Below are 55265 nucleotides of genomic sequence, written 5' to 3'. Positions count from 1 at the left end.
ATGCGGCGTTGGAGTGACGCGGCGAGGATCGGGGTGTCGCGGTCGTGGTAGTCGTGGACCTCAGCGACGGCCTTTCCGGGCGCGGCGCGGATCACCCGGCCGGCGCACTGGATGAGCAGCCCGTCGTAGGAGACCGGCGCGGCCAGGAACAGCGTGTCGAGGGCCGGCGCGTCGAAGCCTTCGCCGATGAACGGCGTTGTGCCGATGACGAGGACGCCGTCTCCGGCCTTGGCGTCGGCGAGCCGGCTCACGGTGCCGCGCCGGTCGCTGGTCGACATGCCGCCCTGCAGCACGTACACCTGGCGCCCCTGCGAAGCGAGCGCGGAGTTCAGCGCTTCCACATGTGCGACTCGCCTGGTGAGCACCAGACAGTTGCGCCCGCGCTGCAGTGCGGCGATCACGTCGGCGACGATTTGGGCGTTGCGTGCCTGGTCGACGGCGATGGCGCGGTGCGCTTCGGCGATCGCGGTGGACGGCTCGGCGTCACCGGAGCGGAACTCGAAGGCGGTCTCGTGCAGGTACAGCAGCCGCCGTGGTCCCGTGTCAGCCTCGCAGGCGTCCAGCAGTGTGCGCTGCTCGTTGCCGGGCGGGTCATGCGTGATCGTGCGCCGGACTGGTCCGAGTTGCCAGAGGACGAGTTCACCGAGTCCGTCACGCCGCGCCGGGGTGGCGGTGAGGCCGAGCCAGAACTGCGCGGCGATGCGTTTGACCGAGTGGTCGTACGCGGCGGCCGCGAGATGGTGGCACTCGTCGACGATGACGTGCCCGTAGCCGCTGGTGAGTTCGGCGACGTCGTCACGCCTGGCCAGGGAGGGCAGCATGGCGATGTCCACCACCCCGCTGAGCTTGCGCCTGCCGCCACCGACCTGCCCCGGCTTGATGCCCAGGAACTGCTCGATCCGGGTGCGCCACTGCTCGGCCAGGGCCTTCCGGTCGACGAGCACGAGGGTCGCCGTGCCCCGTTCGGCGATCACCGCGCAGGCCATAACGGTCTTGCCCGACCCTGGCGGTGCGACGAGGACGCCGTCGTCATGCGCGAGCAACGCGCCGACCGCCGCGCTCTGTCCGGTGTCGAGTTGTGCTGTACAGGCGACGTCGATTTCGCGCCCAGGATTGCGCACGTCCGTGATGGCGAGGCGTGAGCCGGCGCGCTCGACGATCGCTTCGACGGTGTGCCGCAGTCCGCGTGGCAGGACCAGGAGGTCATCGACGTTCAGGTCGTACCCGCGGATGAACCGCGGCGTGTCCCAGGTGGATTTGCGCAGACGCTGGAGTTCGTAGAACTTCGGGTTGGCCATGGACGCCGCGTGCTTGAACGTCGACAACGCCGCAGGCGTCAGCTGGGCCGCGTCCACGCTCAGCCCGGCGCCGAGCTCCGCGTGCAGGACTGCGGGAAGCGGCGGATGCACCTTCGTGGCGTCGGATCTGCTCAGCGTGGCGACATCGGCGCCGACGAGCGCCTGTTTCGCCCGCCGGGCGACCCTGGTCGCGTCGCCCGGGCTGAGCCGGTCGAGGGTGGACAGGTACGCCCACTGGTCCTCGTGCGGCTCCAGCGTCGCCAGGTCCAGGAACGCCGTCAACCCGTCCCTGCGGCGCCGGCCCTGCAGTGGCGCGGCGATCAGGTTGCCGAAGCCGCCCTCGGGCAGCACGTCCTGGTTCGGGAACAGCCGGTCGTAGGAACGCAGGTCCATCGTGCCGCGCAGCACCGTGGCCTCGTGGATCAGCGCGGTGCCGACGCAGCGGGCAGTGGCCGCGGAGAACACCCACACGTGTGCGCCACGCCCCGACTGGGAAATCTCGAGCGCGGCCGGTACGCCACTGGTGCGTGCCCGCTTGGTGTAGGCGAGCGCGTCGAGCATCGCGGCCGGGCCGTCGAAGTCCGCCACGACGAAGTGGCATGAGTTGTCGCCGAGCAGTGGGTACAGCCCGATGAAGAGGTCACCCACCAGGTGTGCCGAGAGGACGTCGGCGGTGGGCGGGAGATACGTGGCAGCTCTCCGATCGGCTCCCTTGCGCCAGCCGCCGGCGACCGCGGGCAGCCATCCGCTCGTGCCGGTTCGGTTGTTCTCCCAACGCACCGCGTACACGTCGGCCCGGGCCCGGAACCGGTCGACGTACAGGGCCAGTTTGTCCGCCACCGGCGACGCCATCTGGACCAGACCCGGCGGTGCTACGGCCGCGGACAGCTGCTCCGGCGGCGGAGCGGTGTCCTGACCCTGCAGGTCCAGCAGACGCGACAGGCGGACGTTCTCCGCTCGCAACCGCTCCAGTTCACGGCGCAGCCGGGCAAGCTCGCTCTCCACCGTCACGTCGGCGCCCATGGCAGGATCGTCGCACGCCGTCCTGGCTCGGCCGTCGTGCCAGCCGCCGCGCGTCACACCATTGATAGCACCCGCTATCCTGCCGCGGTGAGTCACTGAGCCGGAGACAGCTCGATGCACTGGGGCGGATGACTTGTGAGCGAGTACCAGTACTACGAGTTCGTCGCGATCGACCGGCCGCTGACCGCGGCGGAGCAGGCCCAACTGCGGGCGGTGTCGACCCGTGGCCGGATCAGCGCGTCGAGCTTCGTCAACGACTACCAATGGGGCGACCTGAAGGCCGATCCCCGCGACTGGATGCGGCGGTACTTCGACGCCCACCTGTACCTCGCGAACTGGGGCACCCGTCGGATCGCACTACGGCTGCCGGCATCGCTGCTGGACCCGGCGCTCGCGGCGACGTACTGCGTGGGTGACGCCGCATCATCATTCGTCGCAGGCGAGCATGTGATCCTCGACCTGCACAGCGAGGACGAGGACGGCGACGAGGAGTGGTGGGAGGAGGAGGCCGCTCTCGCATCGATCATCCCCGTCCGGGCGGAACTGGCCGCCGGCGACAACCGCCTGCTCTACCTGGCCTGGCTGCTGTGCGTGCAGAACCAGGAGCTGGACGAGGATGCACTGGAGCCGCCGGTACCGCCCGGCCTGGCGACGCTGTCGGGTCCGCTGCGCAACCTCGCCAGTTTCCTCCGCCTGGACGAGGACCTGATCGAAACAGCCGCCCAGGCCAGCGCGCCGCTGACCACGAAGGCGCCCTCCAAAGCGGCGCTCGCCAAATGGGTGAAGCACCTGCCGGTGGCCGACAAGGACGAGGCCATCGTCCGGCTGCTGCGCGGCGACGGCGCACATCTTCGTGCCGAGCTGCTGCGCCGGTACAGCAGCGGCGCGACCATCGAGACCGCAGGCGGCGGCCGTACGGTGGGCGAATTGCTGGCCGGCGCGGAGACCCGCTGGGCAGCACGGGAGCGGCGGAAACAGGAGCGCAAGGCGGCCGAACAGGCACGCCGGGAAGCAGCGGCCGCAGCGGCCCGCGAGCAGCGTCTGGACGAGCTGGCCGCCGACCCGGAACGGGCGTGGCAGCGAGTTGCGGACCTGATCGCCACCAAGAAACCCAAGGAGTACGACGCAGCAGTCGCATTGCTGGCCGACCTGAAGGCACTCGGCGAGCGCGACGGCCGACGCAAGGCGTTCCGCGGCCGGATCCACCAGTTGTGCCAGGAGCACGCCCGCAAGCCGAGCCTGCTGGACCGACTGGAACGCGCCGGCCTGTACGTCAGCACAGTCAACTGAGTGCCTGAACCTGATCGAGAGAACCTACCGATGACCTCAGCACCGCATGCGGCTCGCACCCCTGTGCCGATCGGCGCCGACGAGACAGCGACGCGATGGGCGGAGAAAGCCACCTTCGACCCGAACGATCCCACCGTGGAGCTGGGCGAGGTTGCTGCCGGCAGCGGGCGCACCTTGCTCCACGCCGCCCACATCGCGGACGAGCAAGTGCCAGGCCCCACCGCGTAACCACCCGCGCGGAAAGCCGATGCCCGGGTCAGTCGATCGAGCCGGGAGCCGCCAGCCAGGTGGTCTGTTGCTGAGTCGTCCGCGCGATCGTTTCGAAGTCGTGGTCGTAGTGCAGCAGCGACAGGCCGGACAGCTCAGCGGTCGCCGCCACGAGCAGGTCGACCGCGCTGGGTCCCTGATGCTCCGAACCGTCCGCGAGCATCTGTTGGGCCTCGGCGGCTCGGTGCCAGACGTCGTCCGGGGTCACCACCCACGTGAAGACCGATCCCAACAACGCTGCATACCGGTCATGGTCGGCCTTGGACCGCACGCCTCGGAGGAACTCGAGCTCAGTGAGGGTGCAGATGCCGATAACGCCGGCCCGCAGCTGCGGCTGCCACAGCTCCTGCACCCGCCGGTTGCGCAGCAGACGCACCACCGCACTCGTGTCGGCAAGGAACCGGACTGTGCTCACGGCCGATAGTTCCCCTTGTCAAACAGGTGATCGAACGCGCCGGCAGCAGCGATCTCGGTCAGCTCGTCCAGCGCCTTGGCGCGACGCTGGACGGCAGCAACCTCACGGAGTGCGGTGTTGATGGTGTCCTTCTGCGTCTTTGTTCCGAGCAGCGCTGTCGCCTCCGCCAGTGCGTCCAAGTCGATGTCGATGAGCTTCTTGGTCATGGCAGCCCCCATATATCCAACTTCGATTGACAGTATATACGTTTGATCGGCGCTCAACGAGTACTCGGCGAAGGACGTCGCCGCGCCAATGCCATGATTTCGCCGTGATGATCGTGCGCGCGACCAAGAAGCTCCGCGACCGGATAGGCACGCCGGACCTGCGCGCGGGTGAGCAGTCCACCACCGCGCTCGGTGAGTGGTACGCCACTCGGTTCGCGTGGCGACCGGACGTGTTACTGCTGGTCAACGAGACGACCCTGCTACCGATTCTCCTGCCCCTCGCACCCGCCGCCACCACGCTGTCCCGCGCCGCCGACCGCATCGCCGCGACCATGGCCGCATACGGCGCCGACCAGGCGATGATCGCCGCCGAGGTCGAACAGATGCGCAACCGACGGATCGCCCCGACCGCCAACCGCAGCGTCGTCGGGATCATGACCGAGTTCACGTTCCTCGCCGACCGCAGCAGAGAACGAGAACTCGGCGATCTGGAGGCCTGGCTGGCCGCCACGCCGTGCAGCCCGCTGTACCGCACCCACACCAACCCGAAGAACGCCTTCATGCACCAGCTCTCACTTCACCGCCAAGTCCAACGATGACGTCCTTCCCGAGATCTTCCACGCCACCGCCGCAGTCTCGCGATGACGTCGTGGGGGCGCGGCGTACTCGGCGTGAGCGGTACGCAGTTCCGTGTCGTGCGCATACCTGCGAACCGGAGCCAGACCCTGCATTGAGATCGGCATTCGGCTTCATCGAACGGCAGACACATACACGACGGGAACGTGGCCGGCTGCCACACACGTCGCGTGCAGAACGGCGAACTCGTCAACACCGAACGTCGCGATCGCCATGCGCATCGGACCTGTCACGTTCGGATGGTGCGACGGCTCGACGCGTGCTCGGCGAAGCGTGTCAGCGGGCGTTGAAGGTTCTGCCGAGCCAGGCGAGGTCGGTCTGGTCGCGCTGGCGGGCCTCTCGCTCGCGGGCGAAGAGCGCCTCCGTCTTGGTCAATACCAGGGTGTAGGGTCGTCCGCTACGTCGGGTTTGATGGCGTACAGGCAACTCGTGCTGGTCGATCCGGGCGTGGACGTGCCGGCGCCGTTGTTCTGCCAGCGGCCACTCGAAAGAGCGCCGCGCCTCGTCGGCCAGGAACAAGTCCAAGGTCTGGCACAGTTCGCAGTGGCAGCCTTCCGGCAACTCGATCGACCAGTCGTCAGTGGACCGGATCGGCCGGGCCAACCGGGTCGCAAGCCGCGCGGCGCAGTGGCGCGAAACGACGTCGAGTCCTGCGGCGGCGCGGGTATCGCGGCTGGCGCTGTGGGCCGCGCGGAGCGCGGACATGGCGCACACGAGCAGATCGTCGTCATCGACGCTCAGGAAGGCGACCATCTCGTCGCGCAGGTCCGCCGCCGCGAGGCTCGCCGTGCTCAGCAGCAGACCGGCGACGGCCGGCCCGAGCTCACTCAGCGCCGCGTGCCGGTGGCTCGGAGCGGGGTATCGCAACATCCTGTCCACCGATTCCCGCAGCGGGGTCCAGGCGGCGTCGGACAGCAGCCGGCCGACCGGTACACCGGCCTCGGGCGCCTCGCGCAACGCGTCGCATACGGCGGGCAGGGACTCCAGCCACACCGCCCGCTGTTGCTGCGGTGCCAGGTACGCCGGTCGATCGCGGCCGAACCAGACATCGACCAGTTCGCGGGTCCAGGAATCGCCGTAGCGCACGGCGACCCGGGCGAGCGCCGCGGCATGGGAGCGGTCCAGCATCTCGATCTGGAACGGCGCGAGCAACATGGCTGAGGTGCCGGGCTCGTCCAGGTCGTGGGCGACCGCGAGCGCCTTGCCCAGCAGCTGCTCGGCGTTCGTCTTCGCCGCCTTGCTCCAGAAGGAGGCGAGCATGGCGGCGGCATGACGAGCCTCGGCCGCATCGCCCGCCCGGATCAGGTCGGCGAGCCGATCGAGTGCCCACGCGGGCGAGGCCTGCGCACGGATCGCGAAGGCCCACCTGCGGGGCCAAACCACGATTGCCGCTCTGCGGTACCAGCGCTCCAGGGTGTTGCCGTAGTTGCCCATGTAGCCCTCGTACGACGAGGCGTGTGGCGACAGGTCCGCCGTCGGTGTCGTCGCGCATACTTCGTCGTCGTAGACGATCAGTGAGGTGGGCGTGGCCTCGTCACCCTCATCGAGCCAGCAGTCGAGGCTGGTCGTCGACTCGATAAGCTCCTGCAGCACGTAGTCCCCGTCATCCTCCGTTTCAGCTTCGTCATCGTCGTCCCAGCGTTCCCACGGCTCGGCGTCCTCGGCGCTCCACTGCTCGTGCACCTCCGCCAGGGCCAGGGTCACCTCGCAGTCGGCGGCGTGTGCCGCTGCCCGGACCAGCGCGGCGCGGCTGGCGTCGTCTCCCTTGAGGCGGGCCCACCCCAGCCCACGCTGGGTGTATTCGTGGTCGAGCAGGTAGACCAGGCGGGCAGGCTCGTCCGAATCGCCGAAGTGCCGGTCCAGGCAGCCGGCCAGTTCGGCCACCAGGCCAGGGTCGGCCCGTCCGGCCGCCGCAGCGACCGGGTCACCCTTGAGGAGCAGGTTGTACGTCAGCACGACCCGGTAGCCCGACGCGACCGGCCGGACGTGGTGACGGCAGTCGGCGTAGAAGGCCACGAACGACAGTGATTCCTTCGACGACCGGTACGTCGCGGTCTGGCCGGCGTGCTCGACCACGAGGACACCGCCCGTGGCTGCCGAGGGCAGCGTCACGACCAGTGTCCCGATCATGCCGTCGGCCTTCTCCGAGTCCTGGTGCGGAGCGAAGAACTGGCCCGGCGCGTACACCAGCATCGCGTGGAACTCGGCCGTCAGCTCGCATCCGTCGGGAAGGCCGAGGTCGGCCCGCAGACGCTCGAGGACGGGCCGCAGCGTGGCGTTCCACTGCCGCTTGTCGATCTTCACGCGGCTCTTCGGGACCTGCCACGTGTCGCGGACCTTGGCGTCCAGCAGCGTCTGCTCGCCCTTGCCGAACCGGGCCGGCCGACTGATCAGGCAGAGCTCTTTCGCCTGCCGGACCGGGACGGGCAGGGTGATCGGGCCGACGCCGGTGACCTCCAGCCGAAGTTCGTCGGGACGGGCGGTGCGTCGCGCGCTGAATGACCCCGGAGTCGCACCCTCGACCAGCAGACTCGCGAACCGGTCGCGCGGGAAGACCTTAGCCACCATTACTCGGCTATCCGGGCCATAGGGTTCGGCCGTCCTCGGTCGTCGAGGATACCGGGGAACTGGAGTTCGCCCGAGGCGTACGTGAGGCACCGCTCAGTCAATTCCGCCGGCATTGCGGTGTGCTCTGCCAGGAAGCGGATCCATTCGGGCAGCAGCGCGACGAGTTCGGCGGCGAAGTCTTCCTTGTAGTGGTCCCGCAGGTGCAGTACGGCCACCGCGACCTTGTGCGGCGAGCAGAACGGATAGAGCGTGGGGTGATCCTGCGGGGACCAGGACTCGGCCAGCTCCATGGCAAGGTCGTCCGGGCCGGCATCCTCCTCTTCGCCGACGATCCCACCGCGATGGTCGGTCTGCCGAAGTCGCTGGGCGAACTGTGCCTTGGCGTCGGCGGCCGTCAGCCGTGCGAAAGCTCGCCCACGCACCCGGCGCACCGCCTTCCGCGCCGTCGCGCCGAGCCGCCGGCTGCGCAGGAACTCGGCGTACTGCTCCTCGTCCTCCCCGCCGATCCGTATCCCCTCGACCTCGCCCCGCAGCAGGGCGTCGAGCGTCTCCGAGTCCTCCACCGCCGTCAGGACCGCTCCACCCGCCGCGCCCTGCCCGACCGACTCCCGCCAAGCGGCCACCGCGGACTCGGCCGAAGGATGGAAGCCACTGTGCACGGTGAGCACTTCATAGCCGCAGGTGTCCACATCCCACAGATACCACCGGTCCGGGCCGGCGTCCGACGTGAACGGCGCGACCACCGCCCAACGGGTGCCGTAGACGTCGCGCGCCCACAACACGGGACCGGTCACGGCACGCCCGCGCGCGACCCGCTTCGCCGTGCGGGCATCCAGATGCGCCGACATCAGGCCACTCGCGGACTCGCTGAACGGGAACGGCAACACACCGGCGACGACAGCCAACACCCGCTGGAGAACAGCCACGTCGGCATCGGCCTCCGCCGGCTTGTGGAACCGCTCGTCGAGCGCCGACAGCAACGCACCGACGAAGTCCTCCGGATTGACAATGTCCTCCACGGAGCCGCCCTCGAAGGAGGCCATCGCCGCGCCGTAGCGAATGCACAAGTCGTCTTCGAGGTCGTCGTCGGACCGCCCTGGGGCACTCGCGACCAAGGCGTCAATCAGCGTCCCGGCGGCATCCCCGGCCAGCGCAGTGCGATGTTCCGCGAGCCTCTGCCGATACTCGAACAGCTCACCGAAGACGCCGGCTCCTGCGGACCCGCCGCGCGACGAGACCATCGACTGGCGGGAGGACCGGCTGCCGGACTGAGACTTCTTCTTCCGCTTCCGAGACACGGGCACGGCGGGCATCCTATCGGCGGATATCCGGCACCCGGCCGCGACACCTCTCGACGTGCCACTTTCCGGAGGGTGGAACGCGCCAGCGCGGAACGGCCGCAACGCTGACACGAGTGTGCCTCCGCTCGCCAAAGGGCACCCGTATCGCGAGCAGGTCAGACCTTGAGAATTTCCACGTCGTACAGCGCCACGGACGCATCCCGGGAGGCCAACGTCAACCCTTCGGTGGCCGCCTGAGCCACCAGCATCCGGTCGAACGGATCCCGATGGTGCGGCGGGAGACGGCCGGCGGCAATGCCATGCACGTGCGTGACGGGCAATTCACGGAACCCCATGTCACGGACTCGCTCTGCCAGGTCAGGCGGTCCGGCCAGCTTTCCGGTGGACTGCTTGATGGTGATCTCCCACAGGCTGACCGGAGACAAGAAGATGTCCGGATCGTGGCGCAGGCGATCGAGGAAATCCTGCCCCAACGTGGTATCACCCGTGATGGCCCACAACGCGACATGAGTGTCCAGCAGAAGGCTCATCCGCCGATCCCGAAGTCGGCAGCGATCTCCGCATTGGTCTCGGGTGAATCCCAGTCACCACTGAGGTCCAGCTGCCCTGCGAGCGAGCCGATCGCGGTGCGGTTGACCCGGCGCACCAACGGCACGACCTTCGCCACTGGCGTGCCCGCCCGATCGATGATGATCTCCTCCCCGCGCTCCACACGCTCGATGATCTTCGACAGGTTCGTCTTCGCCTCATGCATGTTGAAGTGCACGGCCTCCGCCGACATACCAACACCTCCCGGTTAGCTAATAGGCTAGTCCATGAGCGCCGCCATCGCCACGGCCTCCGCATACGGTGGGGAGCGGCTGATGTCAGCATGTGACTACCCGCAACGGCTCGAGGAGTGCTCGGCGAAGCGAGCCACCCCGGGTCGCTGCAAGCCAACCGGGCATACCGGGCGGACCCGGCCCATCGCAAACGCCGATTGTGTGATCGGTCCCCGCTCCCACCAGCCCGAACGAAGCCAGGTCACGCCGGGGCGGGATATGCCGACGCAGGTCAACGCGGGCGTCGGTACACTGTGCACCGCGCCCTCGTAGCTCAGGGGATAGAGCAACGGTTTCCTAAACCGTGTGTCGCAGGTTCGAATCCTGCCGGGGGCACCGCCACACTCGGCCATAATTTGGCTTGAGCAGCGGGTATTCGCGAGAACAAGATTCTTGACGCACGCGGCTGGATGCCACGGGCAGTCGCTGTCTCCGGCAGATCAACCGAGTCCCAAGCTGTCAGTCCGCTACGTCATCGTCGACCAGCTGGCCGACACCGTCGCACGTGGGGCAGGGCCCGAGTCCGAGAGAAGGCGGCGCCTTGCGCGCTGGCTCTGGGTCGGCAGTGTTGGGGCCGTGGCGGGCTCCCTGGCCAGGGTCGTCCAGGCGTTGTGGCGGGGCCAGCCGCGCTTCGCTGAGGCATGGCCGTGGCTGGTGGGTCCGCTCGCCGTCGCGGTGACCGCGCTCATCGTCGCCGGGCGTTTGGCGGGTGGTGGAGAATCGCAGGCTGCCGTGCCCGCTGAGCTGGGGCGGCCGGTCGGCGACCCGAGCATGGAATCCGCCCGGCGGCTGGCGGAGTCGGGGAAACGCATCCAGGCGGTCAAGGTGGTCCGTCAGTTGACCGGCGCCTCGCTGGAGGAAGCGCTCACGCTCGTGAAGGCCATGGAGAAGGACGCTGACCCGGAGTGAGCCCGTTGCGGCGCCGGATGGTGCGGACCAGGCGGGTGACCGTGTGGCCGAGGACCGCTCCCCCGGCGAGCGTCATGGCGGTCGATCCGGCGGCGGTGAGCCCGCCTGGGGGGCGGAACGCCTGGCTGGGAGCCCACGGGTACATGACGGCAGAGACCGTCACGTCGGGCTCGTCGACGTCGTCGATGCTCACCGGCCGGGGTGGGCCGCCGTCGCGAGGGGTGAAGTCGCCCCAGCAGGTCTGGCCGTGGCGGGGTGCGGTGCCGCAGTCCGTCGTGGTGACGCTGCCGCCGGTGACGACGCCCGGCGCGAAGGTGAGCAGCCACAGCACACCGAGCGCCAGCACGATCGGGCCGACGATGAGGCCCGCCGCGATGGCGACGCGTTCACGCATGGGTAGCAGGACAGGCGCTGCGGGCGATCCGGCGCGGCGTCGGTTGTCGCGCCGGCAAGGGGTTCACACCCCCGGACCGACCGGACCGGACCGGACCGGGCCGGAGGCGGGCGGCGCGGCCGGTGCGGGTGCACGGGAGACCAGGTGGCCGGCGAGGGCGGCGGCGGCCCAGCCGACCATCGCGATGAGCAGCGTGCCGACCGCGAGGTCGACGACGGTGTTGCCGAGGCGGTCGCTGACCGTGCCGCGGACGGTGAAGCCGCCGTCCTCGTCGGGTGGTCCGCCGCCACCGAGGACGGCGACCGCGACCGTGGCGTACAGCAGGTGCAGCAGCCCGGCGCTCAGCGCGGCCAGGCGGGCGACGCGACGGCCCGCGGCCGGGTCCCGGCGCCACAGGGTGCCGGCGGCGCCGATGACGGAGGGCACCGCGAGCACGATCACCCACTGCTGCCAGCGGCTCGGGACGAAGGTGACCTGGTCGGTCGCGGTGAACCCGGACAGCAGCAGCCCCACGAGGGTGGCGAACACGCCGCCCAGCAGGCCGGGCAGCGCGATGCCGGGCCGGCGCAGCAACCCGCTGGCACCGAGCAGGAACCCGGCGCAGACGACACCGAGCACGGCGAGCGCGACCCGGGCACCGGCGCCCAGCCCGTAGCGGACGGCCAGGCCGGTGGAGAGGGTGAGGGTGGCCGCGGCGAGCCCGGTCATCGCCCAGAGCCCGGCGGTGGCCCGGCCCCACGGCGGCATGATCAGCGCGGCGCCGGCACAGCCGAGCGCGAAACGCAGCCGCGCCCAGCGCCCGTCGAGGTGGGCGAGCTCGCCGAGCATGGCCTGCCCCCACTCGGCCCGGTGCGGGGACAGCAGGCCGGCCGTCCAGCGCAGCAGCCGCAGCGGCGTGTCCTCGGCCGGGCCGTCCAGGAACCGGCGCGGGTCGCGGCGGTACCACGCGATCGCCACGCCGATCGGCGTCAGCAGAAAGACGAGGAAATACGGCATCAACGCCTCACTCGAGGGACGCCCGTGGTGTGCGGCACTATTCTCGCTCGCTATGAGCCAGCAGCGGGAGGGGTGGGCGCGCCCTTCCTCGGGGGCGAAGCGCACCGGGCCAGGCGCCGGACCAGGCACCGGACCAGGCACCGGACCAGGCACCGGACCAGGCACCGGACCAGGCGCCGGGCCAGGGGCGCGGGGGAAGGTGCTGGCGCTGCTCCTGCTGGTGCTGCCGGTCGGGACGCTCTGGCTGTGCGCGCTGCCGCGGGCCGGCCTCGCGGGTGTGGTGGCCGGGGCGGCCGCGCTCGCCGCCGTCACCGTCGCGGCCGTCGCCCGCGCGCCCCGGCCCGCGATGGCCGTCGCCGCGGGGTCGGTGCTGGCCGACGCGGTGTACCGGGGGGCACCACAGCCGGCGGCGTTGTGGGCGCCGTTCGAGTTCGTGGCGCTGGGGGTGCTGCTGGTGGTGCTCGCCCGGCGGGCACCCGCCCCTGCCCCGGTCGCCGTCGGTGTGGCGATGACGGCGCTGCCGTTGCGGATGTCGCTGCACGTGCCCGGGGACCGGGTCGAGGCGTCGGTGCTGCTGGTGGGCCCCGCGTTCGTGGCGACCGTGTGCGTGGCCGGCGCCGGGCTGTATCTGCGGCTCGGCGACCACCGCAGGCGCGAGGCCGAGGAGCGGGCCCGCCGCGCGCACCGGCTCGACCTGGCCAGGGACCTGCACGACCTGGTCGCGCACGAGGTCACCGGGATCGTGATCGCGGCGCAGGCGGCGGGTCTGCCGGAGATCGAGGCGGCCGGCCTGCGCGCCCTGGACGGGATGGACCGGATGGTCAGCGCGCTGCGGGGGCCCGCGTCGCAGCGCGTCCTGGGCATCGAGGACCTGCCGGAGGTGGTGGACCACTTCGGCGCGACCGGTCCCGCCGAGGCACACCTGTACATGACTGAAATCCCAGAAATGTCGGCTGAAGCCTCGAAGGCGGCCTATCACGTCGTGATCGAGGCGCTGACCAACATCCGCCGGCACGCCCCGGCCGCGACCACGGTGACGGTGACGGTGACCGCCGCGGACGGCGTGGTCGAGCTGGCGATCGTCAACGACCGCAGCGGATCGACAGCGGCCAGGGACGGCGGCGGGAGCGGGCTCGCCGGCCTGCGGGAGCGGGTCGAGGCGCTCGGCGGCGACCTGCGCGCCGGGGCGCGGGACGACGGCTGGCAGGTGACCTGTCACCTGCCAGCCGGTCCGGTCACGCGTCGCTGGTGAGTGTGATGAGCAGGATGGCGCCGAAGACGAGGATGAACGGCACCAACAGGCCGATGATGCTGATCGGCCGGGCGAGCAGCCGCTTGCCGGGGTTCATCGGCTGGCGGGCACCGCCGTACGGCGAGGGCTGCGGCGGCGCGAGGTTCGCGACCTTCCGCCGGTTGATGATGTTCCAGAGCACGACGAACGGCGTGATGAAGAACGAGCCGTAGCTGTACCAGCCCTGGATGAGGGTCTTCGACGTCATCTCGCGGAACGTCGCCATGCCGCAGTCGCGGCAGAACGGCCCGTCGACGTGACGGAACTGCATCACGATGATCATGCCCCGGTGCCCGCGGAACTTCGTCTGCGCGGTCGGGACGTTGTTGCAGAAGCGGCAGGGGGTGAGCTGCGCGGCCTGCTGTTGCTGCTGAGCCGACATGGCCATGGTCTTTCCTCCCGTGGAAGCGGCAACAGGCTACGGCATCCCACCCTCCAATGGGGGGCACCGTCTCTCCCGTTCGGCAGATGTGCGCACCACGTGCGACCGCGAGGCTGGACGCATGCTTGAGCTGATCGACATCACCAAGGTGTACAAGGGGCAGAAGCGCGCGGTCGACGGCCTGACGCTGCGGCTCGGCCCCGGCCTGGTGGGGCTGCTGGGGCCGAACGGCGCGGGCAAGTCGTCCCTGCTGCGCATCGCGGCGACGGTCACCCGCCCGACCCGCGGGCAGGTCCGCTTCGACGGCGCCGACGCGGTCGCCAGGCCCGGCCCGCTGCGAAGAGCGCTGGGCTACCTGCCGCAGGACTTCGGCGTGTACCCGCACCTCACCGGCCACGAGTTCCTCACCTACCTGGCGGCGGTCCGGGGGCTCTCGCGCCGGTCCGCCCGGGCCCGCGTCGGCGAGCTGCTCGACCTCGTCAACCTCGCGCACGCCGCGAAGCGCCCCCTCGGCGGCTACTCCGGCGGCATGCTGCGCCGGGTCGGCATCGCGCAGGCGCTGCTCGCCGACCCGCGGGTCATCGTCGTCGACGAGCCGACCGCGGGTCTCGACCCGGAGGAGCGGGTGCGCTTCCGCAACCTGCTGAGCGACCTGTCCGCGGACCGGTCCGTGCTGCTGTCCACGCACATCGTCTCCGACGTCGAGTCGGTCGCGACCAGGATCGTCGTCGTGGCCGCCGGGCGGATCCGCTTCGACGGCGCGCCCGAGGACCTGGTGCGCAGCGTCGCGGGGCACGTGTGGGAGCTGCCGGTCGCCCCCGCCGACCTGCCGGGCGTCCAGCAGCGCATGCCGGTGACCAGGCAGATCCGCACCGGCGGCCACGTCAAGGTCCGGGTGCTCGCCACGCAGCGCCCCGCCCCGGACGCCACCCCCGTCGCGCCGGACCTCTCCGACGCCTATCTGGCGGTGACCCGGTGAGCGCCATCGCCGGCCTGGCGGTCGCCGACTTCCGGGAGCGGGTGCGCCGCCCCGCGTATCTCGTGATGCTGATCTCGGCGGTCAGCCTCGGCTGGCTGGCGGTGCCGCCCACCGACGCCCGCTGGGTGGTGCTCGACGCCGGCGGCTACCGCGGCACCTACACCAGCGCCTATGTCGGCCTGGTGACGGCCTTGACCAGCGCGTTGTGGCTCACGTTCGGCGGTTTCTATCTGGTGCGCGACGCCGTCGCCCGGGACGTGCGCACCGGGGTCGGCCAGCTGCTCGCCGCGTCGCCCTTGCGCACGACCGCCTACCTGGCCGGCAAGTTCGCCAGCAACCTGCTGGTGCTCGGCTCGATGGCGGCGACCCTCGCCGTCACCGCGCTCGCGCTCCAGCTGCTGCGCGGCGAGTCGCGGACCGTCGACCTCGCGGGGCTGCTCGCGCCGTTCGTGTTCCTCGCGCTGCCGATGCTGGCGGTGACCGCCGCCGCGGCGCTGCTGTGGGACGCGACGCCGGTGCTGCGCTCCGGCTTCGGCAACATCCTGTGGTGCTTCGTGTGGATGGTCGGCGCCATCGGCGGCCAGTCCGCGTCGGCGCCGCTCGGCGGGATCGGCGTGGCGCAGCTGGCGGGCACGATGCCGGCGACCTCCGACTCGTTCGGCCTGGGCCTGATGTACGTGGACGCTCCACTTCGGACGTTCGACTGGCCGGGCCTGCCGCTGGACCTGCCGTTCGTGTCCGGGCGGGTCGCGCTCACCCTGCTCGCGGTGGCCGCCGCCCTGCTGCCGGCGCTGTGGTTCCACCGGTTCGACATCGCGGCCGGCGGCCGCGCCGCGGCGGTTCCCACGAGCGAGCCGAGGACCGTCTACAAGGGACTCCCACGGACGCCGGCCGTGGTGTCCGGGTCGGCGCTGCGGCTGCCGTTCGCCGAGCTCCGCGTGCTGCTGCGCGGCACGCCCTGGTGGTGGTGGGCCGGCGCGGCGGTCCTGGCCCTGCTCGGCCTCGCGTCCCCGGTGGACCCCGGGTCGGTCCTCGCCCTCGTGTGGATCTGGCCCGTGATCCTCTGGTCGCGGCTGGGGACCCGGCGCGAGGCGGCGGCGATCCTCGGCGCCTGTCCCGGGCCGCGCCGGCGTCTCCTCGCCGAGTTCGCGGCAGGTGTACTGCTGGCGGCCGGGACCGCCGCGCCGTCGGCGGTGCGGATGCTCCTCGCCGCGGACGTGCCGGGCCTCGCCGCCTGGACGGCCGGCGCCCTGTTCATCCCGGCGCTCGCCCTGGCCCTCGGCACCGTCACCGGCGCCGCACGCACCTTCCAGGCGGTCTACACGATCCTCTGGTACATGCTGATCAACGACGTCGCGGCGGTGGACTTCATGGGGGCCCTGCCCTCGGGCGGCCCGCCGCCGGTCCTGGTCGCGGCGTCGGCGCTGGCGCTGCTGGGATCTGTGTTCTTCTTCCGGGCCTTCAGAACATTCGGCGGTCGTGGAAGCGTCTGTCGGGGGTGACGTTCGAAGAGTTCGTGCACACAGCAGGGGCGCGGCCCTGGTGCGCTTCGCCCGGCTGCTGACCGGCGACGAGCACCGGGCCGACAACCTGGTCCAGGAGGTCCTGGCCAAGACGTTCGTGCAGTGGCGGCGGGTGCCGGCGGCGGAGCGCCCCGACATCTACGTCCGCCGGATGCTGGTCAACGCCAACACCTCCTGGTGGCGCGACGGCCTCTTCGTCTTCCCTACCGGCCCCATGCAGCGCTTCTACTACCAGCGCTGGCAGCCGGTCCCCGGCGTGTGGACGCAGCTCTTCGCCGAGGACGCCGCCACCGAGGACGCCGCGCGGATCAGGGCCCGTGTCCGCCTGGACACCACGCTGCGCTGCACCGCCCCCGTCCAGCTCACCGCGCTCCCCGCCGGCGCCGGGCTCCTCGACTGCGAAACCACCCTCGCCGGCCGCGATCTCCCCGGCCGGCTGCTCTCCGCCACCCTCTGGGCCGGGGAGAACACCGTCGACCGCGCCGAGATCTCGATGATGCGCGCCGGACTGTCCGGCACCTCGGCCGCACCCACCCTGACCATCGCCGGCCACCCCGCGGCCGTCTTCACCGACAACAGGTTCCGCCCCTCGGTCGAGTTCCCCGACGCCGACGGGCTGCGGGTCCATGTCGCGGGCACCGGCACGTACACGAGCCCGACGATCCTGACGATCGCCGAGGGCATCCGGGTGTCCCGCACTCCCGTCGACCCGTCCACCTGGGCCGACCGGCTCGTCACCTGACGCACCGGGCGGCGGGCCGGCGCGGCCGTGTCACGCCACGGTGCCGGTGTCCCAGGCCCAGACGGCGATGCCGACGCGGTTACGGACGCCGAGTTTGCGCTGGATGGCGGCGACGTGGGTCTTCACCGTGCCGGCGGAGATGAACAGCTCGGCGCCGATCTCCGCGTTGGTCCGGCCCGCGCCGACGTGGGCGGCCACCTCCAGCTCCCGTTCGGTGAGTGCCTCGACCGGCGCGGGCCGGGCCGGGCGGGGCCCCGTGACGTGCTTCAGCAGCCGCACCGTGATCGACGGGCTGATCAGGCTGTCTCCGGCGTACGCGGCGCGGACCGCCTCGGCCAGCAGCGCCGGGCCGGACCGCTTCAGCAGGAAGCCGGACGCGCCGTCGCGCAGCGCCGGGTACACGTACTCGTCGAGGTCGAACGTGGTCACCACGACGACCCGGGTCGGGCCGCCGGCGAGGTGCCGGGTGACGGTCAGCCCGTCCATCCGCGGCATCCGGATGTCGAGCAGCGCCACGTCGGGCGTGAGCTCGCGGGCCAACCGCAGCGCCTCGACCCCGTCGGCCGCCTCGGCGACCACGTCCAGATCGGGCTCGGCGCCGAGGATCCGCCGCAGCCCGTCGCGGACCATCGGCTGGTCGTCGGCGATGAGGACCCGGATCGTCACAACTGAGCAGCCTAGGCGAGCTGCGCCGCCCCGAACGACACGGAGAAGCGCTTGCACCAGATCGTCACCGAGCGCAGGCTCGCGAGGTCGGCGCCGGCGGGGATCGCGTAGGCCTGGTCGCCCTTGTTGCCCTTGAGCTTGCCCAGCTCGACGTACCGGCCGTCGTCGAAGACCCGCCAGCCGTCCTTGCCCGCGACGACCGTCTGGTCGGTGAGCCAGACCCGCAGGTCCGGCCCGTCGGAGGTGCTCAGCCCGGCGATCTCCAGGCGGTGGGTGCCGTCGGCCGCCCGCACCAGGCGCGCCGTCCCCGTCGTGGCGTGCTCGTGCGTGACGAACGTGCCGGTCGCCACGACGACCGGCGCCGCGGCGGTGCCGCTCTGCGTCGCGCCGGCGCTGCTCTGCACCTGATCCGTCGCGACCTGACCTGTCGCGGTCGGCGCGGTCAGGGCCTCGTGGACGGTGGTGTCGGTGAACAGGCGCCACGGCGCGAACCAGTACAGGCCGAACCCCAGCACGGCGACGAGGACGACGACGACCAGCTTCCATCTCATGCGCCTCAGTGAACCGGCCACCCGTTCCGCGCGGCCAGCCTCCGCGTGCTTACCGGGTGCTTACGGTTGCCGCCGGCTCTCTAGGCGGGCAGGATGCGGGCCGCCGCGGCGGCGGTGTGCCAGCGGCTGACGAAGCTGAAGATCTGGCCGTACAGGTCGTCGTCGGAGAACTGGTCGATGTCGTCGATCGGGATGAAGCCCGCGTTGTCGACCAGGCCGCCGCGGACGTTGTCGAGGCGGGCGAGGACGCCGTAGTCGGCCACGCCGAGGCCGAGGAACATCCAGTACACGGGGCGATCGCTCGAACGGACCAGCAGCTCGGTGATCTGCTTCTCCGCGTGGACGCCGCCGTCGGACCAGAACAGCACGAGCGTCGGGTGGGGTGACGGCTCGGCGGCGGTCCAGTCCAGGATCTCCTTCATGACGCGGGGCTCGAAGTTCCCGCCCTCCGCGCGCTTCTTGTCGGCGGCCTGGCGGTCGAGGTAGTCGTGGGCGCCGGCGACGCGGACCGGGGCGGAGCGGACCGGGTAGTCGCCGAAGAACCACACCTCCATCTCACCGTTGTCGTCGAGGAGGTCGGCGATCACGACCATCCGCTCCAGGGAGCGCTGCATGACGCCGGTGCGGAAGAGCTTCTTCGTCGAGCCGCTGCAGTCGATGGCCAGCACGACACGGAACGTGCGGCCGTCGAGGCCGCTCTTGACGAGGGAGACGGCGACGGCGTACTTGCGCAGGTCGACGCTCGACGCACCGGACGCGGGCTTGGCGAGGCTGATCTGCTTGGCCTTCGTGAGGCCGACCGGCGCCGCAGGCGACGGGGCAGGCGGCGGCGCGAACCCGACCGGAGCCGCGGCCGCAGGCGGCGGGGCAGGCGGCGGCGCGAACCCGACCGCGGCCGCGGCCGGAGGCGGCGGCGCGAAACCGACCGAAGCGGCCGGAGCAGGTGGCGGCGCGAACCCGACCGGAGCCGCGGGCTCGTCGTCGACCGTCAGGCCGGCGTCGGTGACCAGGCCGCGCAGGCCGTCGGTGAAGCCGTCGCCGACGCAGCGGACCTTGATCGCGTCGCGGTGGCGGTAGACGTCGCCGACGATGAGGGCGTCCTGGACGTCGGGGGTGCCGAGGTCGAGGGCGTACAGCTCGCCGGACGGACCGTGCACCGAAGCGCGCAGCCCCGGCACCGCGGCGAAGGTGCCATCGGCGACGGTCAGGCCGATCCTGACCCGGACCGTGGTGCCCGACCAGCCGCCCGGGGTGACCTCGAGGCGGTGCCGGGTGACGCCGGCGACGGTCTGCGGTGGCACCCATCGCGCCCCCGCCCCGCCGGGCTGGTTGTAGAAGACCATCGCCTCGTCGCCGGGGGCGCGACCGGTCTCGTCCAGGAGGAAGGCGACCAGGTCGACCTCAGGTCCCGTCGAGTGGCTGACTTCCACGGTGTACGACGCCGCCACCGGCAACGCCGTGTTCTGCCCTCGGGCCAGGATCGCAACGGTCACGCCGACGATTCCACCACAACGACGCCAGCACGGGGCCAGCCACAGGCCGGCCTGACCTCTTTGAACTGTCATGCCGTCAGGGTGGGGTGCCTGGTCGTGCACCACCGGAATCTGGAACTCGTAAGCGCACGGGCCGACGCCATGGCCCGTGACGACGGATCGCTGATCAGGGAGCACCCATGACCAGTTCCACCGCCGAGCGTGGCCGCACCGAGACCGGTGAGCGCGAGGAGGAAAGCCCGCTGCACCCGCTGCTGCTGGCGGCGCTCATGTCCCGCCGCGAGGAGCGCGGCGAAGGCATCTTCGAGCACCCGCTGCTTCTCGCGGCGCTCGCCCGGCGCCGCGGCGAGGAGGGCGAAGGCAGCATGATCGAGAACCCGCTGCTGCTCGCCGCACTCGCCCGGCGCCGCCGCGAGGACGACAGTGAGAGCATGATCGAGCACCCGCTGCTTCTCGCGGCGCTCGCCCGGCGCCGCGGCGAGGAGGGCGAAGGCAGCATCATCGAGAACCCGCTGCTGCTCGCCGCGCTCGCCCGGCGCCGCGGCGAGGAGAGCGAAGGCAGCATCATCGAGAACCCGCTGCTGCTCGCCGCGCTCGCTTCGCGGAAGCGGCGGGGCAAGAACATCATTGAGCACCCACTCCTGCTGGCCGCGCTGATGGCGCGCAGCTGACCCACCATCCCCGGTCCCGTCCCCGGCCGCACCGCGGCAGGGGACGGGACGTTCGCCGATTCCAAGGGAGGCACCCACCGTGGCGGCTGAATCACCACACGATCCCGACCAGCCACAGCACGTCGAGGCGCTCATCGACGAGCTGATCCTGGACATCCTCGACAGCGCCGACCAGGGGCACGCCGCGAAGACCGCCGCCCGGGGGCGCAGCCCGGTGGCCGGAGGCCTGATGGAAAGCGTCCGGGCCGGCATGTCGCGGGGCGGCATGGCACGGGGCGGATCGACGCTGGAGCGGCTGCTCGTCGCCGAGGCCCTCGCCGGGGTGCTCGCCGACGCGCTCGCACCCGCCCTGGCGGACGCGCTGGCCCCCAGGATCATGAAGGTCCTGCAGGGCGACGAGGACGAAGAGCCGACCGGCAGCAGCAGCGCGCGGACGACGCCCGCGAAGACGCCGAGCCGGTCACACACCCGTAAGTCGGAGACGAAATAGCGCGGCGGCCGCTCCCCCACCGGAGAGCGGCCGCCTTTCTCGCACCTACCGGACCGTGGCGGCGGCATCGCGGCGCATGACGAAGGCGCACGCGATCTCCGCGCACCCGATCACCAGCGCACTGATCCCGGTCAGCAGCACCATCGCGGTGAGCGTGGCGCCCGGCCACACGACGAACACGAGCCCGATGACCAGCGAGGCCACGCCCATGGTCGTGAGCCACACCCGCGTCCTGCCGTGCGTCATCAGGCCGATGCCGATCTCCGACAGGCCGGTCAGCAGCCAGGCCAGCCCGACGATCAGTGCGAGGGCCACCACGCCGGCGATGACGTCGCGCAGGCACGCGATGCCGACCACCACCATCGCCGCGCCCACCACGCCGCCCATCAACCGCCGGCCCACCGCCTGATGGTCGGTGAGGACCGCCGCGAGCCGCATCACGCCCGCGACGAGCAGCCAGATGCCGACCAGCGCACCGAGGACCCTCAGGGTCTCGCCCGGCCAGACGAGCACCACGATCCCGAACAGGGCGGTGGCCAGGCCGAGCACCAAGGTCTGCCGGAACGGTACGGCCGCCGCCGGCGACGACTTCTGGACCGCACCGCCGTGTCTCGCTGAGAACGTCGCCATGTGTCCCTCCTTCTCGGCTTGTCCCACCCCACGGTTCACCCGTGCGCCGACCACGTCATCGCCCGGCAGGGGTGGCGATGTCACATGGCGAGCCAGACGGCCGCCGCCGCGGCGACGAGCAGGCCGATGTTGAGCCCGATCAGCCGGGCCTCGCCGCGCGACAGGTGCACCGCGATGCCGCCGACCTGGATCAGCACCAGGCCCGCCGCCGCCGCGACGGCCAGCCACGGCGCGATCCCGGTCAGCCGCGGCAGGATCAGGCCCACCGCCCCGAGGACCTCCAGCACGCCGATCGTCCGGACCAGCGGCATCGGCACCCGGTCGACCCAGCCCATCATCGGCAGCAGCCGCTCCTGGCTCTGCGCGATCTTCTTGCCGCCGGCGTACAGGTAGAACACCGCGAGCAGCCCGCCGACGATCCAGTACGCGATCTCCATGTGCGCCCCTCACCAGGATGGTTACGAGTCGTAAGTGACCACATGGTGCGTCACTATTGAGGGGCTTACAAAAGGCACACGCGTGTGCGTGACGCACAAGGGATGGTCATGTCCGAGTACGAGCACACCTGCATGATCCGGGGCGACGGCGGCCGGACGATCCGCGCGATCCTCGACCAGATCTGCAACAAGTGGACCCTGCTGATCGTGGCCACCCTCGACCAGGGGACGCTCCGCTTCACCGACCTGCACCAGCAGATCCCGGGCATCTCCCAGCGGATGCTGACCCTGACGCTGCGGCACCTGGAGCGCGACGGCCTGGTCGCCCGGACGGTGCACGCCGAGGTCCCGCCCCGCGTCGAGTACACGCTGACCGCGACCGGCAAGAGCCTCATCGCACCCGCGCTCGCCCTCGCCGGCTGGGCCATCGAGCACGTCCCGCACATCGAGGCGAGCCGGGCCGCTTACGAAGCGCGGCCCTGAGCGCCCAGCGGGTCAGTACTCGTCCCTGCGCCGCCACCAGATGCCGGTCTCGTTGCGCCCCAGCGGCGCCCGGTCGAGCCACTGGTACATGCCCCAGACCCCGTCCACGCCGCGCTCGTAGGTGGAGTACGTGTGGTGGACGACGCCGTCCTCGTCGCGCACGAACGCGCTCAGGCCCGGGCCCTGCTGCCGATAGGTGGACCAGTCGACGCCGACCCCGCCGGCGAGCTCGAGCAGGTCGGGGCGCATCTCCCCGGACTCCGGCGGCCGGACGTCCATCTGCCGGTAGTTGTACTCGACGCTGCCGGACCGCCACTCCTCGGCGGAGTGCGTCACCCGGAAGTCGTAGTTGAAGTCGCTGCCGGCCGACGACGCCCACGGGAACGTCCAGCCCATCCGCTCCCGGTACGCCAGCAGCTTCGCCAGCGGCGCCTGCGACACGGCATGCAGCGTCACGTCGTGGTTCGCGAGGTGGACGACGGACCCGTTGAAGCCGTCCGCGATCGAGGAGCACGACGGGCAGCCCGCGGTGTAGTCCGGCCCGAACATGAAGTGGTAGACCAGCAGCTGCGAGTTGCCGCGGAACAGGTCGGCGAGGGTCGCCGGCCCGTCCTCGGTGTCGAAGCGGTACTCCTTGTCGACCCGCACCCACGGCAGCTCCTGCCGCTGCCGGGCCACGGCGTCGCCGCGCCGGGTGAGCTCCTTCTCGGCCTCGAGCAGCTCCAGCCGTGCCGCCAGCCACTCCTCGCGCGTCCCGACCTTGTGGTCGATCATCTCTCCCCCTGTCTCCGATCCTCCGTAGCAACCCAACGGTTGCACACTCCGGAACAGATGGCAACCTTTCGGTTGCGTCGGTGAGGCGCTGCTGATTCCGGGTCGCGGTCAAGGCAGCCGGCCTCGGTGACATGACGCCGCAGGATCTGCGAGCAACCCCACGCACGCTGGGTCGCCGAGCTGCCCGGCGCCCCGGTCCGTGGCGCGCCAACTCCAGCATCACGACCAGGCGCTACGCGCGGGCGATCGACGGCAGGTAGCGGGCGTGGCCGGCGTTCGTGGCCGGGTGAGCGGGTCAGGCGCAGATGACGTCGATGCCGGTGGCGCGGATGGCGGCGAGCTCGGCGGGGTCGGCGGCGGAGTCGGTGATCAGGGTGGAGACCTCTGCCAGCGGGGCGATGGTGGCCAGGCAGTCGCGGCCGATCTTCGAGCCGTCGGCGACGACGATGACCCGGGCGGCGCGGCGGAGCATCGTGGCGTTGGTGTGGGCCTCGATGTCGTCGTGGGTGGTGAGGCCGCCGGCGGCGGTGATGCCGTCGACGCCGATGACGGCCACCTGCAGGTGGAGGCCGTTCAGGGTGCGGTCGGCGATGGGGCCGACGAGCTCGTAGGACTGGGTCCGGGTCACGCCGCCGGTCATGATGAGCTTCAGCCGGGGGCGCAGCGCCAGCTCGGCGGCGATGTTGACGGCGTTGGTGACGACGGTCAGGTCGACGCGGGCCGCCAGGAGCCGGGCGAGCAGGTGGGTGGTGGTGCCGCCGGTGAGGCCCAGGGTGAGCGGGCCGTGCGGGAGCAGGTCGAAGGCGCGCTGAGCGATGCGGGCCTTGGCCTCGCGGTGCTGGCCGGTTCGGTAGCGGACCGGGAGCTCGGCGAGGGACGGGGACGTGGCGACCGCGCCGCCGTGGGTGCGGGCGAGGAGCTTCTGGTCCTCGAGCGTCTGCAGGTCGCGGCGGATCGTGGCGGTGGAGACGCCGAACTCCGAGGCGAGGGCGCCGGCGTCGATGGAGCCGCTGCCCGAGACGCGGGAGAGGATCGCCGAGACACGGTCGGCACGCCGGCGGCTCACGCGACGGCCACACGAAACGCGACGGCCACACGAGACGCGACGGCCACACGAAACGTGACAGCCACACAAAACGCGCAGTTCAGAATGTCCACTTGTGCAAGATAGCTTGTGAGACGGACAAGAATCACGCAACCCTGGTGAGCATGACGGACACCGCGAGGGAGATCGCCAGCCAGCCCGAGACCTGGGCGCGAGCGGCGGGCGTCGACGGGCGCGCGCTCACGGGACAGGGCGAGCGCACCCTGGTCCTGGGGTGCGGCACGTCGTGGTTCATGGCGCAGAGCCTGGCCGAGCTGCGCGAGGCCGGCGGCTTCGGCGAGACCGACGCCGTGTGCGCGTCCGAGTTCGTGCCGCGCCGCCGGTACGACCGGGTCATCGCCCTCACCAGGTCGGGCACCTCGACGGAGGTGCTGGACGCGCTGCGGCGCCTGCCGGAGGGCACGCACCGGGTGGCGGTGACGGCGGTGGACGGGGAGCCGGTCGACGACCTGGTCGACGAGCGGATCCTGCTGGACTTCGCCGACGAGCGCAGCGTCGTGCAGACCCGGTTCCCGACGACGCTGCTGGCGGTGGCCCGCCACGCGTACGGCGAGGACCTGTCGCACCTGGTCGCGGACGGCGAAGCGGCGCTGGCCGCGGAGCTGCCGGGAGACGTGCACGACGTCGAGCACCTGGTGTTCCTCGGCACCGGCTGGACCGTCGGGCTCGCCCACGAGGCGGCGCTCAAGGTCCGCGAGGCCGCGCAGGCCTGGTCGGAGTCCTACCCGGCGATGGACTACCGGCACGGCCCGGTCGCGGTCGCCGGGCCGAAGAGCCTGGTGTGGGCGTTCGGCGAAGTGCCCGAGGCCCTTGACGACACGATCCGCGGCGCCGGTGCCACTCCCGTGCGCAACGGCCTCGACCCACTGGCCCAGCTCGTGCTGGCGCAGCGCTTCGCCGTCGCGCTCGCGGAGCACAAGGGCCTCGACCCGGACCGGCCGCGGCTGCTGACCCGGTCCGTGATCCTGACCCAGCCATGATCCTCACGGTGACGCTGAACCCGGCGCTCGACGTCACGTACACCGTGGACACGCTGGTGCCGCACGCCACGCACCGCGTCACGGCGGTGCGGGAGCGGGCCGGCGGCAAGGGGCTCAACGTCGCCGCGGTGCTGCACGCACTCGGTGAGCCGGTCCTCGCGACCGGGCTGCTCGGCGGGGCGACGGGCGCGGCCGTCGCCGCCAGGACTGCGGTGCCGCACAGCTTCACGGCCATCGGCGGGGAGACGCGGCGGACCGTGACGGTCGTCGACCGGACCGACGCGACGGGGCTGTGGGAGCCCGGCCCGACTGTCACCCCGGACGAGTGGGGCGCGTTCCAGGAGCACTACGCGGCGCTCGTCAAGGACGCCGACGTGGTGGTGCTGTCCGGGTCGCTGCCGCAGGGGCTGCCGACGGACGCGTACGCGACGCTGGTCGGGCTGGCACGCCGGTACACCTGCCGCAGCGTCCTCGACTCCAGCGGCGACGCCCTCCGGCTCGGCGGCGAGGCCGGCCCGGACATCGTGAAGCCCAACGCGGCCGAGCTGCACGACATCCGGACGCCGCAACGGGCGGTCGTCGAGACACACGGCCCGCGGGGGCTGATCGCGAGGACGCCCGAAGGGTCGTGGCACGCGCAGCCGCCCGAGGTGGTGACCGGCAACCCGACCGGCGCGGGCGACGCGTGCGCGGCCGCCCTCGCCCGGGGGCTGCGGGACGGCACGCCCTGGCCGGATCTGCTCGCCGACGCGGTCGCCCTGGCGTCGGCCGCCGTCGTCGCGCCGCTCGCCGGCGAGATCGACATCAACCACTATCGAGCAACGAAGGAACGGGTCCATGTTCAGCCCCACGGGTGAGATCGTCGAAGCGGCGCGCAGCGCGAACGTGGGCGTCGGCGCGTTCAACGTCATCACCGTCGAGCACGCCGAGGCGATCGTCGCGGGCGCGGAGACGGCGGGCTGCCCCGTGGTGCTGCAGATCAGCGAGAACGCGGTCAAGTTCCACGGCGGGCGCCTGGCGCCGATCGCCGCCGCGGCCCGCCGGGTCGCCGAGCTGTCGTCGGTGCGGGTGGGGCTGCACCTCGACCACGTGGAGAGCGACGAGCTGTTCGACCAGGCCGCGGCGCACGGGTTCGGATCCGCGATGTACGACGCGTCGAAGCTGCCGTTCGAGGCGAACGTGGCCGCGACGAAAGCGGCGGCCGAGCGCGGCCGGGCGGCCGGGATCTGGGTGGAGAGCGAGCTCGGCGAGGTCGGCGGCAAGGACGGCGCGCACGCCCCCGGCGTGCGGACCGACCCGGCGGAGGCGGCGGCGTACGTGGCGGCGACCGGCGTCGACGCGCTCGCCGTCGCGGTCGGGTCGAGCCACGCGATGACGACCCGGACGGCGGCGCTGGACCACGCGCTCATCGCCTCCCTGGCGGCGGCGGTGCCCGTCCCGCTGGTGCTGCACGGCTCCTCGGGCGTGCCCGACGACGAGCTGCGCGCGGCGGTCCGCGGCGGCCTCGTGAAGATCAACATCGGCACGGCGCTGAACGTCGCGTTCACCGGTGCGGTGCGGTCGGCCCTGGAGGACGCGGCCGTGGTCGACCCGCGCAAGTACCTGAAGGCCGCGCGGCAGGCGATGGCCGAAACGGTGACGCACGCGTTGCGGGTCGTGACCGAGCTTTAGGCCACCTTTACGTTCGACTTAGATCTCCCCGGAACGCTTGAGAGAGCGCTCTCCTGCTGTCTACGGTCGCGGTGCTCGCATCGACCAGACCCGTTCCGGAGGGCTCATGCCGACCCAGCGGCAGACCAGACGACGCACCTTGCTCGCGCTCCTCGCCGTGCCGGTCGTCGGCGCGGTCGCCACGACCGTCATCGTCACCACCACCGCCGGCGCCGAGCAGGCCGACACCGCCGGGCTCCTGCAGGCCGAGGCATGGAGCGCCCAGTCCGGCGCCAGGACCGAGAACACCGGTGACACCGGCGGCGGCAAGAACGTCGGCTGGCTCGCCAACGGGGACTGGATGCGCTACGACGGCGTGGATCTCGGCGGGACGGGCTCCCTGACCGCCGGCGTCCGGGTCGCCGCGGCCAGCCGGGCCGGCGGCACCGTCGAGCTGCGCGCCGGCACGCAGACCGGCGAACTGCTCGCCAGCTACCCGGTGAACTACACCGGTGGCTGGCAGACGTGGACCACGAAGACCGCCGTCAGCCCGACGGCGCTGACCGGCAAGCAGACGGTCTTCGTCGTGCTCAAGAGCGACCAGCAGAGCGACTTCATCAACATCAACTGGCTGCAGTTCAAGCGGACCCCGACCGCGACGGTCCCCGGCTCGCCGACCGCTCCGGCATCGCCCTCCGCTCCGGCATCGCCCTCCGCCTCGGGAAAACCGCCGGCGCCGCAGACCGGCTGGCCCACCGTCGACCCGGCGAAGCAGGCCGCGGACACCGCCGCGTTCTTCGCCCGGAAGCCGAAGCCGGTCACGAACAACCCGGTGAAGGTCCCCGAGTTCAACGCGCAGTGCACGGTGAGCCACCACAACAACGACGACCCGATCGTCTTCCCCGGCCTGACCGGCGCCGCGCACAACCACACGTTCTTCGGCAACAAGACCACCGACGCGGCCTCGACCACCGAGAGCCTGCTGGCGGGCAACACGACCTGCAACCCGACCGGTGACCACTCGGCGTACTGGATCCCGACGCTGTACCAGAACGGCAAGGTCGTCGACCCGAAGGGCGCGGTCACCGTCTACTACGGCTCGCGGCTCAAGGACCCGAGCAAGACGCAGCCCTTCCCGACCGGCCTGCGGATGATCGCCGGCGACGCGAAGACCCAGACGGACACGCCCGACAAGCAGGGCAACCACTTCTGGTGCGCGGGCATCGGCGGCGCCACCGGCCGCACGCCGGACGGCGAGTACCCGGTCTGCGCCCCGACGGCCGAACTGGTCCGCCAGATCACGTTCCCCGACTGCTGGGACGGCGTGCACCTGGACAGCCCGAACCACAAGGACCACATGGCCAACGGCGACTACACCGGCGCCTGCCCGAAGTCGCACCCGGTGCCGATCCCCTCGGTGTCGTTCGTCATCGCGTACCCGCTGAACACCAACACCACCGGGATCACGCTCTCGTCGGGCAACGGCTACTCGATGCACGCGGACTTCTTCAACGCGTGGGAGCCGGAGGAGCTGGCCCGGCGGGTCCGGGACTGCCTCGACCAGGGCTACAAGTGCAACTCGGCGGGCAACTTCTAGCCGCCGCGCCGCAGGAGCTCGGAATGGCCACCCGCCGCCACGGGTGGCCATTCCGCTTTCCAAAGTTCACAGGTGGCCGCTTTTCACAGGTGGCTGCCAACCTCGCCGGACCGGGCGCACAGGGACGGACCTGAGAGTTGCTTCCAGCGGCCCTCCGGGAGCGGGCCGACCGAGACCGGGAGCGACACGATGACAGGGTGCGCCGGGTGCGCCGGGTGCGCAGGACGGTCAGGGGGCACCGGACGGCCAGGGTGGGCGCGGTGCGATGGGCGGAGGCGGCGGCATGGGGCGGGGTGCCAGCGGGCTCTCCGGAGTCATGTACGGCGACTTCGTCGCCTCGGACGGTGCCGGCGGCTACGTCACGAGGCGCATGCAGACCGGGACGGTCACCGCGGTGAGCGCCGGCTCGATCACCGCGAAGAGCGCCGACGGGCACGCGACCACGTTCGCGGTGACGTCGTCCACGACGGTCAGCGGCGGCGGCTCGATCGGCGACGTGCAGGTCGGCGACACCGTGACCGTGGTCGGCACGGTCAGCGGCGACACCGCGACCGCCACTGCGGTCACTGCCGCCATCCCTGCGGGGAACTGAGGAGCACGAGGAGCTACACGGCCGCCAGGGCGCGGGTGCACAGCGTGCGGGCCCACTGGATGCGGTCCAGGGCCACCTCGGGGCGGTCACCGAAGACCTCGGCGGCGCGGGCGTAGCACTCGTCGGGGCCGAGCTGATCGAGGGTCCGGTCGACGGTGTCGCGGACGGTCGCGTCGTCCAGGTCCGCGTGGTTGGGAGTGTCGGAGACGAACAGGGCCATGCACAGAACCGGGTCGACGAGGCAGGTCGTCATCGGGGCTCACCCCTCGGAGAGGTCGTTGGTGTCCTGTCCACCGTCGCTCGGGTGAGGGGGCGAAGCATCTGCGCCAGCATGCGTCCGGGCCTGCGGGTTTCCGGACCCGGAGATACCGGCTGGCCGCTACCCGGTCCTCAACTGGCCTCACCCTTTCCGGAGCCCTTCCCGGAGCCCTCCCCGGAGCCCTCCCCGGACGCGTCCGTCAGGGGGATTCTGCAGGACAGCTTGGTGCCGTGACCGGGTCGGCTGGCGATGTGCATCGTGCCACCGAGCGCGGCGACCCGGTCGCCGAGGCCGATCAGGCCGGTGCCCAGGTTCGGGTCGGCGCCGCCGACGCCGTCGTCCTCGATCGAGAACTCCAGCGCGCGACCGTCGAGGTCGTCGGCGACGGACCCGCGGACGCTGATCAGCGTGGGTCGGGCGTGCCGGACCGCGTTGGTGAGCGCCTCGGCGACCACGTAGTACGCGCCGATCTCGATCGTCGTGTCGAGCCGCGAGGGCAGGTCGAACCGGACCTCCACCGGCACCGGCGAGCGGCGCCCCAGCGACTTGACCGCGGGCACCAGCCCGCCGTCGGACAGGATCGACGGGTGGATGCCGCGGGCGAGCTCGCGCAGCTCGTCGATCGCCTCGGCCAGGTCGGCGCCGATGTGCGACAGCCGCTCCCGCAGCTCGCCGTCGGCCTGCGCCTCGGTCGCCCGCAGCTGCAGCAGCAGCGCGATCAGCCGCTGCTGGGTGCCGTCGTGCAGGTCGCGTTCGATCTGGCGGCGGCTCTCGTCGGTCGCGGCGACGACCCTGGCCCGCGAGGCGGTCAGGTCGGCGCGGGCCTGCGAGCTGGCGATCGAGCTGGCGACCAGGTCGGTGAACTCGGCGGCGCGGGCGGCGTCGTGCTGCAGCAGCGGCCGGGCGCAGGTCGACAGGGCCTTCAGCACGCCCCACGTACGGCCGGCGACGAGCACCGGCGCGCCGATCGCGGAGCGGACCGAGAGATCGCCGAACTCCCGGGCGAGGAAGCCCGTGTTCGGTGGTCCTTCGACGCGGACCGGCTTGCCCGAGCGCAGCACCCGCTCGGCCACGCCCTCGCGCTCCAGCGCGATCTTGCCTGGCGAGATGCGGTGCGCGGCGTCGGCGCTCCAGGTCGCCAGGATGGTGCCTTCGCCGTCGGGCTCGAAGCGGACCAGGGCGGTGGCGTCGGCGCCGAAGAGCTTGCCGGCCTCCTCGGTCACGGCGCCGAACACGGCCACCGCCGGCCTGCCCTTGGCCGCGACGGTCGCCACCCGGCGCAGTGCCGCCTGCTCTGCGGCCACTGAGCTGAGCGTGGTGCGGTTGCGTCTCAGGGCGCCGACCATCGAGTTGAACGTGCGCTGCATGCTGCCGATCTCGACCGCCCCGTCGGTGGCGACGCGGACGCTCAGGTCGCCGCGGGCGACCTCGTCGGCCGCCGAGACGAGCCGGCGCAGTGGCCGCACCACCATCACGGCGAGGGAACGGGTCAGGATCGCGACGCCGAACATGGCCGTGGTGAAGCCGCCGATTCCCGCGAGGAGGGCCCGCCGCCCGGCGAGCATCGCGTCGCGGCGGCTGCGTTCGACGGTGCTGCGCTGGTCGGCGGCGAATTCGTCGAACTCCTGGCGCAGCGCGGTGATCTGCCGCTGGCCCTCGAGGACCGACGTAGGGCTGATGTTCTTCGGCACGGCCCCCTCCTCCAGGGCGATGGAGGGGTCGGCGTAGTCGTCGAGGTAGTTGGTGATGTCCAGGTTGAGCACGGCGACGCGGGCGGTCTGCGCGCGGTCGCCGGCGACGGTCGCGGCCAGCTCCTGCTGCTGCGCGGGGATCTGCTCCTGCGCGGCCTTCCACGGCACGAGCACCGCCGGGTCACGGGTGAGCGCGAAGCCGCGGCGGCCGGCCTCGACGTCCAGCAGCAGCCGCTCGAGGGTGGTCGCGGCGGAGACCGACCGCTCGGCCCGGGTGACATCGAGGACGGATTCGCGCAGTTGGTAGACCGACAGGAGGATGGCGGCGAACGCCGTGCTGATCAGCAAGGTGAACAGCGCGCAGGTGACCCCGAGGCGGAGCGTCAACCCCCCGTGCATGGGGGGTGTGTTACCCCCTTACGCGGGGATATGTTGGATTTGATGACATCTGTGGTGGTCGCTGACGATGACGTGCTGCTCCGAGAGGGCCTCGCCAGCCTGCTCGACCGTCACGGGTACACCGTGGCCGGGGTAGCCGACGACGGGTCGCACCTGCTGCGACTGGTCGAGGAGGTCAAGCCCGACCTCGCGGTGGTGGACATCCGCATGCCGCCGACGCACACCAACGAGGGCCTGGCCGCGGCGCGGGAGATCAGGAGCCGGTTCCCGACGGTGGCGATCCTCGTGCTGTCGGCGTTCGTCGAGGTGGAGCACGCGATCGAGCTGCTGGCCAGCGGTGAGCGCATCGGGTACCTGCTGAAGACCCGGATCACCGATGTCGAGGAGTTCCTGGAGACGCTGCACCGGGTGCAGGACGGCGGGACCGTGGTCGACCCGGCGGTGGTGCAGGAGCTCGTCGCGGCGCACCGCCGGCGGGACCCGCTCGACGTGCTGAGCCCCCGGGAGCGGGAGGTGCTCGCGCTGATGGCGGAGGGCCGGTCCAACGCGGGGGTGGCGAAGCAGCTGTGGGTCACTGAGGGCACCGTGGAGAAGCACGTCAGGTCGATCCTGACCAAGCTCGACCTGCCGGAGACCGACGAGACGCACCGCCGGGTGCTGGCGGTGCTCACGTTCCTCGAAGCTGCGTCAGCAGGCACTTGATCGCCGCGGCGGACAGCCGCTCCTTCGGCAGGAAGCCGATCGCCCGGCTGTCCGCGAGCAGGTCGGCGACCTCCTCCGCGGAGAACGCCGACACCATGATGACGGGGCTCTCCTCGATACGGGCGGCGAGGTCGAACCCGCTCTCCGCCCCGAGGCCGACGTCCACCAGCACGACATCCGGCCGCTGTGCGTCGATGGCCCGCAGCGCCCCCTGACTGTCCGCCGCATCCCCGACCACGGCAATGCCTTGAGCGGTGAGCAGGCGCTTCGCCCCCGCCCTGAAGCGTTCCGAGTCGTCGACGATGACGCAGCGGATCGTCATACCTTGAACGGTGCCAGCCCGGCAGCCCGGCGACCTTACGGCTAGCCGGAAAGACACGTCACCACCACTCTTACCACCCCGGTCCGCACGGCCCGGCGATGGTGGCCGGGCGAGGCGCTGGAGCACCTCGCCCGGCCGCGAAGAGGAACCTAGACGGTCACGAGGTCAGCTGCCGGCTCCGCCGCGACGGGGCGGCGACTGGTGCGCAGCGCCGCCAGGGCGGCGAGGACCAGGCCGAAGGCCGCCCAGCCGAGCAGGACCCAGACGTGCCCGGCGGCGGCGTGGCCGTCGAAGAAGGCGGTGCTGCGCAGCAGGGAGCCGGCCGCCCCCGGCGGGAGGAACTGACCCAGGGTGCCCCAGCCCGACGGCAGCATCTCCGGGGCGCTGGTCAGCCCCGACAGCGGGTTTCCCAGCAGCATCATGGTCGCCGCGCCGAGGCCCAGGCCGGCCGGGCCGAGCAGGGACTCCAGGCCGAGGATGGTCAGGGCGGTGGCGGCGATGCCGAGGGCGACGGCGCCGGCGTTGAGCCAGTAGGAGCCCTCGACCGAGCCGAGCCAGAACTGCAGGATGGCGACGAGCGCGAGCCCGCCGGTGACCGAGAAGGCGAGCGCGCCCGCGAGGCGCCGGCCGGCGCCGACGACGAGGGTGGTGAGCAGCCCCGCGGCCGCGATCCCACCGAGGACGAGCGGGAGCGCGCCGGCGGCCAGGCCGGAGCCGCGCGGGTCGTCGGCGGGCAGCGGGACCAGGTCGCGGACCGGGACCGCCGGCTCGGCGGCGCCGAGCGCCTGGGCGACCTGCTGGAGGGCCTGGGCGACGGCCGGGCTGGCGGCCGAGGCGATGATCAGCTGCGGGCGGCCGGTGGAGAGGTCGATGGCGCCGTAGACGTCGCGGTCGAGGATCAGGCGCTCCGCCGCGGCGGTGTCACCGACGACGGTCACGTCGAAGGTGCCGGGGCGCTTCGCCGTCAGCTGCTGGGTGACCTGCGCGGTGGCGGCGGGCGGGCCGGCGACGGCGATCGGGATGTCGTGCACGGTGGACCGGCTCGCGGGCCAGGCGAACGCGATCATCATGACGCTGAGCAGCGCGGTGAGCAGGAGCACGAGCGCGCCGACGCGGGGCCAGGCCGACGGTGGTGCGGCGGTGGTTGCCATCGCGAGTCTCCTAAAAAGAACGTTCGTTCGCGTATATCGAGCATGCGCCGCCTGGCGGACTGCGTCAAGAACGAACGTTCGCTTTGGCCGGGTGGTGTACGACACTCCGCGTCGCCTCCGGCAGCGTGAACGCGAACCTGGTGCCGCCACCGGGGTTGTCCACGGCCACGATCTGCCCCCCGTGCCGCTCCACGATCCGCTTGCAGATCGCCAGGCCGAGGCCCGTGCCGGCGTAACCGGCGGAGCGGTGCGCCCGGTGGAAGTTGTTGAAGATCGCCTCGTGGTGCCCGGCGGGGATGCCGATGCCGTTGTCGGCGATCTCGACCCGGACGAGGTCCGCGTCCACCCGCTCCGAGCCGATCTCGATCCGCGGCACGACACCCGGCGCGGTGTACTTCACCGCGTTGCCGACCAGGTTGTCGACGAGCTGGCGCAGCAGCACCGGGTCGGCGTGGACGTCGTGCAGCCGGCCGATGACGAACTGCGGCGCGGCGGCGTCGCCCGCCGCCGCCAGGTCCGCCCGGGCCGTGGTCACGTCCGTGACGAGGTCCCGCAGCGGGACGTCGACGGGCGCGATGACGGCGTTGCGGGTCGTGGTGTAGGCGAGCAGGTCGTTGATCAGGTGCCGCATGCGGCCGGAGGCACGCACGATCCGGCTGAGGCTGTCGGTGGCGTCGTGCCGCTCGGCCGAATCGGGCATGCCGCGCAGCGTGTCCTCGAGGTTCTCCGCCCAGCCGTCGATCGTGGTCAGCGGGTTCAGCAGGTCGTGCGCGACGACCCCGGCGAAGGACGCGAGCTCGTCGCGCTGCCGGCGCTCGGCCGTGACGTCGTGGAAGACGACCACCGCGCCGTCGTCGCCCTGCAGGCGGCGCGCGCTGACGCTCACGATCCGCCCGTCGGGGACGCCGCTGTTGCGCACCAGCAGCTCCGCGTTGTGCACATCCTCGCCGGCGAGGGCGCGGGTGTGCGCCATCTCCTCCTGCGGCAGCCGGGTGCCGTCGGGGAGGAAGAGGCCGTAGTGGTCCGGGTCGGCGATGGCGCCACTGCCGCTGGTCACCCCGCCGAGCAGGGCGACCGCGGCGGGGTTGCGCATGGCCCAGGTGCCGTCGCCGCGGACCACGGCCAGGCCGTCGCTCATCGAGTCGACGATCGTGGTCAGCAGGCCCGCCTGCGCCGCCGCGGCCCGGCCGGTCTCGGTGAGCCGCTCCAGGAGCTCGGCGCGCTCGTCGCGGCCCAGCGCGATCGACAGCCCGACGATCGCGACCATGCCGACGAAGGCCTGCGCGACCAGCGCCCGCGTCTGGTGCGACTGGATCGTGGCGAACGGGCCGTCACCGTGCAGCGTGAAGAGCACGGCGAGGCTGCCCAGGCTGAGGTCGTGCAGGACGACGAACGTGGTGTGCAGCCGCAGCGCCGCCCAGACCGTGACGGCGAGCAGCGGAAACGCCAGCGGCAGGCCGTGGTTGAGGGCGAAGCCGACGACGTACGCGCTGATCGAGCACACGACGAGCGCCAGGTACTCGGCGAGGCGCACCGGCGCGATCCGCGCGAAGCGGATGCCGTTGCGCCACTGGTGGCCGACCCGGAGCCCGACGGACAGGATCAGCAGGATGCTCACCGTGTTGCGGGTGAGCCAGACGGCGGCGTCCATCCAGGAGAAGTGGCCCGAGACGATCCAGACCGCGGCCGGCCCGATCGTGGCGCCGGCGAGGGCGCCGGCGCCGGTCGCGACCAGCATCCGCCAGAGGTCGGCGGAGCGGGCGAGCGGCTCGTCCCCGCCGGCGCCCCACAGCCGCGGGCTGAGCCGCGCGTGCACCCGCAGGAACACGGCGACCTGGGTCAGGTTGGCCACGAAGAACCACAGCGCGAGGACGAGCGGCGCGCCGGTCGACACGTTGGCCGCCACGGTGATGACCCCGAGCATCACCGGGTCGGCCCAGCGCAGCCGCGCCCCGCGCTGCATGGAGAACCACAGGACGGTGACCCCGGCGGCAGGCCACACCAGGCTGAGGCTCGTGCCGTCCATGATGGTGAGCCGCCCGGCGAACGTGGCCAGGAGGCAGAGCAGGGACCAGGCCGCGGTCCGCGCGAGCGAGCCCGTCATCCGGGCACCAGCACCATGTCGAGCGCGGTCCGCAGGCTCTCGCTGGTGAACGGTTTGCGCAGGTACAGCGCGCCGGTGTCGCGGACCCGGGCCACCATCGCGCCGTCCCACAGCGCGGTGAGGAACATGGCGGGCAGGTCGGCGCGGTGCGCGCGGAGCCGGTGCAGCAGCTCGATGCCGTCCATGCCGGGCAGGTCGATGTCGAGGATCGCCGCCTCGGGCGGCCCGTGCGCGGCGATCGCATCGAGGGCCTCGGCGCCGGTGCCCGCCGCCAGAACCTCGTGCCCGTCGGCGCGCAGGCGCTTGACGATCAGCTCGAGGACGTCCTGCTCGTCGTCCACGACGAGAATCCGTGCCATATCGGCCCCCTGCCTGTCCTCCTGCTGATCGACAGGCGGGGGGCCGAGATTCAGCGTTTCGTGGGAACGACGTCCTGCAGGTGGCGGCCGTTGACCGAGGCCCGGCGGCCGGCGTCGACCTCGCGCTTCCAGGTGCGGACGTAGTTGGACGCGGTCAGCCGCTCCACGTCGTTGAGCTCGAGGAGGTCCCCGACGAACGAGGTCAGGGCCATCGTGTCGCGGGGGTCGTTGTCCGGGACGTGCTCGTGCAGGGCGGCGTGCACCTGGCTGCGCAGGGAGCCCTCCCGGATCGCCCGGGTCGGCGTCAGCGTGGGCTCCTCGGCGATGTCGGCGGTGGCCGTCACCTTGGACTGGCCGCGGGGACGCCGGGGCGTCGGCGGCGGGAGGATCTCGGCGATCTCGCCGCGCCACTCACCCAGCGGCGAAGCGACGGGCTCACGCGGCTCGGGCGCGGCCGGTTCGGGCGCCTCGGCGGCCTCAGGCGCCTCGGGCAGGGTCAGCTGCTCCTCGGCGGGCTCCTCGGCGGCGACCTCCGCGAGCGCGGGGCGCTGCGCGGGCTCGTCGACGACCGAGATCACCCGGGCGTCCGACGCGAGGCGGGCCGGGGCCAGGTCGGCGGCGATGAGCGCGGTGAGGCCGTCGTAGTCGGCGCCGTCGGCGAGCCGCACGGCGATCTCGTCCAGGTCGTAGACGGCGACCGCGATGTCCGCCGTCGTCGGATCGACCGCGGCGCGGATCTTGCGGTGCAGCACCTTGGCGATCGCCTTCGTGCGCACCTCCTTGCGCTTCTCCGCGCGGGCCGCGGCCAGGGACGTGTACAGCCCGAGCCGGTCGTCGGCCTTCGCCAGGTTCTTCGCGCGCAGGGTGATCCACGGGTGCCGGATCCAGTGGCCGACCACCTCGTACGCCGGCGTCGTGGGCGGCAGGTCGCCGGTGGCCCGCAGCCGGTCGCGGCGCTGGTTCTCGGTGTGCATCAGCCACACCAGGTAGCCCAGCGCCGACATGCCCGCGAAGAAGCCGGCCAGCAGCTTGTTCTCGTGCGCCAGCCAGTTGAAGGCGACCGCGAAGCCGGCGATCGCGGCGGACAGCACCCGGGAGGCCGTCGCCCGCTCACCGAGCCGGCGCCGCACGTCGGCGTTGGCCAGGACCACGATGCCGCCCAGCTCGAGCGCGCCGACGGCCGGGACGGCCCACAGCAGCGGGATACCGAGCGCTTCGACGGCGCCGGACACCTGCCCGGCGAGAGCGACGAGCAGCACCACGAAGTAGAACAGCTGCCGCATGTATGAGGTGCGCCGGACCGTGCGCTGCAGGTCGGCGTCGAGTTCGACGATTCCGGGTCGTCCGTTGCGGTGGGGGTTGTCCGGCGTGGTCACCGGCTTCTCCTGTCATCCGTTGCCGGCAGCGGGTAGCCCCGTGCCGCGAGGAACTCGGCCAGCGCGAGGTCCACGGAGCTCTGCACCGTGGTGTTGTGGTCCTCGACGAAGCGCTGCAGGGCCTGCTCGATCTCGACCCTGACCCTGGTGTTGAGCTGCACCCGCTCGAACCGGGCGCGCTGCGGCGGCATCGCCACCGCGTTGTCAGTCAGTTCCAACCCACACTCCTGCTAGCCGTTTGCTAGCCGGGACGCTAGCAAAGGACGCGTCGATGTCGTCAATCGACGCGCCGGGCCAGCGCGGCTCCGGTGAGAACGGCCGCCGCCACGCCGCCGGCGCCGGCCACGATCAGCGTCGCCGGCGCGCCTGCGGCGTCGAGCAGCAGGCCACCGGCCACGTAGGACAGCGCCGCGGCGGCCCCGACGGCGCCGTACAGGTTGGCGAAGACCCGCCCGAGCAGCGCGTCCGGCACGAGCCGCTGCAGCAGCGTGTTGCTGCCTACGTCGATCGCGGCGATGCCGAGCCCGCGGGCGGCCTGCATCGCGAACACCACCGCGGCGGCCCAGGCGACGTGCGCGAACACTCCGGTGAGGAGATTGCCGGCGGCGCTGGCCGCGAGGCCCGCGGCGAAGAGCACGGTCATCCGCACCCGGTCGGCGAGTCTCGAGAGCAGCGCGTAGCCGGCGGTGAGGCCGAACCCGACGGCGCCGAGCAGCAGTGCCGCCACGGAGTCGCCCGCCCGCAGGTCCTCCTTGGCGAGCACGACGAGGGCGACGTCGTCGACGCCGGTGCACAGCACGACCGCGCAGAAGCCGAGCGCGACGACCCGGACCGTCCGGTGCCGGGCCAGATACCCGAGCCCGGTCCGGGCTCCCCTCCACAGCGACTCGGCCTCCATCGCCCGTGAAGGCAGGCGAGGGAGGCGGACCAGCAGCGCGGCCGAGACCACGAACGACGCGGCATCGACGGCGAGCACGCCGCGGGTGCCGAGCCACGGCAGCAGGGCGGCGGCGAGCAGCGGCCCGGCCAGCTCGGCGACGTTGGTGACCAGGCCGAGCCGGGCGTTGCCGGCGGCGAGCCCTTCGGCCGGCACCAGCGACGGCACCGCGGCCCGCGACGCCGGCTGGAAGACCTGCCCGGCGACCGCCCGGGCGGCGACGAGCGCCAGCAGCAGCCACAGCGACGGCAGGGACAGCGCGATGACGGCGACCGCCAGCGCCTGGACGAGCTCGCAGCCGATCATCAACCGGCGCCGGTCGAACCTGTCGGCGAGCGCCCCCGCGAACGGCGCGACGAGCGACGGCACGAAGTCCCCGGCGAGCAGCAGCGCGGCAACCGCGAGACCCTGACCGGTCGCGGTGGCGACGTGCAGCATCAACGCCACCATGCTGAGGGTGTCGCCGGCGTACGAGATGCCGCGCGCCCCGAGAAGGATGCCGAGACCCTTCGGGGTTGTCTCGGGGTCGCTCCCTGATGCGTGCCTTATCCGCTCAGCCATAACGTCATCGCATGACCGAGTGGCTCGACCCGCTGTACAGCCTGCCCGCCGCCCTGGTGGGGCTGGCGCTGGGGCTCGTCATGCTGCTCGACTCCATTCCGCTGCTCGGCATCCTCGTCCCGGCCGACGTCGCCATCCTCACCACGGCCGGCACGGCCGACCCCCTCAGCAGCCTCGGCTGGATCATCGCAGGCTGCCTCGCCGGCTGGTCACTGAGTTTCCTGGCCGGCTGGGCGTTCGGCCAGCGGCTGCGCGAGGGCCGGTTCGGCCGCTGGGTCGGCGAGGCGCGCTGGGCGAAGGCCGACCACGTGGTGCGCACCGGCGGCAGCCGCATCCTGGTGACCGCGCCGTTCCTGCCGTTCCTCAACACGCTGGTGCCGCTCGCGGCCGGCGGGCTGCGGATGCCGTACCTGCGGTTCCTGCGCTCCGCCGCGCTCGGCTCCGCGCTCTGGGGCGGGCTCTACGTCGGGCTGGGCGTGCTCGCGACCCGACTGTCGGGGCTCCTCCCTACGGGTGACCTGACCACGGTCGCGACCATCGGCTTCGGCCTCACGTTCGGCTGGGTGGCGCTCTTCACGACCCGCCGTATCGCTACAGTCGGTAGTTGATCGGACGCGTTCTCGGTCCTGTGGATCCGGGTGACAGTCGGTAATCTGACGGCTGACCTGCCCCCGGAAGGACTCCGTTGCGCAAGCGCATCATCGCCTCGCTCCTCGCGACGCTCGTCGTCCTCGGCGCCTGGGCGGTGCCGGCCGGCGCGGCGCCGGGCGATCCGACGGCCGCCCCCGACGAGGGCAGCGCCAACATGACCCTCGGTGAGCTCCTGGACAAGGCCAACGGCGAGTTCCTGGACGCCCAGGGCATCCTGGAGGTCTCCAAGCAGCGCCAGGCGGAGCTCACCACGAAGGTCGCCGCCATGCAGCGCGACCTGGACGTGATCCTCGCCGAGGTCAACGTCATCGCCGGCGGCGCCTACCGCACGGGCGGCATCCGCACCACCGCGGCGCTGATCCAGAGCGACTCGACCGAGTCCTTCATCGAGCGCACGATGATGATCAACACCATCGCCCGGTACAACGACCGGCAGATCGGGCAGCTGACGAAGCTGCAGAAGGAGCTCGGCGAGGCGAAGAAGGCCGTCGACGCGGAGGTCGCGCAGCAGCAGGCGCAGGCCGACATCATGGCCAAGAAGAAGAAGGACGCCGAGGCGGCGCTGGTGAAGATGGGCGGCCGGGCCAACGGCTACGTCAACGTCAACTCACCCCTGGCGACCCCGGCCCCGCGCAACGCCAACGGCTCGTGGCCGAAAGAGAACTGCATCATCGACGACCCGACCACGACCGGCTGCATCACTCCCCGCATGATCCACGCGGTGAAGGAGGCCCAGAAGGCCGGCTTCACGCGCTACTACTCGTGCTTCCGGCCCTCCGGACCGTATGAGCATCCGAAGGGCCGGGCCTGCGACTTCGCCGCCCAGGCCGGCGGCTTCGGCGGGGTGGCCAGCGGCGGCGACAAGACCTACGGCACCAACCTCGCCGCCTACTTCGTCAAGAACGCGAGCGCCCTCGGCGTGCTCTACGTGATCTGGTTCCGCCAGGTGTGGACGCCGGCCGCCGGCTGGCACTCGTACAGCGGCGGCAACGGCGACCCGTCCAGCGACCACACCAACCACGTGCACCTGTCCATGATCTGACCGCCTACAGCGGCAGCCGCCAGCCGAAGGGGTCCTCCTCGGTGCCGCGCTGGATGCCGACGAGTGTGTCGCGGATCTTCGCGGTGAAGGGGCCCTCGACCGCGCCGGCGATGGTGAACTCGCCGCCGGCGGTGCGGGCCGTGCCGATCGAGCTGATCACGACACCGGTGCCGCTGGCGAAGGTCTCCTTCAGCCGGCCGGAGCGGGCGTCGTCGCGCCACTCGTCGAGGCTGTACGGGCGCTCGGTGACCGTGTACCCCAGGTGGGCGGCGAGGCGCAGCACCGAGTCGCGGGTGACACCCGGCAGGATCGAGCCGTTGAGCGGCGGGGTCACCAGCTCGCCGTCGTAGACGAAGAACAGGTTGTTACTGCCCGCCTCCTCGATGTACCGGCGCTCGACCGAGTCCAGGAACACCACCTGGTCGCAGCCGGCCTCCTGGGCCTGCGCCTGCGCGCGGAGGCTGGCGGCGTAGTTGGCGGCGGTCTTCACCGCGCCGGTGCCGCCGGGCGCGGCCCGCGAGTACTCCTCGGACACCCACATCGTGACGGGCTTCGCACCACCGGCGAAGTAGGCGCCGGCCGGCGAGGCGATGACGGCGTACAGGTACTCCGACGAGGGCCGGACCCCGAGGAACGGGTCGGTCGCGATCATGAACGGGCGCAGGTAGAGGCTCTGCCCCTCGCGCGTCGGCACCCAGTCGCGGTCCGCCTCGACGAGCACCCGCAGCGACCGCAGGAAAAGCTCCTCGGGCAGCTGCGGCATCGCCAGGCGCTCGGCGGTCACGTTGAGCCGGCGGGCGTTGGCGTCCGGGCGGAAGAACGCCACACCGCCACCCGGCTGGGCGTAGACCTTGAGACCCTCGAAGATCTCCTGCCCGTAGTGCAGGGCGGCGGTCGCCGGCGAGAGCGCCAGCGGGCCGAACGGCTCCAGCTTGGCGTCATACCAACCCTTCGTGTCGGCATACCGCACGGTGACCATGTGATCGGTGAAGACGCGACCGAAACCGGGGTCGCTCATCAGGGCGGCGCGCTCCGCGGCGGGGCGGCGGGTCGCGGCAACGGTGGCGAATTCGAGCATCCCGCGACTGTATTCGCTCACTGAACGACCCCTAAGGTCCTTCCCGGCAACTGGGCGGTAGCTTTCGGCAGGCAGCGGCGCTCAGAAGAGGTCCTTCGGGGGCTGGGGCGACTGGGTGGCGACGTCGTCGGTCACCACGCGGGCGCCGGCGACCAGGCGGTCCAGGTCACCGCCGTGCACGAGCCGCGCCGGGAACGCGTCCCCGGCGCCCGCCCGGGCGAAGCCGGCGACCGGCAGCGGCGCCGCCGACGCGGCCACGACGACGTTGCCGAACCGGCGGCCGCGCAGCACGGCTGGCTCGGCGAGCAGGCACACGTCGGCGAACAGCCGCCGCAGCGTCGCCACCTGGCCCCGCGCGAACGCCAGGCCGGTGCCGTCGGCGAGGTTCGCGGCGTACACGCCGCCGGGGCGCAGCAGCCCGGCCGCCGCGGTGACGAACTCCAGCGACGCGAGGTGGGCCGGCACCCGGGCGCCCCGGTAGACGTCGGTGATGATGAGGTCGAAGCGGCCGCCGGATGTCGTCGCCGACATGGACTCGACGGCGGCCCTGGCGTCCATCGCCCGCACCCGGATGTCGGCGCCGCGTGGCAGAGGGAGCTCCCGCCGCACCAGGTCGATCAGCGCCGCGTCGAGCTCGACGACCCGCTGCGAGGAGCCGGGCCTGGTCGCGGCGACGTAGCGGGCCATCGTCAGCGCGCCGCCGCCGAGGTGCAGCACCGACAGCGGGGCCCGCGCGGGTGCGATCCCGTCGACGATCGAGGCGAGGCGGCGCATGTACTCGAAGTCCAGCCGGCTCGGGTCGTCGAGGTCGACGGCCGACTGCGGATAGCCGTCGACCAGCAGCGTCCACCTGCCCGGCCGCCCGTCGTCGGGGAGCAGTTCGGCGACACCTCCGTCGATCTCGCTGACGATGCCGGACCCACGCTTCTGACGACCCATGGATCACACCGTAGTGACCGTTCACGAGAAGAATTTTTGTCACCGGGTGTTGTTCAATGTCGCCTTTGGGACGAACATCTTCCCGTTGGTGCCCGAATGACACTCCTCACGCGGAGGCGCGATGCAAGTACCCGCCGCATTCGAATACGCGAAAGCGACGACGGTGAGCCAGACCCTCGAACTGCTGTCCCAGTGGGGCGAGGACGCCCGGGTCATCGCCGGCGGTCACAGCTTGATCCCGATGATGAAGCTCCGCCTGTCCAGGCCGACCGCGTTGATCGACATCAACGACGTCAGCGAGCTGTCCTACATCCGGGTCGAGGGCGGCGAGCTGCGGATCGGTGCGCTGACCAGGCACGCCGAGCTGCTCGACTCCGCGCTCGTCGAGGAGCACTACCGCATCTTCCGCGACGCTGAGCGGGTGATCGCCGACCCGATCGTGCGCAACCGCGGCACCGTCGGCGGGTCGCTGTGCCAGGCGGACCCGGCCGAGGACCTCTCCGCCGCGTTCGCCGCCGTCGACGCGTCGGTCGTCATCCACGGTCCGCGGGGGTCGCGCACCGTGAAGCTGACCGAGTTCCACGTCGGGCCCTACGAGACGGTCGTCGAGGCCGGCGAGCTGCTCACCGAGGTGCGCGTGCCGATCCGCCCGGGCGGCGGCTCCGCGTACACGAAGGTCGAGCGCCGTGTCGGTGACTGGGCGGTCGCCGCGGCCGGTGCCGCGATCTGGACCGACGCCGCGGGCACCGTCAGCAGCGTCGGCATCGGCCTGGCCGCCGTGGGCGCCGAGCACTTCCGGGCGGCGGAGGCCGAGGCGTACCTCGTCGGCAAGCCCGCCACGGAGGAGAGCTTCGCCGAGGCGGGGCGCATCGCCGCCGAGCACAGCAACCCGGTCGCCGACCAGCGCGGACCGGTCGACTACAAGCGCCACCTCGCCGGGGAGCTGACCGTGCGCGCACTGCGCGCCGCCGCCGCCCGCGCGCGTGGGCAGGAGGCCTGACCATGCAGATCACCGTGACGGTGAACGGCGAAAGCCACACCCGCGACGTGGAGCCCCGGCTGCTGCTGGTGCACTTCCTGCGCAACGAGCTCGGCCTCACCGGGACGCACTGGGGCTGCGACACGTCCAACTGTGGCGTGTGCACCGTGACCCTGGACGGCGTACCGGTCAAGTCCTGCACCGTCCTGGCGGTGATGGCCGACGGCAAGCAGGTCGGCACCGTCGAAGGGCTCGAGCGTGCGGACGGTCTGGACCCGGTCCAGCAGGGCTTCGTGCAATGCCACGGCCTGCAGTGCGGCTTCTGCACCCCCGGCATGATGCTCACCGCCCGCTGCCTGCTGGACAAGAACCCCGACCCGTCGGAGCAGGAGATCCGTGAGGCGATCTCCGGCCAGCTCTGCCGGTGCACGGGCTACGAGAACATCGTCCGCTCGGTCCGCTGGGCGGCGGAGCACGAGGCGGCCGCGAAGGCTTCGGAGAAGGCGGAGGCGGCGTCATGACGGTGACCGAGAACCCCACCCCCATGGGCTTCGGCCGCATGCACCGCAAGGAAGACGCGCGGTTCGTGCGCGGCAAGGGCAACTACGTCGACGACGTCAACCTGCCCGGCATGCTGCACGGCTCGTTCCTGCGCAGCCCGTACGCCCACGCGAAGATCGTCTCGATCGACACGAGCGCGGCGGAGGCGCTGCCCGGCGTCAAGGCCGTCATCACGGGTGCGGTCCTGGAGACGCTGAAGCTGGCGTGGATGCCGACCCTGTCCTACGACACGCAGGCCGTGCTCGCGACCGACAAGGTCCGCTTCCAGAACCAGGAGGTCGCGTTCGTCGTCGCGGAGAACCACTACATCGCGCGCGACGCCCTGGAGCTCATCGAGGTCGAGTACGAGCCGCTGCCGGTCGTGGCGGACGCGAAGCAGGCCCTCGCCCCGGGCGCCCCGGTCATCCGGGACGACAAGGAGGGCAAGACCGACAACCACATCTTCGACTGGTCCGCCGGTGACGCGGAGAAGACCGACGCCGTCTTCGCCTCGTCGGAGGTCGTGGTCGGCGAGGACATCCTGTACCCGCGGGTGCACCCGTCCCCGCTGGAGACGTGCGGCGCGGTCGCCGACTTCGACAAGGTCAGCGGCAAGCTGACGATCTACTCGACCACCCAGGCGCCGCACGCGCACCGGACCGTCTACGCGCTCGTCGCGGGCCTGCCGGAGCACAAGATCCGGGTCATCTCCCCCGACATCGGCGGCGGCTTCGGCGGCAAGGTCGGCATCTACCCCGGCTACGTCCTGGCGATCGTCGGCTCCATCGTCACCGGCAAGCCGGTGAAGTGGATGGAGGACCGCAACGAGCACCTCACGGCCACCGCGTTCGCCCGCGACTACCACATGCGCGGCGAGATCGCGGCGACGAAGGACGGCAAGATCCGCGCCCTGCGGGTCAAGGTCCTCGCCGACCACGGCGCCTTCAACGGCACCGCGCAGCCGACCAAGTTCCCGGCCGGCTTCTTCCACATCTTCACCGGGTCCTACGACCTGGAGGCGGCGTCCTGCGACGTCACCGGCGTCTACACCAACAAGGCCCCCGGCGGCGTCGCGTACGCCTGCTCCTTCCGGATCACCGAGGCCGCGTACCTCGTCGAGCGCATGATCGACGTGCTGGCGTTCGAGCTGAAGATGGACCCGGCCGAGCTGCGGCTGAAGAACCTGCTCAAGCCGGAGCAGTTCCCGTACACCACGCCCACCGGCTGGGAGTACGACTCCGGCGACTACCCGCGCGCGCTCCGGCTCGCCATGGACATGGTCGAGTACGACAAGCTCCGCGCGGAGCAGGCCGACAAGCTCAGCCGCGGCGAGTACATGGGCATCGGCATCAGCTTCTTCACCGAGGGCGTCGGGGCCGGCCCCCGCAAGCACATGGACATCCTCGGCCTGGGCATGGCCGACGGCGCCGAGCTTCGGGTCCACCCGACCGGCAAGGCGGTGCTGCGGCTGTCGGTGCAGACGCAGGGCCAGGGGCACGAGACGACCTTCGCGCAGATCGTCGCGGAGGAGCTCGGCATCTCCCCCGACGACATCGACGTCGTGCACGGCGACACCGACCAGACCCCGTTCGGCCTCGGCACCTACGGCTCGCGCTCCACGCCGGTGTCCGGCGCGGCGACCGCGATCGTGGCCCGCAAGGTCCGCGACCGGGCCAGGATCGTGGCGTCGGCGATGCTCGAGGTGTCCCCGGACGACCTGGAGTGGGAGAAGGGGAAGTTCTTCGTCAAGGGCGACCCCGACCAGGCCAAGACGATCCAGGAGATCGCGATGGCCGCGCACTCCAGCCTGGAGCTGCCCGAGGGCGTCGAGGGCCACCTGGACGCGACGACAGTCTACAACCCGCCGAACCTGACCTACCCGTTCGGCGCGTACATCTGCGTCGTCGACGTGGACCCGGCCACCGGCCAGGTCAAGGTCCGCCGGTTCATCGCGGTCGACGACTGCGGCGTGCGGATCAACCCGATGATCGTCGAGGGCCAGGTGCACGGCGGCCTCGCCGACGGCATCGGCATGGCGCTCATGCAGCTCATGGCGTTCGACGAGGACGGCAACCACCTCGGCGCGTCGCTCATGGACTACCTGCTGCCGACCTCGCTGGAGTGCCCGTCGTGGGAGCTCGGCGAGACGGTCACGCCGTCGCCGCACCACCCGATCGGCGCCAAGGGCGTCGGCGAGTCCGCGACGGTCGGCTCCCCGGCCGCCGTGGTCAACGCGGTCCTCGACGCGCTGAAGCCGCTCGGGGTCCGGCACGCCGACATGCCCCTCACCCCGTCCAACGTGTGGCGCGCCGCGCAGGGCCGCCCGATCCGAACGGACCTCGCCATCTCATGAGCGGACCGAAGCGAAGCGGAGGGCTGCTCATCATGGACGCAGCCCTCAGTCAGGCCGGCGCCGGAGCGAAGCGGAGGTGACGGCATGACGGACCTCCTTCATCGCGCCGACCGGTTGCGCGCCGACCGCACCCCGTTCGTCCTCGCGACGGTCGTGCGGGCCGAGCGGCCGACCAGTGCCAAGGCGGGAGACCGCGCCCTCGTGCTGCCGGACGGCACGATGGAGGGGTTCGTCGGTGGTACCTGCGCCGAGTCGACCGTCCGTCTCCAGGGGCTCCGGCTGCTGGAGACGGGCGAGTCGACGCTGCTGCGGATCACGCCTTCGCCGGACGGTGCCGACGACGAGCGCGAGGGTCTGCTCACCGTCTCCAACCCCTGCCTGTCGGGGGGCACGCTCGAGATCTTCCTGGAGACGATGATCCCGGCGCCGCTGGTGTACGTGCAGGGCGAGGGGCCCGTCGCCCGCGCGATGGTCGACGTGGCGCGGGCGGTCGGCTGGGAGGCGGTCAGCGGCCCCGCTTCGTCGTTGCCGCTGGACGCGTCCGCGGTCGTCGTGGCCTCGCACGGACGGGACGAGATCGAGGTGCTCACCGCGGCGGTCCAGGCCGGCGTGCCGTACGTCGCGCTCGTCGCCAGCCGGAAGCGGGCTCTTGCGGTCCTCGGCGAACTGCCGCTGACCGACCTGGAGAAGGCCCGCATCCATGCGCCGGCGGGCCTGGACATCGGCGCCCGGACCGCGCCGGAGATCGCGCTGTCGATCCTCGCCGAGGTCATCTCCCGCCGGCCGCGGCAGACGGCCCCGCCGCCCGGGCGGATCGAGCTGCCGCTGCTACAGCCGGTCGCGAAGCTCGCGCCCGGTTCGAAGCTCGCGCCCGCTTCGAAGGTGGCGGTCGCGAAGGACGTCGTGTGCGCGATGGACGTCGCGATCTCGCCGGACGCGCTGCAGTACGAGCACGAGGGCACCATGTACTACTTCTGCGGCTCCGGCTGCCGGCGGGCCTTCATCGACAACCCGGCCCGGTACCTGTGACGGCGTCGGTCGAGGAGCTGGTCGACGGCCTGTCCCAGCAGGGCTACCTCGCCGACCAGGGGCTCGCCACGGCGCTGTTCCTGTCGGTGCGGCTCGGCCAGCCGATCCTGCTCGAAGGGGAGCCCGGGGTCGGCAAGACCGCCGCCGCGGGCGCCCTCGCGGCGTTCCTGCGGACGCCGCTGATCCGGCTGCAGTGCTACGAGGGGCTCAGCGCCGCCGAGGCCCTGTACGAGTGGAACTACCCGCGCCAGCTGCTGGGGATCCGGCTCGCCGAGGCGCGCGGCGAGGTGCCCCGCGAGGCGGACCTGTTCGCCCCGGAGTACCTGCTGCGCCGGCCGCTGCTCGCCGCGATCGAGCACCCCGGGCCGCGCCCCGCGGTGCTGCTCATCGACGAGGTCGACCGGGCCGACGACGAGTTCGAGGCGTTCCTGTTCGAGCTCCTGGCGGAGGGGTCGGTGACCATCCCCGAGCTGGGGACGCGGACCGCCGTGGTGCCGCCGGTCGTCGTGCTGACCAGCAACCGGACCCGTGACCTGCACGACGCGCTGCTGCGGCGCTGCCTGTACCACTGGATCGGCTACCCCGACGCGCACCGGGTCGCGGCGATCATCCGGCAGCGGGTGCCGGGCGCCGACGAGCTCCTCGCCGCCCAGGTCGCCGGGGCGGTGTCGCGGCTGCGCGGGCTGGACCTCGCCAAGCCGCCCGGTGTCGCCGAGGCGATCAGCTGGGCCAACGCGCTGCGCCTGCTGGGCCTGCCCCTGGACGAGAAGTCCGCCGACGCGACCCTCGGCGCCGTGCTGAAGTACCGCGAGGACGAGGAGCTGGCCCGCCGGACGGGCCTGGCGGACCTTGCCTCGTGACCGGGGTGACCTGGCGGGGCTCGTCGCGGCGTTCGGCGCGGCGCTGCACGACGCGGGCCTGCCCGTCGGGCCGGACCGCGGCGAGCGCTTCGCCCGCGCCGTCACGCTGCTCGCCCCCACCACCACCGCGGAGCTGCACCGCTGCGCGCGGGCGACGCTGACCTGCCACCCCGAGCAGTTCGAGATCCTCGACCGGGTCTTCGACGCGATCTTCCGCGGCTACGCCGACGACCCGGCCGACTTCCGCGGCGACCCCAACGCCACCGGCACGGCCACGACCACCAGGTCCGGCGGCTTCTCGAGCGCGGGCCCGCCGGCCGAGTCGCCGTCCCCCTCGCAGGCGCCCGCCCGGGAGGTCGAGGTCCCGGTCACGACCGTGGGCAGCGCGGCGGAGCGGCTCGCCTCCCGGGACTTCGCCACGCTCACGCCCGAAGAGCTCGCGACGCTGCAGGACCTGATGCGGCGGCTCGCCGTCGCCACCCCGCCGCGGCGGACCCGCCGCATGCGCTCACGGACCTTCGGGGACGCCGTCGACCTGCGGGCCACCCTCCGGCGGGCCAGGCGCACGGGCGGGCACCCGGTGCGGCTGATGCGCCGGGAACCCCGGCTGCGGCCGCGGCGGCTCGTCGCGCTGTGCGACATCTCCGGATCCATGGAGCCCTACGCCAGGGCGATGCTGCAGCTGCTGTACTGCGCGGCCGGCACCTCGCGCGCCGAGGTGTTCACGTTCGCCACCCGGCTGACCCGTCTCACGAAGGTGCTCGCCCGCACCCGCCCGGCCGTCGCGCTCGCCCGCGCCGGGCAGGCCGCCCCCGACTGGTCCGGCGGCACCCGCATCGGGGCCGCGCTGAAGGCCTTCAACGACGGCTACGGCCGCCGCGGGATGGCCCGCGGCGCGATCGTCCTCATCGTCTCCGACGGCTGGGAGACCGGCGACCCGGCGCAGGTCGGCGTCGAGATGGCCCGGCTGTCCCGCCTCGCCCACCGGATCGTGTGGGTCAACCCCCGCACCCAGAGCCCCCGCTACCAGCCCCTCGTCGGTGGCATGGCCGCCGCGTGGCCCTACTGCGACGCGGTGGTCAGCGCCCACTCCCTCACCGCTCTCGACCCCCTCCTGGCCGCGCTCGAAGGCCATTCTCGAAGGACGTGACCGTCATGCTGCTCACCAATGAGTTCGTCGTCCACCGCCCCCTCGACGAGACCTGGTCGGTGCTCACCGACCTGGAGCGGATCGCGCCCTGCATGCCCGGCGCCCAGCTGACGTCGGTGCAGGGGGACGAGTACCACGGCAAGGTCAAGGTGAAGGTCGGCCCGATGACCGCCCAGTTCTCGGGCGTTGCCACCTTCAAGGAGCTCGACGCCTCGGCGCACCGGGCGGTGATCGACGCCCGCGGCCGCGACGCGTCGGGCAAAGGTCGCGCGTCGGCGCTGGTCACGGCCGTACTGGCGGCGGAGGGCGACGCGACGAAGGTGACCGTCGAGACGGACCTGACGATCGCCGGGCCGCTCGCGCAGATGGGCCGCAGCACGATCGGCGACATCAGCACCCGGCTGCTCGGTCAGTTCGTCACCAACCTGGAGGCGCAGCTGGCCGAGACGGCGGCGCCCTCGGCCGAGACGGCGGCGCCCTCGGCCGAGACGGCGGCGCCCTCGGCCGAGACGGCGGCGCCCTCGGCCGAGACGGCGGCGCCCTCGCCCGAGCAGGTGGAGGAGGTCGAGGCGATCCTGCCGACCGCGCCCGTCCCCGACGCGAACGGCGTGACGACCGCGCCCGCTCAGCAGGCCGTCCGCGTCATCGAAGGCCCTGATGCGGCGCCCGTCGATCTGCTGGAGACCGCCGGGACCACCAACATCGTGAAGATCGCGGTTCCGGTCGTCATCCTGATCGCGGCGGTCGTCGCGCTGGTCGTCTGGCTGGTCTGAACGGCTCCGGAACAGGGCGAGGGGCACCGGCCGGGTTGCGGCCGGTGCCCCTCCTTTCCTCACCCCATCCGATGCGGCCGCCCAATCAACCGCAGGTGAAGACCGCCGGGGCCGCGTTCGGACCCCACGCCACCTTGCCGACGAGCAGGATCGTCGTCGACTCGCCCGGCTTCAGCCGGCTCTGCCACGGCTTGACCTTCACCGAGGCGCCGGTCTGCGTCGCGGTGCCGTTGACCGCGAGGTCGACCTTCTGCGTGCCGGTGTAGGCGAAGCCCAGCGCCCAGTTGTTCAGCGTCTGGCGGGACGTGTTGCGGACCGTCACGGAGGCGATGTAGACGCCACCGAGGTCCAGGACCCTGGTGTAGCTGACGGTGCACGGCGACGCGGCGACCGCGCCACCCTCACCCTGGTCCGCGAGGAACGACGACACCCACGACAGGGTCGAGTTCCAGTTGATGGTGATCTCGTTGGTCGACCACGACTCGATGTCGTCGACGTAGCAGAACTGCGGCTTGCAGCCCGCCAGGATCTTCGACGCGACCGGGTCCTGGATCGAGGAGTTCGGCCCGCCCGACAGCGATCCGGCCGGCGGGTTGGGCAGCGCCGGGTTGAGCTGGTGGGCGTACATCCGCGAGTGCTGGTTGTGCGAGTTGCGCTCACCGTAGCCGGTCACGTAGGACTGGTTGAGCGCGTTGCGGCCGAGGATGTAGTCCATGCCCGTCACGACGCCGTCGCGGAAGGCGGTGTCGCCGCTGATGTCGTATGCCGTGGCGATGACGACCAGGTTGTTCATGATGAGGCCGTTGGAGCCCCAGTCGAACTTCCCGTTGGACGGGTTGTAGGCGATGTTGTACGCGTTGCCCCGCAACGTCTGCAGGTAACCGCGGGCACCGTCCACAACGGACTGCCGCACCCGCGCCCGGTCGGGCAGCGCGTTGGGCACGGTCGCGAGGTCGAGCCGGCCGGCCGTCGCGGTGAACTTCCAGTCGAAGCCCTCCGGGCGGAACACGTCGGCGGTGTGCCACGGCGACGCCACGACCGCGTCCTGGTACACCTTCTCGCCGGTGCTGATGAACAGCTCCGCCGCGGCCCAGTAGAACTCGTCGGTCACGTTGTCGTCGTCGTACGCGCCGCCGCCGGTGCCGTCGGTGACGAGGGCGTAGCGGGCCGGGTTGGCGACCGCCGCCGCGTACGCCGTCTTCGCCGCGGCGAGCAGCTTCGCGGCGAACGCCTTGTCGTAGGGCTGGAAGAGCCGGGCGCCTTGGGCGGCGGTCGCGGCGAGGTTCAGCGTCGCGGCCGTCGACGGGGCGTGCAGCTCCCGCGGCTGCGGGTCGGCGGCAGGGTCGAGCGGCAGGCCCGTCCAGGCGGCGTCGTGCACCTTGTGGTGCACCATGCCGGCGAGGGGCTTGCCCGCCGGGACCTGCATCCGCAGCATGAACTCGAGCTCCCAGCGCGCCTCGTCGAGGACGTCGGGCACCTGGTTGCCGTGCTCCGGGATGCGCAGCGAGCCGTCGCCGAGCCTGTCCGCGCGGGCGCCGGCGGCGACCTTGGTCCGCTCGAAGGTGCTCAGCAGCTGGTACACGGAGATGCCGCCGTTGACGACGTACTTGCCGTGGTCGCCGGCGTCGTACCAGCCACCGCGCACGTCGAGACGGTAGTCGCACACGCCCGGCTGGCACGGGACGTCCGTGTCGCCCTGGTTGGGCGCGACGCCGAGGTGGCCGGCCGCGCGGGCGTAGCCGGGGGCGATGCTGCCGAGGATCTCGATGCCGCTGCGCTGGGTGTAGTACCAGGACAGCGAGTCGGTGCGCAGCTTCTCGTAGGCGGCGTTGACCCCGATGTCGAACGGCACGCTGGTCTCGCCGTCGGCGGTCAGCGTGTATCCGGCGCCCTTCACGCGGAACGCGCTGAAGTCGGCCGTCTGGACGTTCTGGCCGGACGTGGCGTCGACCCCGGCCGGCGTGGTCGTGCCGGTGGCGACGACCGTGCCGGCGGCGTTGCGCAGCTGCCACGGCAGGCCGGCGGTCGCCTCGGTGACGACCGTGGCGGCCTTCGGGCCGTCGGCGAGGTAGCCGACCTGGTTGACCCGCACGCGGGGGCCGGTGTCCGGGACGTACACGGGCGGCGGAGCACCTCCCTGCAGCGAGATGTCGTCGAGGCACAGCGTCCAGGCGGTCGCGCTGCCGCCGACCTGGAACGCGACCTGGCCCGCGTCGGTGTCGGCCGCCGCGGTGAACGTGTAGCTGTAGGTCTGCGGCGACGCGGTGAGGGCCGGTGCCGCGGAGAGCTCCTGGGTGTACGGCGGCGCCGCGAGCTGGACGTTGGCCCGGATCGTCACCGGCATGGTGGCGCTGGCCTTGAAGGCGAGCCGGTACGACTCGCCGGCCTGCAGCTTGACGGCGTTCTGCCCGATGATGGCGTCCCACGGGTTGGTGGTCCCGGCGGGGATGGCCGCGCACAGCTGCCCGTTCACGACGGAGGCCGGCGCGTTGCCGGTCCACCACCACGGGTCGGTGCCGCTGTCGAAGGTGCCGTTGACGAGCTGTTCTGCCGGATCGGCGAATGCGGCGGACGCGGTCATCGGCACGACCAGGACCGCCGCGACTAAGGCGAGCGAGAGTTTGCGCTTCACACAGACACCCCTTGTGGCGGAAGGGAATTGGGAGCGCTCCCACTGTGGCTTACGGCACACAGGGTGTCAATACTCAGGTTGCCGAGCGCTTCAGCGCTTCATGGTGGGGAACACGTACCAGACCACGATGAACGACACCCCGAGCGCGGCGGCCACGGCGATCGCCCACGACATCGCGACGACGACCTCGAACACCAGGAACACGGCGCCGACCACGGAGAGCCACAGGAACGCGAGCCCGACCTGCGCGAGCCTGTCGCTCGCGTCGACGAGCTCCCTCTTGCGCCCCCGGCGGAACAGGATCCGGTGATGGCTGACGGGGGCGATCAGGCACAGCGTCGCCAGGGCGGTGAGCACCAGCGTCACGATGTACGTTCCACGCTGGACGGCCGTGATCTCCGCGAACCGCTGGTTGAACGGGATCGTCAGCAGGAATGCGAACAGGATCTGCACGCCGGTCTGCGCGACGCGCAGTTCCTGCAGCAATTCGTTCCAATTCCGGTCGGAACGCTCAATTGGACTCTCGTCGCGATCGGCCATGCGGGTCCTTTTACCCAACGGGTCGCCAGAACGAAACTGGCGATCAGGTCAAACCCGGCGCGTCGGGGCTGCGACCGATCGCATGCTGGGCTTATCGTCGCGAGCGTGAGCGCACCCTTCGATGAGCTGACGTCCGGTCGACGCGCGTGGATCGCCCGGGCCGGCCTGGCCGAGCTCGCCTCCGCCGTCGGGCGCCCCGGCCGCGTGGCGGTCTCCGTGCGGCCCGACCTGCTGGCACGGGTCGACCAGCACGCCGCCGCGATCCGCGAATCCCTCGGCGGCACGCTGCTCGACCCGGTGGCCCTCGCCGGTTACGCGGCGGCGATCCGCGACGCCGCCCGGGACGCGGGCGAGACCCTCGATGACTGGTCCCGCCCGACCTGGGCGATGCTCCGCCTGCTGGCGGTCTGCTCGCTGATCCCGTCTTAGGCGCTTACTTCAGGAAGCGCTTGTCGGCGTGCAGCGGGTCCGTCAGCCGGATGGTGATGAACTCGTTGTTGTCGGGCTGGCCCGGCGTGCGCCCGTTGGAGAACGGGAAGTTGTTGTCGTTGACCACGCCGAGGGTCCGGTCGTCGAGGATGACGACGTCCTCGATGGTCTGGAACGGGAACGTGAAGGTGCCCGTGCCTCCACCGAGGTGGCGCGGGTCGGCGAGGTTCATCAGGTCCGCGACCAGGGTCTTGTCGAGCTTCCCGTCGCGGTTGCGGTCGCGCTTGTCGGCGAGGTAGATCCGCTTGAACTTCGCGGTCGCGCCCTGGCCGTTGTCGCGTTCGATGACCAGGAAGCGGTCGTCGTCGACGGCGATCGCGTCGCCGATCGCGTTGGCCGGGTCCTCCAGCTGGTAGATCCAGCGCTTGCCCGTGTACTTCGCCGAGGCGACGTCGAACTCGTTGAGCCGCAGGCTGCCGGCCTCGTCGCCGGCGACGGTGCCCTCCAGCAGCGCGTACAGCTTCCGGCCGTCGGGCGACTGGGCGAGCCCCTCGAAACCCTTGCTGCTGTTCAGGTTCGGGTTGCCGGCCGGGTTCTCCGGCGCGCGGACCCCGTCGAGCGGGATCGGCGCCTGCAGCAGCCGCCCGGCGCGGTCGAAGTGCAGCAGGTACGGGCCGAACTCGTCGCCGATCCAGTAGGTGCCGTCCTTCGCCCGCTGGATCGACTCGACGTCGAAGTCCGAGCCGGTGAGCACCCGGTCGGGGCGGGTCAGCGCGAACGGCACGAGCCCGTTCGGGTCGGTGAGGTTGATGCCGCCGACCACGTCCACCGTGTGGTTGCCGTAGTCCGGGGCCACCCGATGGATGCGCAGCACGAAGTCGGCGCTGTTGGCCTTGTTGCCGTAGCCGTTGTCCGAGAGCACCTCGAACGTGCCGTCCCCATTCCGGACGATGCCGCTGAAGCCCTGGACCGGCTGGTCGGCGAACGGCGGCGTGATCCCGTTGGACGGCGTGCCGCCCAGCAGCGAGCCCGACGGGTCGCTGGCGGAGACGAACGTGGCGGCCGGCAGCGCGGCGAAACCGGTCAGGGTGGCGCGGCCGTAGGTGTCGTGCGCTTCAGCGCTCGGCGCGGCGAGGGCCAGCGTCAGCACGCCGATGCCCAGGCCGGCACCGGCACGTCGGAGATTCCTCATGGGCCGCGACGCTAAGCGGCCTGGGTGAACCACCCACGTGTTTCCGGTGATCGCTCT

At 71.9% G+C, this 55265-nt stretch carries 58 protein-coding genes and 1 tRNA gene (2 of these 59 only partly in view); 27 read left to right on the top strand and 32 right to left on the bottom strand.

Annotation, left to right across the window (positions count from 1 at the left end; translation table 11 throughout):
* On the bottom strand, positions 1 to 2321 hold the 5' portion of the coding sequence (locus ACFY3L_RS45745; protein WP_389339630.1) for a DEAD/DEAH box helicase family protein. It extends 37 nt beyond the left edge of the window; only the first 2321 of its 2358 coding nucleotides appear in the window; it begins with the start codon at positions 2319 to 2321; the stop codon falls past the left edge of the window.
* Between the two features lie 135 nt (positions 2322 to 2456).
* Between ACFY3L_RS45745 and ACFY3L_RS45740 the strand changes: the two genes are divergently transcribed.
* On the top strand, positions 2457 to 3611 hold the full coding sequence (locus ACFY3L_RS45740) for a hypothetical protein (RefSeq protein WP_389339628.1): 1155 nt from the start codon (positions 2457 to 2459) through the stop codon (positions 3609 to 3611).
* Positions 3612 to 3867: 256 nt separating this feature from the next.
* Here ACFY3L_RS45740 and ACFY3L_RS45735 read toward each other — a convergent pair whose 3' ends face one another.
* Together ACFY3L_RS45735 and ACFY3L_RS45730 are read right to left on the bottom strand one after the other, a co-directional pair.
* A complete protein-coding gene (locus ACFY3L_RS45735) occupies positions 3868 to 4293 on the bottom strand; it encodes a PIN domain nuclease (RefSeq protein ID WP_389339626.1) in 426 nt (141 codons plus the stop codon).
* Complete coding sequence (locus ACFY3L_RS45730; RefSeq protein ID WP_389339624.1) at positions 4290 to 4499, bottom strand: type II toxin-antitoxin system VapB family antitoxin; 210 nt, start codon at positions 4497 to 4499, stop codon at positions 4290 to 4292. Before ACFY3L_RS45730 ends, ACFY3L_RS45735 begins: the two co-directional genes overlap by 4 nt.
* Positions 4500 to 4606: 107 nt before the next feature.
* Here ACFY3L_RS45730 and ACFY3L_RS45725 point away from each other — a divergent pair, with 107 nt between their 5' ends.
* A complete protein-coding gene (locus ACFY3L_RS45725; RefSeq protein ID WP_389339700.1) occupies positions 4607 to 5098 on the top strand; it encodes a DUF6933 domain-containing protein in 492 nt (163 codons plus the stop codon).
* 313 nt (positions 5099 to 5411) lie between these two features.
* Here the strand turns inward: ACFY3L_RS45725 and ACFY3L_RS45720 are convergent, their stop codons facing one another.
* From ACFY3L_RS45720 to ACFY3L_RS45705, 4 genes are all read right to left on the bottom strand, one after another.
* Positions 5412 to 7793, bottom strand: coding sequence for a 2OG-Fe(II) oxygenase (locus ACFY3L_RS45720; RefSeq protein ID WP_389339622.1), 2382 nt, complete (start codon positions 7791 to 7793; stop codon positions 5412 to 5414).
* Complete coding sequence (locus ACFY3L_RS45715) at positions 7703 to 9007, bottom strand: hypothetical protein (RefSeq protein ID WP_389339620.1); 1305 nt, start codon at positions 9005 to 9007, stop codon at positions 7703 to 7705. The genes ACFY3L_RS45720 and ACFY3L_RS45715 overlap by 91 nt, the downstream gene beginning before the upstream one ends.
* A gap of 152 nt (positions 9008 to 9159) precedes the next feature.
* A complete protein-coding gene (locus ACFY3L_RS45710; RefSeq protein WP_389339618.1) occupies positions 9160 to 9534 on the bottom strand; it encodes a type II toxin-antitoxin system VapC family toxin in 375 nt (124 codons plus the stop codon).
* Positions 9531 to 9785: a type II toxin-antitoxin system Phd/YefM family antitoxin gene (locus tag ACFY3L_RS45705; RefSeq protein ID WP_389339616.1), complete on the bottom strand. Its 255-nt coding sequence runs from the start codon at positions 9783 to 9785 to the stop codon at positions 9531 to 9533. Before ACFY3L_RS45705 ends, ACFY3L_RS45710 begins: the two co-directional genes overlap by 4 nt.
* Positions 9786 to 10088: 303 nt before the next feature.
* Here ACFY3L_RS45705 and ACFY3L_RS45700 point away from each other — a divergent pair.
* Both ACFY3L_RS45700 and ACFY3L_RS45695 read left to right on the top strand, forming a co-directional pair.
* Positions 10089 to 10161, top strand: a tRNA-Arg gene (locus ACFY3L_RS45700).
* A 240-nt stretch (positions 10162 to 10401) separates the two neighbouring features.
* The gene (locus tag ACFY3L_RS45695) at positions 10402 to 10734 is read left to right on the top strand and encodes a hypothetical protein (RefSeq protein ID WP_389339614.1); all 333 of its coding nucleotides are present in this window, start codon (positions 10402 to 10404) and stop codon (positions 10732 to 10734) included.
* On the opposite strand, the gene ACFY3L_RS45690 is transcribed toward ACFY3L_RS45695, so the two are convergent.
* Together ACFY3L_RS45690 and ACFY3L_RS45685 are read right to left on the bottom strand one after the other, a co-directional pair.
* Entirely contained in the window at positions 10691 to 11128 is a 438-nt protein-coding gene (locus ACFY3L_RS45690; protein ID WP_389339612.1) for a hypothetical protein, read from the bottom strand. The genes ACFY3L_RS45695 and ACFY3L_RS45690 overlap by 44 nt on opposite strands.
* A 63-nt stretch (positions 11129 to 11191) precedes the next feature.
* A complete protein-coding gene (locus ACFY3L_RS45685; protein WP_389339610.1) occupies positions 11192 to 12124 on the bottom strand; it encodes a hypothetical protein in 933 nt (310 codons plus the stop codon).
* Between the two features lie 199 nt (positions 12125 to 12323).
* On the opposite strand from ACFY3L_RS45685, the gene ACFY3L_RS45680 reads away from it, so the two are divergent.
* Complete coding sequence (locus ACFY3L_RS45680; RefSeq protein WP_389339608.1) at positions 12324 to 13376, top strand: sensor histidine kinase; 1053 nt, start codon at positions 12324 to 12326, stop codon at positions 13374 to 13376.
* Here ACFY3L_RS45680 and ACFY3L_RS45675 read toward each other — a convergent pair.
* Positions 13360 to 13803, bottom strand: a complete 444-nt coding sequence (locus ACFY3L_RS45675) for a hypothetical protein (protein WP_389339606.1) — start codon at positions 13801 to 13803, stop codon at positions 13360 to 13362. The two genes, ACFY3L_RS45680 and ACFY3L_RS45675, sit on opposite strands and share 17 nt — an antisense overlap.
* Before the next feature lie 115 nt (positions 13804 to 13918).
* Between ACFY3L_RS45675 and ACFY3L_RS45670 the strand changes: the two genes are divergently transcribed.
* The 3 genes from ACFY3L_RS45670 to ACFY3L_RS45660 are packed head-to-tail and all read left to right on the top strand — an operon-like array spanning position 13919 to position 17041.
* A complete protein-coding gene (locus ACFY3L_RS45670; protein WP_389339604.1) occupies positions 13919 to 14776 on the top strand; it encodes an ATP-binding cassette domain-containing protein in 858 nt (285 codons plus the stop codon).
* Positions 14773 to 16278 (top strand): hypothetical protein, encoded by a 1506-nt coding sequence (locus ACFY3L_RS45665; RefSeq protein WP_389339602.1) that lies wholly within the window; start codon positions 14773 to 14775, stop codon positions 16276 to 16278. The genes ACFY3L_RS45670 and ACFY3L_RS45665 overlap by 4 nt, the downstream gene beginning before the upstream one ends.
* A 40-nt stretch (positions 16279 to 16318) precedes the next feature.
* A complete protein-coding gene (locus tag ACFY3L_RS45660; protein ID WP_389339600.1) occupies positions 16319 to 17041 on the top strand; it encodes a hypothetical protein in 723 nt (240 codons plus the stop codon).
* 30 nt (positions 17042 to 17071) lie between these two features.
* On the opposite strand, the gene ACFY3L_RS45655 is transcribed toward ACFY3L_RS45660, so the two are convergent.
* Genes ACFY3L_RS45655 through ACFY3L_RS45645 form a run of 3 tightly spaced genes read right to left on the bottom strand, consistent with a single transcriptional unit; the run spans position 17072 to position 19751 of the window.
* The gene (locus tag ACFY3L_RS45655) at positions 17072 to 17707 is read right to left on the bottom strand and encodes a response regulator transcription factor (protein ID WP_360559909.1); all 636 of its coding nucleotides are present in this window, start codon (positions 17705 to 17707) and stop codon (positions 17072 to 17074) included.
* A gap of 11 nt (positions 17708 to 17718) precedes the next feature.
* Positions 17719 to 18279 carry a DM13 domain-containing protein gene (locus tag ACFY3L_RS45650; protein ID WP_389339598.1) on the bottom strand — a complete coding sequence of 187 codons (561 nt, stop codon included), beginning with the start codon at positions 18277 to 18279 and terminating at the stop codon, positions 17719 to 17721.
* 59 nt (positions 18280 to 18338) lie between these two features.
* Complete coding sequence (locus ACFY3L_RS45645) at positions 18339 to 19751, bottom strand: VWA domain-containing protein (protein WP_389339596.1); 1413 nt, start codon at positions 19749 to 19751, stop codon at positions 18339 to 18341.
* Between the two features lie 179 nt (positions 19752 to 19930).
* Between ACFY3L_RS45645 and ACFY3L_RS45640 the strand changes: the two genes are divergently transcribed.
* Together ACFY3L_RS45640 and ACFY3L_RS45635 are read left to right on the top strand one after the other, a co-directional pair.
* Positions 19931 to 20422 (top strand): hypothetical protein, encoded by a 492-nt coding sequence (locus ACFY3L_RS45640; protein ID WP_389339594.1) that lies wholly within the window; start codon positions 19931 to 19933, stop codon positions 20420 to 20422.
* A 79-nt stretch (positions 20423 to 20501) separates the two neighbouring features.
* Positions 20502 to 20912 (top strand): hypothetical protein, encoded by a 411-nt coding sequence (locus tag ACFY3L_RS45635; RefSeq protein WP_389339592.1) that lies wholly within the window; start codon positions 20502 to 20504, stop codon positions 20910 to 20912.
* A 45-nt stretch (positions 20913 to 20957) separates the two neighbouring features.
* Here ACFY3L_RS45635 and ACFY3L_RS45630 read toward each other — a convergent pair whose 3' ends face one another.
* Both ACFY3L_RS45630 and ACFY3L_RS45625 read right to left on the bottom strand, forming a co-directional pair.
* Entirely contained in the window at positions 20958 to 21542 is a 585-nt protein-coding gene (locus ACFY3L_RS45630) for an HdeD family acid-resistance protein (protein ID WP_389339590.1), read from the bottom strand.
* Between the two features lie 80 nt (positions 21543 to 21622).
* A complete protein-coding gene (locus ACFY3L_RS45625; protein ID WP_389339588.1) occupies positions 21623 to 21979 on the bottom strand; it encodes a DoxX family protein in 357 nt (118 codons plus the stop codon).
* Positions 21980 to 22087: 108 nt separating this feature from the next.
* Here ACFY3L_RS45625 and ACFY3L_RS45620 point away from each other — a divergent pair, with 108 nt between their 5' ends.
* A complete protein-coding gene (locus tag ACFY3L_RS45620) occupies positions 22088 to 22462 on the top strand; it encodes a winged helix-turn-helix transcriptional regulator (RefSeq protein WP_389339586.1) in 375 nt (124 codons plus the stop codon).
* Positions 22463 to 22474: 12 nt separating this feature from the next.
* Here ACFY3L_RS45620 and ACFY3L_RS45615 read toward each other — a convergent pair whose 3' ends face one another.
* Together ACFY3L_RS45615 and ACFY3L_RS45610 are read right to left on the bottom strand one after the other, a co-directional pair.
* Positions 22475 to 23236, bottom strand: a complete 762-nt coding sequence (locus tag ACFY3L_RS45615) for a DUF899 domain-containing protein (RefSeq protein WP_389339584.1) — start codon at positions 23234 to 23236, stop codon at positions 22475 to 22477.
* Positions 23237 to 23531: 295 nt separating this feature from the next.
* Positions 23532 to 24302, bottom strand: a complete 771-nt coding sequence (locus tag ACFY3L_RS45610) for a DeoR/GlpR family DNA-binding transcription regulator (RefSeq protein WP_389339582.1) — start codon at positions 24300 to 24302, stop codon at positions 23532 to 23534.
* 143 nt (positions 24303 to 24445) lie between these two features.
* Here ACFY3L_RS45610 and ACFY3L_RS45605 point away from each other — a divergent pair, with 143 nt between their 5' ends.
* From ACFY3L_RS45605 to ACFY3L_RS45585, 5 genes are all read left to right on the top strand, one after another.
* Positions 24446 to 25321 carry an SIS domain-containing protein gene (locus ACFY3L_RS45605; protein ID WP_389339580.1) on the top strand — a complete coding sequence of 292 codons (876 nt, stop codon included), beginning with the start codon at positions 24446 to 24448 and terminating at the stop codon, positions 25319 to 25321.
* Between the two features lie 8 nt (positions 25322 to 25329).
* A complete protein-coding gene (locus ACFY3L_RS45600) occupies positions 25330 to 26178 on the top strand; it encodes a 1-phosphofructokinase family hexose kinase (protein ID WP_389339578.1) in 849 nt (282 codons plus the stop codon).
* A complete protein-coding gene (locus tag ACFY3L_RS45595; RefSeq protein ID WP_389339576.1) occupies positions 26159 to 26992 on the top strand; it encodes a ketose-bisphosphate aldolase in 834 nt (277 codons plus the stop codon). Before ACFY3L_RS45600 ends, ACFY3L_RS45595 begins: the two co-directional genes overlap by 20 nt.
* A 106-nt stretch (positions 26993 to 27098) precedes the next feature.
* Positions 27099 to 28568 carry a DUF1996 domain-containing protein gene (locus ACFY3L_RS45590; protein WP_389339574.1) on the top strand — a complete coding sequence of 490 codons (1470 nt, stop codon included), beginning with the start codon at positions 27099 to 27101 and terminating at the stop codon, positions 28566 to 28568.
* A 283-nt stretch (positions 28569 to 28851) separates the two neighbouring features.
* Positions 28852 to 29160, top strand: a complete 309-nt coding sequence (locus ACFY3L_RS45585) for a hypothetical protein (RefSeq protein WP_389339572.1) — start codon at positions 28852 to 28854, stop codon at positions 29158 to 29160.
* Positions 29161 to 29173: 13 nt separating this feature from the next.
* Here ACFY3L_RS45585 and ACFY3L_RS45580 read toward each other — a convergent pair whose 3' ends face one another.
* Together ACFY3L_RS45580 and ACFY3L_RS45575 are read right to left on the bottom strand one after the other, a co-directional pair.
* A complete protein-coding gene (locus tag ACFY3L_RS45580) occupies positions 29174 to 29413 on the bottom strand; it encodes a hypothetical protein (RefSeq protein WP_389339570.1) in 240 nt (79 codons plus the stop codon).
* 137 nt (positions 29414 to 29550) lie between these two features.
* Positions 29551 to 31509, bottom strand: a complete 1959-nt coding sequence (locus tag ACFY3L_RS45575) for a CHASE3 domain-containing protein (RefSeq protein ID WP_389339568.1) — start codon at positions 31507 to 31509, stop codon at positions 29551 to 29553.
* A gap of 42 nt (positions 31510 to 31551) precedes the next feature.
* Here ACFY3L_RS45575 and ACFY3L_RS45570 point away from each other — a divergent pair, with 42 nt between their 5' ends.
* A complete protein-coding gene (locus ACFY3L_RS45570) occupies positions 31552 to 32211 on the top strand; it encodes a response regulator (protein ID WP_389339566.1) in 660 nt (219 codons plus the stop codon).
* Here ACFY3L_RS45570 and ACFY3L_RS45565 read toward each other — a convergent pair.
* From ACFY3L_RS45565 to ACFY3L_RS45535, 7 genes are all read right to left on the bottom strand, one after another.
* Positions 32177 to 32533: a response regulator transcription factor gene (locus ACFY3L_RS45565; protein WP_389339564.1), complete on the bottom strand. Its 357-nt coding sequence runs from the start codon at positions 32531 to 32533 to the stop codon at positions 32177 to 32179. The two genes, ACFY3L_RS45570 and ACFY3L_RS45565, sit on opposite strands and share 35 nt — an antisense overlap.
* A gap of 149 nt (positions 32534 to 32682) precedes the next feature.
* On the bottom strand, positions 32683 to 33684 hold the full coding sequence (locus ACFY3L_RS45560) for a hypothetical protein (protein ID WP_389339563.1): 1002 nt from the start codon (positions 33682 to 33684) through the stop codon (positions 32683 to 32685).
* Between the two features lie 64 nt (positions 33685 to 33748).
* Positions 33749 to 35788 (bottom strand): ATP-binding protein, encoded by a 2040-nt coding sequence (locus tag ACFY3L_RS45555; protein WP_389339561.1) that lies wholly within the window; start codon positions 35786 to 35788, stop codon positions 33749 to 33751.
* Positions 35785 to 36147, bottom strand: a complete 363-nt coding sequence (locus ACFY3L_RS45550; RefSeq protein ID WP_389339559.1) for a response regulator transcription factor — start codon at positions 36145 to 36147, stop codon at positions 35785 to 35787. The genes ACFY3L_RS45555 and ACFY3L_RS45550 overlap by 4 nt, the downstream gene beginning before the upstream one ends.
* Positions 36148 to 36197: 50 nt before the next feature.
* Complete coding sequence (locus tag ACFY3L_RS45545; RefSeq protein WP_389339557.1) at positions 36198 to 37523, bottom strand: hypothetical protein; 1326 nt, start codon at positions 37521 to 37523, stop codon at positions 36198 to 36200.
* Positions 37520 to 37741 carry a hypothetical protein gene (locus ACFY3L_RS45540; protein ID WP_389339555.1) on the bottom strand — a complete coding sequence of 74 codons (222 nt, stop codon included), beginning with the start codon at positions 37739 to 37741 and terminating at the stop codon, positions 37520 to 37522. Before ACFY3L_RS45540 ends, ACFY3L_RS45545 begins: the two co-directional genes overlap by 4 nt.
* A gap of 59 nt (positions 37742 to 37800) precedes the next feature.
* Positions 37801 to 39021 carry an MFS transporter gene (locus tag ACFY3L_RS45535; protein ID WP_389339553.1) on the bottom strand — a complete coding sequence of 407 codons (1221 nt, stop codon included), beginning with the start codon at positions 39019 to 39021 and terminating at the stop codon, positions 37801 to 37803.
* Positions 39022 to 39032: 11 nt separating this feature from the next.
* Between ACFY3L_RS45535 and ACFY3L_RS45530 the strand changes: the two genes are divergently transcribed.
* Complete coding sequence (locus ACFY3L_RS45530) at positions 39033 to 39629, top strand: DedA family protein (RefSeq protein WP_389339551.1); 597 nt, start codon at positions 39033 to 39035, stop codon at positions 39627 to 39629.
* Between the two features lie 77 nt (positions 39630 to 39706).
* Positions 39707 to 40714: a coiled-coil domain-containing protein gene (locus ACFY3L_RS45525; protein ID WP_389339549.1), complete on the top strand. Its 1008-nt coding sequence runs from the start codon at positions 39707 to 39709 to the stop codon at positions 40712 to 40714.
* Positions 40715 to 40718: 4 nt separating this feature from the next.
* Here ACFY3L_RS45525 and ACFY3L_RS45520 read toward each other — a convergent pair whose 3' ends face one another.
* Entirely contained in the window at positions 40719 to 41792 is a 1074-nt protein-coding gene (locus ACFY3L_RS45520; protein WP_389339547.1) for a branched-chain amino acid aminotransferase, read from the bottom strand.
* Positions 41793 to 41873: 81 nt separating this feature from the next.
* Positions 41874 to 42731: a spermidine synthase gene (locus ACFY3L_RS45515; protein WP_389339545.1), complete on the bottom strand. Its 858-nt coding sequence runs from the start codon at positions 42729 to 42731 to the stop codon at positions 41874 to 41876.
* 121 nt (positions 42732 to 42852) lie between these two features.
* Here ACFY3L_RS45515 and ACFY3L_RS45510 point away from each other — a divergent pair, with 121 nt between their 5' ends.
* The 7 genes from ACFY3L_RS45510 to ACFY3L_RS45480 all read left to right on the top strand — a co-directional run bounded on the left by ACFY3L_RS45510 (position 42853) and on the right by ACFY3L_RS45480 (position 50415).
* Positions 42853 to 43731, top strand: coding sequence for an FAD binding domain-containing protein (locus ACFY3L_RS45510; protein WP_389339543.1), 879 nt, complete (start codon positions 42853 to 42855; stop codon positions 43729 to 43731).
* A 2-nt stretch (positions 43732 to 43733) separates the two neighbouring features.
* The gene (locus tag ACFY3L_RS45505) at positions 43734 to 44231 is read left to right on the top strand and encodes a (2Fe-2S)-binding protein (protein WP_389339541.1); all 498 of its coding nucleotides are present in this window, start codon (positions 43734 to 43736) and stop codon (positions 44229 to 44231) included.
* Entirely contained in the window at positions 44228 to 46603 is a 2376-nt protein-coding gene (locus ACFY3L_RS45500; protein ID WP_389339539.1) for an aerobic carbon-monoxide dehydrogenase large subunit, read from the top strand. Before ACFY3L_RS45505 ends, ACFY3L_RS45500 begins: the two co-directional genes overlap by 4 nt.
* 84 nt (positions 46604 to 46687) lie before the next feature.
* Positions 46688 to 47632 carry an XdhC family protein gene (locus tag ACFY3L_RS45495; RefSeq protein ID WP_389339537.1) on the top strand — a complete coding sequence of 315 codons (945 nt, stop codon included), beginning with the start codon at positions 46688 to 46690 and terminating at the stop codon, positions 47630 to 47632.
* Entirely contained in the window at positions 47629 to 48492 is an 864-nt protein-coding gene (locus tag ACFY3L_RS45490; protein ID WP_389339535.1) for an AAA family ATPase, read from the top strand. Before ACFY3L_RS45495 ends, ACFY3L_RS45490 begins: the two co-directional genes overlap by 4 nt.
* Entirely contained in the window at positions 48482 to 49642 is a 1161-nt protein-coding gene (locus ACFY3L_RS45485) for a VWA domain-containing protein (RefSeq protein ID WP_389339533.1), read from the top strand. Before ACFY3L_RS45490 ends, ACFY3L_RS45485 begins: the two co-directional genes overlap by 11 nt.
* Positions 49643 to 49647: 5 nt before the next feature.
* Positions 49648 to 50415, top strand: a complete 768-nt coding sequence (locus ACFY3L_RS45480) for an SRPBCC domain-containing protein (RefSeq protein ID WP_389339531.1) — start codon at positions 49648 to 49650, stop codon at positions 50413 to 50415.
* A gap of 85 nt (positions 50416 to 50500) precedes the next feature.
* Here ACFY3L_RS45480 and ACFY3L_RS45475 read toward each other — a convergent pair whose 3' ends face one another.
* Positions 50501 to 52996 (bottom strand): glycoside hydrolase family 9 protein, encoded by a 2496-nt coding sequence (locus tag ACFY3L_RS45475; RefSeq protein WP_389339698.1) that lies wholly within the window; start codon positions 52994 to 52996, stop codon positions 50501 to 50503.
* Positions 52997 to 53137: 141 nt separating this feature from the next.
* Entirely contained in the window at positions 53138 to 53587 is a 450-nt protein-coding gene (locus tag ACFY3L_RS45470) for a DUF6328 family protein (RefSeq protein WP_389339529.1), read from the bottom strand.
* Between the two features lie 105 nt (positions 53588 to 53692).
* On the opposite strand from ACFY3L_RS45470, the gene ACFY3L_RS45465 reads away from it, so the two are divergent.
* Complete coding sequence (locus ACFY3L_RS45465) at positions 53693 to 54016, top strand: DUF6401 family natural product biosynthesis protein (RefSeq protein WP_389339527.1); 324 nt, start codon at positions 53693 to 53695, stop codon at positions 54014 to 54016.
* A gap of 4 nt (positions 54017 to 54020) precedes the next feature.
* Here the strand turns inward: ACFY3L_RS45465 and ACFY3L_RS45460 are convergent, their stop codons facing one another.
* A complete protein-coding gene (locus tag ACFY3L_RS45460) occupies positions 54021 to 55208 on the bottom strand; it encodes an esterase-like activity of phytase family protein (protein WP_389339525.1) in 1188 nt (395 codons plus the stop codon).
* A gap of 55 nt (positions 55209 to 55263) precedes the next feature.
* A protein-coding gene (locus ACFY3L_RS45455; RefSeq protein WP_389339523.1) for a hypothetical protein crosses the window boundary here: on the bottom strand, positions 55264 to 55265 show a 2-nt sliver of it. The gene runs 517 nt beyond the window's last position; just 2 of its 519 coding nucleotides fall inside the window; its start codon lies off the right edge, out of view; only part of the stop codon is in view: it crosses the right edge, with 2 bases visible at positions 55264 to 55265.

Source organism: Dactylosporangium sp. NPDC000521 (genome assembly GCF_042898305.1).
Classification (GTDB): domain Bacteria; phylum Actinomycetota; class Actinomycetes; order Mycobacteriales; family Micromonosporaceae; genus Dactylosporangium.
The sequence above is the reverse complement of the archived record's forward strand: the minus strand, read 5'-3'. Positions and strand labels throughout refer to the sequence as shown.

Coding starts and splice junctions, on each gene's coding strand:
- ACFY3L_RS45730 (WP_389339624.1), bottom strand. CDS start 4,499: ATGACCAAGAAGCTCATCGACATCGACTTGGACGCACTGGCGGAGGCG.
- ACFY3L_RS45725 (WP_389339700.1), top strand. CDS start 4,607: ATGATCGTGCGCGCGACCAAGAAGCTCCGCGACCGGATAGGCACGCCG.
- ACFY3L_RS45710 (WP_389339618.1), bottom strand. CDS start 9,534: ATGAGCCTTCTGCTGGACACTCATGTCGCGTTGTGGGCCATCACGGGT.
- ACFY3L_RS45705 (WP_389339616.1), bottom strand. CDS start 9,785: ATGTCGGCGGAGGCCGTGCACTTCAACATGCATGAGGCGAAGACGAAC.
- ACFY3L_RS45690 (WP_389339612.1), bottom strand. CDS start 11,128: ATGCGTGAACGCGTCGCCATCGCGGCGGGCCTCATCGTCGGCCCGATC.
- ACFY3L_RS45685 (WP_389339610.1), bottom strand. CDS start 12,124: ATGCCGTATTTCCTCGTCTTTCTGCTGACGCCGATCGGCGTGGCGATC.
- ACFY3L_RS45675 (WP_389339606.1), bottom strand. CDS start 13,803: ATGGCCATGTCGGCTCAGCAGCAACAGCAGGCCGCGCAGCTCACCCCC.
- ACFY3L_RS45670 (WP_389339604.1), top strand. CDS start 13,919: ATGCTTGAGCTGATCGACATCACCAAGGTGTACAAGGGGCAGAAGCGC.
- ACFY3L_RS45640 (WP_389339594.1), top strand. CDS start 19,931: ATGACCAGTTCCACCGCCGAGCGTGGCCGCACCGAGACCGGTGAGCGC.
- ACFY3L_RS45630 (WP_389339590.1), bottom strand. CDS start 21,542: ATGGCGACGTTCTCAGCGAGACACGGCGGTGCGGTCCAGAAGTCGTCG.
- ACFY3L_RS45625 (WP_389339588.1), bottom strand. CDS start 21,979: ATGGAGATCGCGTACTGGATCGTCGGCGGGCTGCTCGCGGTGTTCTAC.
- ACFY3L_RS45620 (WP_389339586.1), top strand. CDS start 22,088: ATGTCCGAGTACGAGCACACCTGCATGATCCGGGGCGACGGCGGCCGG.
- ACFY3L_RS45615 (WP_389339584.1), bottom strand. CDS start 23,236: ATGATCGACCACAAGGTCGGGACGCGCGAGGAGTGGCTGGCGGCACGG.
- ACFY3L_RS45605 (WP_389339580.1), top strand. CDS start 24,446: ATGACGGACACCGCGAGGGAGATCGCCAGCCAGCCCGAGACCTGGGCG.
- ACFY3L_RS45595 (WP_389339576.1), top strand. CDS start 26,159: ATGTTCAGCCCCACGGGTGAGATCGTCGAAGCGGCGCGCAGCGCGAAC.
- ACFY3L_RS45590 (WP_389339574.1), top strand. CDS start 27,099: ATGCCGACCCAGCGGCAGACCAGACGACGCACCTTGCTCGCGCTCCTC.
- ACFY3L_RS45585 (WP_389339572.1), top strand. CDS start 28,852: ATGGGGCGGGGTGCCAGCGGGCTCTCCGGAGTCATGTACGGCGACTTC.
- ACFY3L_RS45580 (WP_389339570.1), bottom strand. CDS start 29,413: ATGACGACCTGCCTCGTCGACCCGGTTCTGTGCATGGCCCTGTTCGTC.
- ACFY3L_RS45575 (WP_389339568.1), bottom strand. CDS start 31,509: ATGCACGGGGGGTTGACGCTCCGCCTCGGGGTCACCTGCGCGCTGTTC.
- ACFY3L_RS45570 (WP_389339566.1), top strand. CDS start 31,552: ATGACATCTGTGGTGGTCGCTGACGATGACGTGCTGCTCCGAGAGGGC.
- ACFY3L_RS45565 (WP_389339564.1), bottom strand. CDS start 32,533: ATGACGATCCGCTGCGTCATCGTCGACGACTCGGAACGCTTCAGGGCG.
- ACFY3L_RS45560 (WP_389339563.1), bottom strand. CDS start 33,684: ATGGCAACCACCGCCGCACCACCGTCGGCCTGGCCCCGCGTCGGCGCG.
- ACFY3L_RS45555 (WP_389339561.1), bottom strand. CDS start 35,788: ATGACGGGCTCGCTCGCGCGGACCGCGGCCTGGTCCCTGCTCTGCCTC.
- ACFY3L_RS45550 (WP_389339559.1), bottom strand. CDS start 36,147: ATGGCACGGATTCTCGTCGTGGACGACGAGCAGGACGTCCTCGAGCTG.
- ACFY3L_RS45535 (WP_389339553.1), bottom strand. CDS start 39,021: ATGGCTGAGCGGATAAGGCACGCATCAGGGAGCGACCCCGAGACAACC.
- ACFY3L_RS45530 (WP_389339551.1), top strand. CDS start 39,033: ATGACCGAGTGGCTCGACCCGCTGTACAGCCTGCCCGCCGCCCTGGTG.
- ACFY3L_RS45520 (WP_389339547.1), bottom strand. CDS start 41,792: ATGCTCGAATTCGCCACCGTTGCCGCGACCCGCCGCCCCGCCGCGGAG.
- ACFY3L_RS45515 (WP_389339545.1), bottom strand. CDS start 42,731: ATGGGTCGTCAGAAGCGTGGGTCCGGCATCGTCAGCGAGATCGACGGA.
- ACFY3L_RS45510 (WP_389339543.1), top strand. CDS start 42,853: ATGCAAGTACCCGCCGCATTCGAATACGCGAAAGCGACGACGGTGAGC.
- ACFY3L_RS45505 (WP_389339541.1), top strand. CDS start 43,734: ATGCAGATCACCGTGACGGTGAACGGCGAAAGCCACACCCGCGACGTG.
- ACFY3L_RS45500 (WP_389339539.1), top strand. CDS start 44,228: ATGACGGTGACCGAGAACCCCACCCCCATGGGCTTCGGCCGCATGCAC.
- ACFY3L_RS45495 (WP_389339537.1), top strand. CDS start 46,688: ATGACGGACCTCCTTCATCGCGCCGACCGGTTGCGCGCCGACCGCACC.
- ACFY3L_RS45480 (WP_389339531.1), top strand. CDS start 49,648: ATGCTGCTCACCAATGAGTTCGTCGTCCACCGCCCCCTCGACGAGACC.
- ACFY3L_RS45475 (WP_389339698.1), bottom strand. CDS start 52,996: ATGACCGCGTCCGCCGCATTCGCCGATCCGGCAGAACAGCTCGTCAAC.
- ACFY3L_RS45470 (WP_389339529.1), bottom strand. CDS start 53,587: ATGGCCGATCGCGACGAGAGTCCAATTGAGCGTTCCGACCGGAATTGG.
- ACFY3L_RS45460 (WP_389339525.1), bottom strand. CDS start 55,208: ATGAGGAATCTCCGACGTGCCGGTGCCGGCCTGGGCATCGGCGTGCTG.